This is a genomic window from Bradyrhizobium genomosp. III (assembly GCF_000261705.1).
Classification (GTDB): domain Bacteria; phylum Pseudomonadota; class Alphaproteobacteria; order Rhizobiales; family Xanthobacteraceae; genus Bradyrhizobium; species Bradyrhizobium ottawaense.
In genome coordinates, this window is the sequence record NZ_AJQF01000086.1 from 1 (window position 1) to 56660 (window position 56660).

The 56660-nt window shown below is 64.4% G+C and carries 52 protein-coding genes, 1 tRNA gene and 1 pseudogene (1 of these 54 running past the window's edge); 34 read left to right on the plus strand and 20 right to left on the minus strand.

Annotation, left to right across the window (positions count from 1 at the left end):
• Positions 1 to 57: 57 nt before the first annotated feature.
• From yihA to rpmH, 4 genes are all read right to left on the minus strand, one after another.
• Positions 58 to 711: a ribosome biogenesis GTP-binding protein YihA/YsxC gene (yihA, locus tag IC66_RS0108375; RefSeq protein WP_038947348.1), complete on the minus strand. Its 654-nt coding sequence runs from the start codon at positions 709 to 711 to the stop codon at positions 58 to 60.
• Between the two features lie 183 nt (positions 712 to 894).
• Positions 895 to 2748: a membrane protein insertase YidC gene (gene yidC, locus IC66_RS0108380; RefSeq protein WP_038947350.1), complete on the minus strand. Its 1854-nt coding sequence runs from the start codon at positions 2746 to 2748 to the stop codon at positions 895 to 897.
• Between the two features lie 16 nt (positions 2749 to 2764).
• On the minus strand, positions 2765 to 3178 hold the full coding sequence (gene rnpA, locus IC66_RS0108385; RefSeq protein ID WP_028140828.1) for a ribonuclease P protein component: 414 nt from the start codon (positions 3176 to 3178) through the stop codon (positions 2765 to 2767).
• A 28-nt stretch (positions 3179 to 3206) separates the two neighbouring features.
• The gene (gene rpmH / locus IC66_RS43255; protein WP_008542748.1) at positions 3207 to 3341 is read right to left on the minus strand and encodes a 50S ribosomal protein L34; all 135 of its coding nucleotides are present in this window, start codon (positions 3339 to 3341) and stop codon (positions 3207 to 3209) included.
• A 361-nt stretch (positions 3342 to 3702) separates the two neighbouring features.
• Here rpmH and IC66_RS0108395 point away from each other — a divergent pair, with 361 nt between their 5' ends.
• The 4 genes from IC66_RS0108395 (at position 3703) to IC66_RS0108410 (ending at position 7043) form a co-directional block, all read left to right on the plus strand.
• Positions 3703 to 5202 carry an ATP-binding protein gene (locus IC66_RS0108395; RefSeq protein WP_038947352.1) on the plus strand — a complete coding sequence of 500 codons (1500 nt, stop codon included), beginning with the start codon at positions 3703 to 3705 and terminating at the stop codon, positions 5200 to 5202.
• A gap of 303 nt (positions 5203 to 5505) precedes the next feature.
• Positions 5506 to 5582: transfer RNA gene (locus tag IC66_RS0108400), tRNA-Arg, on the plus strand.
• An 84-nt stretch (positions 5583 to 5666) separates the two neighbouring features.
• Positions 5667 to 6023, plus strand: a complete 357-nt coding sequence (queD, locus tag IC66_RS0108405; RefSeq protein WP_028140825.1) for a 6-carboxytetrahydropterin synthase QueD — start codon at positions 5667 to 5669, stop codon at positions 6021 to 6023.
• 117 nt (positions 6024 to 6140) lie between these two features.
• Positions 6141 to 7043, plus strand: a complete 903-nt coding sequence (locus IC66_RS0108410) for a hypothetical protein (RefSeq protein ID WP_028140824.1) — start codon at positions 6141 to 6143, stop codon at positions 7041 to 7043.
• Positions 7044 to 7058: 15 nt separating this feature from the next.
• Here IC66_RS0108410 and IC66_RS0108415 read toward each other — a convergent pair whose 3' ends face one another.
• Positions 7059 to 7835, minus strand: coding sequence for an IclR family transcriptional regulator (locus IC66_RS0108415; protein ID WP_038947353.1), 777 nt, complete (start codon positions 7833 to 7835; stop codon positions 7059 to 7061).
• 191 nt (positions 7836 to 8026) lie between these two features.
• Here IC66_RS0108415 and IC66_RS0108420 point away from each other — a divergent pair, with 191 nt between their 5' ends.
• The 3 genes from IC66_RS0108420 to IC66_RS0108430 are packed head-to-tail and all read left to right on the plus strand — an operon-like array spanning position 8027 to position 11966.
• Positions 8027 to 8818 (plus strand): enoyl-CoA hydratase/isomerase family protein, encoded by a 792-nt coding sequence (locus tag IC66_RS0108420; protein WP_038947354.1) that lies wholly within the window; start codon positions 8027 to 8029, stop codon positions 8816 to 8818.
• A 3-nt stretch (positions 8819 to 8821) separates the two neighbouring features.
• Positions 8822 to 10909: an acetate--CoA ligase family protein gene (locus tag IC66_RS0108425; RefSeq protein WP_038947356.1), complete on the plus strand. Its 2088-nt coding sequence runs from the start codon at positions 8822 to 8824 to the stop codon at positions 10907 to 10909.
• Between the two features lie 22 nt (positions 10910 to 10931).
• Positions 10932 to 11966: a tripartite tricarboxylate transporter substrate binding protein gene (locus IC66_RS0108430; protein ID WP_049806496.1), complete on the plus strand. Its 1035-nt coding sequence runs from the start codon at positions 10932 to 10934 to the stop codon at positions 11964 to 11966.
• 99 nt (positions 11967 to 12065) lie between these two features.
• On the opposite strand, the gene rnk is transcribed toward IC66_RS0108430, so the two are convergent.
• Complete coding sequence (rnk, locus tag IC66_RS0108435; RefSeq protein ID WP_049801940.1) at positions 12066 to 12479, minus strand: nucleoside diphosphate kinase regulator; 414 nt, start codon at positions 12477 to 12479, stop codon at positions 12066 to 12068.
• A gap of 10 nt (positions 12480 to 12489) precedes the next feature.
• A complete protein-coding gene (locus tag IC66_RS0108440; protein ID WP_244429096.1) occupies positions 12490 to 12954 on the minus strand; it encodes a GreA/GreB family elongation factor in 465 nt (154 codons plus the stop codon).
• Between the two features lie 472 nt (positions 12955 to 13426).
• On the opposite strand from IC66_RS0108440, the gene IC66_RS0108445 reads away from it, so the two are divergent.
• Together IC66_RS0108445 and IC66_RS0108450 are read left to right on the plus strand one after the other, a co-directional pair.
• On the plus strand, positions 13427 to 14092 hold the full coding sequence (locus IC66_RS0108445; RefSeq protein ID WP_028140817.1) for a class I SAM-dependent methyltransferase: 666 nt from the start codon (positions 13427 to 13429) through the stop codon (positions 14090 to 14092).
• A 13-nt stretch (positions 14093 to 14105) separates the two neighbouring features.
• A complete protein-coding gene (locus tag IC66_RS0108450; RefSeq protein WP_038947359.1) occupies positions 14106 to 15149 on the plus strand; it encodes a zinc-binding dehydrogenase in 1044 nt (347 codons plus the stop codon).
• Here IC66_RS0108450 and IC66_RS0108455 read toward each other — a convergent pair.
• Positions 15142 to 16317, minus strand: coding sequence for an MFS transporter (locus IC66_RS0108455; RefSeq protein WP_085971666.1), 1176 nt, complete (start codon positions 16315 to 16317; stop codon positions 15142 to 15144). The genes IC66_RS0108450 and IC66_RS0108455 overlap by 8 nt on opposite strands.
• Positions 16318 to 16518: 201 nt before the next feature.
• On the opposite strand from IC66_RS0108455, the gene IC66_RS0108460 reads away from it, so the two are divergent.
• The 6 genes from IC66_RS0108460 (at position 16519) to IC66_RS0108485 (ending at position 23036) form a co-directional block, all read left to right on the plus strand.
• On the plus strand, positions 16519 to 17175 hold the full coding sequence (locus IC66_RS0108460) for a LysR family transcriptional regulator (protein ID WP_028140814.1): 657 nt from the start codon (positions 16519 to 16521) through the stop codon (positions 17173 to 17175).
• Positions 17176 to 17302: 127 nt separating this feature from the next.
• Positions 17303 to 19459, plus strand: coding sequence for an exopolysaccharide transport family protein (locus IC66_RS0108465; protein ID WP_038947362.1), 2157 nt, complete (start codon positions 17303 to 17305; stop codon positions 19457 to 19459).
• Between the two features lie 2 nt (positions 19460 to 19461).
• The gene (locus IC66_RS0108470; protein WP_049806492.1) at positions 19462 to 20628 is read left to right on the plus strand and encodes a glycoside hydrolase family 5 protein; all 1167 of its coding nucleotides are present in this window, start codon (positions 19462 to 19464) and stop codon (positions 20626 to 20628) included.
• Positions 20629 to 20686: 58 nt separating this feature from the next.
• On the plus strand, positions 20687 to 22246 hold the full coding sequence (locus tag IC66_RS0108475) for a hypothetical protein (protein ID WP_038947364.1): 1560 nt from the start codon (positions 20687 to 20689) through the stop codon (positions 22244 to 22246).
• Between the two features lie 102 nt (positions 22247 to 22348).
• Positions 22349 to 22567, plus strand: coding sequence for a hypothetical protein (locus IC66_RS0108480; RefSeq protein ID WP_028140810.1), 219 nt, complete (start codon positions 22349 to 22351; stop codon positions 22565 to 22567).
• A 10-nt stretch (positions 22568 to 22577) separates the two neighbouring features.
• Positions 22578 to 23036: a hypothetical protein gene (locus tag IC66_RS0108485; RefSeq protein WP_038947365.1), complete on the plus strand. Its 459-nt coding sequence runs from the start codon at positions 22578 to 22580 to the stop codon at positions 23034 to 23036.
• Between the two features lie 120 nt (positions 23037 to 23156).
• Here the strand turns inward: IC66_RS0108485 and IC66_RS0108490 are convergent, their stop codons facing one another.
• Both IC66_RS0108490 and IC66_RS0108495 read right to left on the minus strand, forming a co-directional pair.
• On the minus strand, positions 23157 to 24179 hold the full coding sequence (locus IC66_RS0108490) for an LLM class flavin-dependent oxidoreductase (protein ID WP_028140808.1): 1023 nt from the start codon (positions 24177 to 24179) through the stop codon (positions 23157 to 23159).
• Between the two features lie 159 nt (positions 24180 to 24338).
• Positions 24339 to 24803, minus strand: a complete 465-nt coding sequence (locus IC66_RS0108495) for a hypothetical protein (RefSeq protein ID WP_028140807.1) — start codon at positions 24801 to 24803, stop codon at positions 24339 to 24341.
• Positions 24804 to 25030: 227 nt separating this feature from the next.
• On the opposite strand from IC66_RS0108495, the gene IC66_RS0108500 reads away from it, so the two are divergent.
• From IC66_RS0108500 to IC66_RS0108530, 7 genes are all read left to right on the plus strand, one after another.
• Positions 25031 to 25450, plus strand: coding sequence for a CopG family transcriptional regulator (locus IC66_RS0108500; protein ID WP_038947367.1), 420 nt, complete (start codon positions 25031 to 25033; stop codon positions 25448 to 25450).
• Positions 25451 to 25453: 3 nt separating this feature from the next.
• A complete protein-coding gene (locus IC66_RS0108505; protein ID WP_038947368.1) occupies positions 25454 to 26644 on the plus strand; it encodes an extracellular catalytic domain type 1 short-chain-length polyhydroxyalkanoate depolymerase in 1191 nt (396 codons plus the stop codon).
• A 686-nt stretch (positions 26645 to 27330) separates the two neighbouring features.
• Positions 27331 to 27843 carry a phasin family protein gene (locus IC66_RS0108510; RefSeq protein WP_028140804.1) on the plus strand — a complete coding sequence of 171 codons (513 nt, stop codon included), beginning with the start codon at positions 27331 to 27333 and terminating at the stop codon, positions 27841 to 27843.
• 165 nt (positions 27844 to 28008) lie between these two features.
• Positions 28009 to 28968: an alpha/beta fold hydrolase gene (locus IC66_RS0108515; protein WP_038947369.1), complete on the plus strand. Its 960-nt coding sequence runs from the start codon at positions 28009 to 28011 to the stop codon at positions 28966 to 28968.
• 293 nt (positions 28969 to 29261) lie between these two features.
• Entirely contained in the window at positions 29262 to 32609 is a 3348-nt protein-coding gene (locus IC66_RS0108520) for an adenylate/guanylate cyclase domain-containing protein (RefSeq protein WP_038947370.1), read from the plus strand.
• A gap of 315 nt (positions 32610 to 32924) precedes the next feature.
• Positions 32925 to 33815, plus strand: a complete 891-nt coding sequence (locus IC66_RS0108525; RefSeq protein ID WP_244429097.1) for an ABC transporter substrate-binding protein — start codon at positions 32925 to 32927, stop codon at positions 33813 to 33815.
• A 301-nt stretch (positions 33816 to 34116) separates the two neighbouring features.
• A complete protein-coding gene (locus IC66_RS0108530; protein WP_038947372.1) occupies positions 34117 to 34677 on the plus strand; it encodes a group I truncated hemoglobin in 561 nt (186 codons plus the stop codon).
• Positions 34678 to 34711: 34 nt separating this feature from the next.
• Here IC66_RS0108530 and IC66_RS0108535 read toward each other — a convergent pair whose 3' ends face one another.
• Both IC66_RS0108535 and IC66_RS0108540 read right to left on the minus strand, forming a co-directional pair.
• Positions 34712 to 35395, minus strand: a complete 684-nt coding sequence (locus tag IC66_RS0108535; protein WP_028140799.1) for a class I SAM-dependent methyltransferase — start codon at positions 35393 to 35395, stop codon at positions 34712 to 34714.
• 26 nt (positions 35396 to 35421) lie between these two features.
• Positions 35422 to 35880 (minus strand): Rrf2 family transcriptional regulator, encoded by a 459-nt coding sequence (locus IC66_RS0108540; RefSeq protein ID WP_038947373.1) that lies wholly within the window; start codon positions 35878 to 35880, stop codon positions 35422 to 35424.
• Between the two features lie 363 nt (positions 35881 to 36243).
• Here IC66_RS0108540 and IC66_RS0108550 point away from each other — a divergent pair, with 363 nt between their 5' ends.
• Complete coding sequence (locus IC66_RS0108550) at positions 36244 to 36537, plus strand: hypothetical protein (protein WP_038947374.1); 294 nt, start codon at positions 36244 to 36246, stop codon at positions 36535 to 36537.
• Positions 36538 to 36554: 17 nt separating this feature from the next.
• Here IC66_RS0108550 and IC66_RS0108555 read toward each other — a convergent pair whose 3' ends face one another.
• Positions 36555 to 38576, minus strand: a complete 2022-nt coding sequence (locus IC66_RS0108555) for a YgiQ family radical SAM protein (protein ID WP_038947375.1) — start codon at positions 38574 to 38576, stop codon at positions 36555 to 36557.
• 217 nt (positions 38577 to 38793) lie between these two features.
• On the opposite strand from IC66_RS0108555, the gene IC66_RS0108560 reads away from it, so the two are divergent.
• From IC66_RS0108560 to IC66_RS47625, 3 genes are all read left to right on the plus strand, one after another.
• Positions 38794 to 39093, plus strand: a complete 300-nt coding sequence (locus IC66_RS0108560; RefSeq protein ID WP_028140795.1) for a hypothetical protein — start codon at positions 38794 to 38796, stop codon at positions 39091 to 39093.
• Positions 39062 to 40018, plus strand: coding sequence for a DMT family transporter (locus tag IC66_RS0108565; RefSeq protein ID WP_038947376.1), 957 nt, complete (start codon positions 39062 to 39064; stop codon positions 40016 to 40018). The genes IC66_RS0108560 and IC66_RS0108565 overlap by 32 nt, the downstream gene beginning before the upstream one ends.
• 125 nt (positions 40019 to 40143) lie before the next feature.
• Positions 40144 to 40308 carry a hypothetical protein gene (locus IC66_RS47625; RefSeq protein WP_162832268.1) on the plus strand — a complete coding sequence of 55 codons (165 nt, stop codon included), beginning with the start codon at positions 40144 to 40146 and terminating at the stop codon, positions 40306 to 40308.
• A 6-nt stretch (positions 40309 to 40314) separates the two neighbouring features.
• Here IC66_RS47625 and IC66_RS0108575 read toward each other — a convergent pair whose 3' ends face one another.
• The gene (locus tag IC66_RS0108575) at positions 40315 to 40995 is read right to left on the minus strand and encodes a GntR family transcriptional regulator (protein WP_028140793.1); all 681 of its coding nucleotides are present in this window, start codon (positions 40993 to 40995) and stop codon (positions 40315 to 40317) included.
• Between the two features lie 9 nt (positions 40996 to 41004).
• Positions 41005 to 42417, minus strand: a complete 1413-nt coding sequence (locus tag IC66_RS0108580; protein ID WP_038947377.1) for an FAD-binding oxidoreductase — start codon at positions 42415 to 42417, stop codon at positions 41005 to 41007.
• A gap of 201 nt (positions 42418 to 42618) precedes the next feature.
• Between IC66_RS0108580 and IC66_RS0108585 the strand changes: the two genes are divergently transcribed.
• From IC66_RS0108585 to IC66_RS48190, 7 genes and pseudogenes are all read left to right on the plus strand, one after another.
• Positions 42619 to 43503, plus strand: a complete 885-nt coding sequence (locus IC66_RS0108585; protein WP_028140791.1) for a dihydrodipicolinate synthase family protein — start codon at positions 42619 to 42621, stop codon at positions 43501 to 43503.
• A gap of 212 nt (positions 43504 to 43715) precedes the next feature.
• Positions 43716 to 46040 carry a TonB-dependent siderophore receptor gene (locus tag IC66_RS0108590; protein ID WP_038947378.1) on the plus strand — a complete coding sequence of 775 codons (2325 nt, stop codon included), beginning with the start codon at positions 43716 to 43718 and terminating at the stop codon, positions 46038 to 46040.
• A gap of 2 nt (positions 46041 to 46042) precedes the next feature.
• The gene (locus IC66_RS0108595) at positions 46043 to 47221 is read left to right on the plus strand and encodes a PepSY-associated TM helix domain-containing protein (protein WP_038947379.1); all 1179 of its coding nucleotides are present in this window, start codon (positions 46043 to 46045) and stop codon (positions 47219 to 47221) included.
• 69 nt (positions 47222 to 47290) lie between these two features.
• Positions 47291 to 48523 carry a rhodanese-like domain-containing protein gene (locus tag IC66_RS0108600; protein ID WP_028140788.1) on the plus strand — a complete coding sequence of 411 codons (1233 nt, stop codon included), beginning with the start codon at positions 47291 to 47293 and terminating at the stop codon, positions 48521 to 48523.
• 286 nt (positions 48524 to 48809) lie between these two features.
• Positions 48810 to 49268: pseudogene (locus IC66_RS0108605) on the plus strand (phosphoglycerate dehydrogenase); the annotation flags it as partial.
• 16 nt (positions 49269 to 49284) lie between these two features.
• The gene (locus IC66_RS48185) at positions 49285 to 50265 is read left to right on the plus strand and encodes a CoA-binding protein (protein ID WP_244429098.1); all 981 of its coding nucleotides are present in this window, start codon (positions 49285 to 49287) and stop codon (positions 50263 to 50265) included.
• An 11-nt stretch (positions 50266 to 50276) separates the two neighbouring features.
• Positions 50277 to 51491 (plus strand): acetate--CoA ligase family protein, encoded by a 1215-nt coding sequence (locus IC66_RS48190; RefSeq protein WP_244429099.1) that lies wholly within the window; start codon positions 50277 to 50279, stop codon positions 51489 to 51491.
• Positions 51492 to 51699: 208 nt separating this feature from the next.
• Here the strand turns inward: IC66_RS48190 and IC66_RS0108615 are convergent, their stop codons facing one another.
• Genes IC66_RS0108615 through IC66_RS0108625 form a run of 3 tightly spaced genes read right to left on the minus strand, consistent with a single transcriptional unit; the run spans position 51700 to position 54770 of the window.
• The gene (locus IC66_RS0108615; RefSeq protein ID WP_028141827.1) at positions 51700 to 52512 is read right to left on the minus strand and encodes an enoyl-CoA hydratase/isomerase family protein; all 813 of its coding nucleotides are present in this window, start codon (positions 52510 to 52512) and stop codon (positions 51700 to 51702) included.
• A gap of 16 nt (positions 52513 to 52528) precedes the next feature.
• Complete coding sequence (locus tag IC66_RS0108620) at positions 52529 to 53689, minus strand: acyl-CoA dehydrogenase family protein (protein ID WP_038947381.1); 1161 nt, start codon at positions 53687 to 53689, stop codon at positions 52529 to 52531.
• Between the two features lie 16 nt (positions 53690 to 53705).
• Complete coding sequence (locus IC66_RS0108625; protein ID WP_038947382.1) at positions 53706 to 54770, minus strand: acyl-CoA dehydrogenase family protein; 1065 nt, start codon at positions 54768 to 54770, stop codon at positions 53706 to 53708.
• A gap of 261 nt (positions 54771 to 55031) precedes the next feature.
• Between IC66_RS0108625 and IC66_RS0108630 the strand changes: the two genes are divergently transcribed.
• Complete coding sequence (locus tag IC66_RS0108630) at positions 55032 to 55817, plus strand: SDR family NAD(P)-dependent oxidoreductase (protein WP_028141824.1); 786 nt, start codon at positions 55032 to 55034, stop codon at positions 55815 to 55817.
• A gap of 194 nt (positions 55818 to 56011) precedes the next feature.
• Here the strand turns inward: IC66_RS0108630 and IC66_RS0108635 are convergent, their stop codons facing one another.
• Positions 56012 to 56284, minus strand: coding sequence for a GlsB/YeaQ/YmgE family stress response membrane protein (locus tag IC66_RS0108635; protein ID WP_080670147.1), 273 nt, complete (start codon positions 56282 to 56284; stop codon positions 56012 to 56014).
• A gap of 42 nt (positions 56285 to 56326) precedes the next feature.
• Positions 56327 to 56660, minus strand: the 3' portion of a protein-coding gene (locus tag IC66_RS0108640) for a YidB family protein (RefSeq protein WP_038947383.1). 242 nt of this gene lie beyond the right edge of the window; only the last 334 of its 576 coding nucleotides appear in the window; the start codon falls outside the window, past its right edge — the gene reads right to left on this strand; the stop codon is at positions 56327 to 56329.

Below are 56660 nucleotides of genomic sequence, written 5' to 3' on the forward strand. Positions count from 1 at the left end.
CGACGCCGGCGGCGCCCATCAAACCGGCAAGTCCGATCAGCAGGCGCTGCGCCACCATCACGTAGCGCGCTCTTCCAGCAGTTTCGCCATCGCGGCGCGCAAGCTCTCCATGCCGGTCGAGCTGCGTGACGAGGTCGCGAGCACGTTCGGGAACGAGGCCGGATGCCTGGCCAGCGCCGCCTCGGTTTCGGCGATGCGCGATTGCAGCTCGGAGGCCTTCACCTGGTCGGCCTTGGTCAGCACGATCTGGTAGCTGACCGCGGAGCGGTCGAGTGTCTTGAGGACCTCGAGGTCGACCTCCTTGAGGCCATGCCGCGCGTCGATCAGCACGTAGACGCGCGCAAGCGAGGCGCGTCCCAGCAGGAATTTGTGGATCAGCTCGGTCCAGGACGCCACCTGGCTCTTGGGCGCCTTGGCATAGCCGTAGCCGGGCATGTCGACCAGGCGCAGGTCGGTCTTGCCGGGGACCTCGAAGAAGATCAGCTCCTGGGTGCGTCCCGGCGTATGCGAGGTGCGCGCCAGCGCGTTGCGCCCCGTCAGCGCGTTGATCAGGCTCGACTTGCCGACATTGGAGCGCCCGGCAAAGGCGACCTCCAGCCCCGCCATCGGCGGCAGCGTCTGGATCGAGGGCGAGGCCCAGATGAACTGCCAGTCGCGCGCGAACAGCTTCCGCCCGGCCTCGATCAGCTTGTCGTCTGATTTATCGGTCATCTGGAAAGTCTATCCTCGCGTCTTGGCCGGGCAAAAGCGCGAAGCGCGTCTTCCCATTCAAATGTCCCGGCCATCCACGTCTGTCTGCGCGGTACCCTCCAAAATGTGGATGCCCGGGACAAGCCCGGGCATGACGCTGTGGAGGCATTTGCGCCCGCATGACCGGGCACGCTTCGTGTGCAGCTACGTCGCCTTCTTCGCGAACGTCGCCTTGAGATTATCGAACAGCTCCACCTTCACCCCGTTGCGGCGCATGATGTAGCTCTGCTGGATCACCGAGAGCAGGTTGTTCCAGGCCCAGTAGATCACGAGGCCCGCCGGGAAGCCCGCCAGCATGAAGGTGAAGATCAGCGGCATCCAGTTGAAGATGATCTGCTGCGTCGGGTCCGGCGGTGTCGGGTTCAGCTTCATCTGGAACCACATCGTGATGCCCATGATGATCGGCCAGATGCCGAGCGCGAGGTAATGGCCGAACACCGGGATCGTGGTCGGATCGAACGGGATCAGCCCGAACAGGTTGAACAGGTTGGTCGGATCCGGCGCCGAGAGGTCCTTGATCCAGCCGTAGAACGGCGCGTGCCGCATCTCGATGGTGACGAACAGCACCTTGTAGAGCGAGAAGAACACCGGGATCTGGATCAGCACGGGGAGACAGCCGGCGACCGGATTGATCTTCTCCTTGCGGTAGATCTCCATCATCTCCTGCTGCTGCTTCACCTTGTCGTCGGGATAACGCTCCTTGAGCGCCTGCAGCTGCGGCTGAACCGACTTCATCTTCGCCATCGAGGCGTAGGACTTGTTCGCCAGCGGGAAGAACAGCAGCTTCACGATCACGGTCACGAGCAGGATCGAGATGCCGAAATTGCCGAAGAAGCGGTAGAAGAAGTCGAGGCCGAGGAACATCGGCTTGGTGATGAAGTAGAACCAGCCCCAGTCGATCAAGAGATCGAAATGGTTCAGCCCCAGCTCCTTGTTGTAGCCGCCGAGGCCGGCGAACGGGAACACGCCGACCACGCCGGCTTCCTTGGCGCCGGCGAACAGCCGCGCGTTCGCCGTCGCAGTGCCGCCGATCGCGACGGTGACGGGGTCGAGCAGATAATCGGTCTGGTAGGTGTGGACGTTGCCGGATGGGTTCGACGAGAAGCGCGCCTGCAGCTGGGCATTGGTATCCGGCAACAGCGCCGAGGCCCAGTACTTGTCGGTGATGCCGAGCCAGCCGTTGGTGACCTTGAAGTCCACCTTCTTGCTTTCGTCGATCTTCTTGTAGGCATATTCCTGCAGGCCCTGGTCGCCGAGATAGCCGATCAGGCCTTCATGCAGGATGTAGTAGCCGGAGACCTGCGGCGCACCGTGGCGCGAGATCAGCGCGAACGGATAGAGCGTAACCGGCGCATTGCCGACATTGCTCACCTCGTCCTTGATGGTGAAGAGATAATGGTCGTCGACCGCAATGGTGCGGCGGAAGGTGAGACCATCGCCATTCTCCCATTTCAGCACCACCGGCGTCGTCGGCGTCAGGCTGCCGCTGCCGTCCTGCTGCCAGACGGTCTGGGCATCAGGCATCTTCGCCGTCACGCCCGTCGCCGCCACCCAGCCGAATTCGGCGTAATAGGGCTCCGCGGTGCCCGAGGGCGAATAGAGGATGATCGGCGGCGACTTCGGATCGACCGTTTCGCGGAATTGCACCAGCGCGATGTCGTCGATGCGGCCGCCCTTCAGCGCGATGCTGCCGGCAATCCGCGGCGTGTCGATCTTCACGCGCGGGCTGGCTGCAATCGCGGCCTCGCGCGCCACCACGGGCTGGGCCTGCTGGGTCGCGCCCGGCGTTGCCGGCTGAGCGGCGTTGCCCGGCTGCTGCGGCGCCGCGCCCGGCGTCGCGGAGGCCGACGGCTGCGGCGTGGTCTTCTGGAGCTCGGCCTGCGTCTGCTGCTGGGCGCGCTGCTTCTCCATCGCCGGCACATTGTAGAAATACTGCCAGGCGATCAGGACGAGGCCCGACAGAATGACGGCGAGGATGGTATTGCGATTGTCGGTCATCTCTGGGGTCTCGTCATCATTCCGGTTTGCGGCTGGCAGCAGGAGCGGGGCGGGGCCCGGTACGGTCAGTCCTCGGGCTGCGTCCATTCGCAGGTCCCTTGGCCGTATGCCGCGCCGGCTTCGTGAACGCCATGCGCAGATCGTCGAGCATGGTGGCGAAGTCGCGCGAGAGCGCGCCGCTTCGTCCGACCAGGACATAATCATGATGGGGCTGCATCGACACCGGATCGAGCCGCTTCACCAGTTCGCGAAGCCGGCGCCGGATACGATTGCGCGCGGGGGCGTTGCCGTTCTTTTTGGTAACGGTGAAGCCGATACGGATCGGGCCGCCGTCATCGCGGGGGCGGCTTTGCAGGACGAACGCGGGACTGTTCACCCGCGCGCCATTGGCAACGGCGAGGAAATCCGCCCGCTGCCTCAGCCGATCCATGATGAAATCCCGGAAAAGGGGGTCCGGCTCAGGCGCTCAGACGCTTGCGGCCGCGAGCGCGGCGGGCGGCGAGAACCTTGCGGCCGCCGGCAGTGGCGAGACGGGCACGGAAGCCGTGACGGCGCTTGCGCACCAGTTTGCTGGGTTGATAAGTCCGCTTCACGGGTTTTTCTCCGCTGACCGGGCAATTTGCCTGTAGAATTGATGGTAAAGTCCCGAAGATGCGGCCCAAAACGGGCCGTTTCCGGCCCCAAGAGAGCCGCTCCCGGTGTCGCACCGGGTCATCGCGGACAATTTGGCCGGCTTATAAGCGAGCGCCTTGTTTTCGTCAACGCCGCACAAGCGCACGATTCCGGTGAATATCGCTGTTTGTGCGGGGTTTTTAACCCTTGAGGTGGCGACTCGCGATATCAGCGCTTACATCCCACCTCGGCAGATTAGCGATCCGTAATTTGACCGGACCGAGGTCGGGCCGCATCTTCATACTGCCAATCCTTCATCCGCCAAAGGCGAGGGCGACTTTCGTGGCAACGACAGACCTCCAGCCGGTCCAGGATCAGGATCAGCCGGACCCGCCGGCGATGCGCCCCCGTGGGACGCGCGGGCTCGGGCTGTCAGGCAAGTTGTTGCTGCTCACGGTCCCCCTGGTGATGATCGCGGCCGTGCTGCTCTATGTGCCCGCCATTGCCAACTTCTGGGTCAACCGGCTCAACGACCGCGTCGCCGCCGCCAACACGGCGGCGCTGGTGCTGGATGCGGCGCCGCTCGGCATGGTTCCCGATTCGCTGTCGCGCCAGATCCTGAAAAGCATCAATGCCCGCGCCGTCGCCATCAAGATGGGCCAGCAGCGCCGATTGCTCGCCAGCGACAACATTCCGGCCGCCATCGAGCATGACATCGACCTGCGCGACATGACGGCCTGGGACGCGATCACTGGCTCGTTCCGGATGATGCTGGAGACCGGCAACCAAGCCATCCGCATTGTCGGCCCCGGCGTCGGCACGGCCCAGTTCATCGAGATCGTGACCGACGAATTGCCGCTGCGGCAGCAGATGTACCGGTTCTCCCGCAACGTCGTGGTGGTCGCGCTGATCATCGCCGCGCTGACCGCGGGCCTCGTCTATCTGGCGCTTCATTATCTCTTCGTCCGCCCGATGCGGCGGCTGACCGCGAGCCTGGTCGGCTTCCACGAGAACCCCGAAAGCTCGGCGGGGATCATCGTGCCGAGCCAGCGCAGCGACGAGATCGGGGTCGCCGAGCGCGAATTGTCGGACATGCAGCGCGATTTGATGTCGATGCTGCATCAGAAAAGCCGGCTCGCCGCCCTTGGCCTCGCCGTGTCCAAGATCAACCACGATCTGCGCAATCTGCTGGCCTCGGCCCAGCTGCTGTCGGATCAGCTCGCCAGCGTGCCGGATCCGCGGGTGCAGCGCTTTGCGCCAAAGCTGGTGCGCTCGCTCGAGCGTGCCATCGCCTTCTGCCAGTCGACGCTGTCCTACGGCCGCGCCCAGGAGGCCGCACCGGACCGCCGCATGATCCTGATCGAACCTGTCGTGCTGGAGGTGCGCGAGACCGCGGGCCTCGCCTCCGACGCCTCGATCGCCTGGGTCGCCGCGATCGATCGCGGGCTTGCGGTCGATGCCGATCCCGATCAGCTGTTCCGGGTGCTGCTCAACCTCGTCCGCAACGCCGCCCAGGCGCTGGAAAGTCACGCCTCCGGCGAGGGTGGGGTGCAGCAGATCCGGATCACGGGAAAACGCGAGGGCGCTGTCGCAATTCTCGAGGTTTCCGACACCGGCCCCGGTGTCCCCCAGAAGACCCGGGAGCACCTGTTCGAGGCGTTCCAGACCTCCGGCCGCCCCGGCGGCAGCGGCCTTGGCCTCGCCATCGCCGCCGAGCTGGTCCGCGCCCATGGCGGCGACATCCACTTGGTCGAAGGCACCATCGGCGCCACTTTCCGTATCGTCATCCCCGACCGCCCCGTCGAGCTCCTCTCCATCCGCAACGAGCGGCAGAGGGCGTAAGTCGGCCAAAGGCCGAGTTCTTCCGTCATTGCAGGGTCTGGAGCACTCATCTATCCGTCATTCCGGGGCGCGACGACGTCGCGAGCCCGGAATCCATAGCCACCAGCCGGGGTTATGGATTCCGGGCCTGGCCCATAAGGCCATGCCGGAATGACACCGACCCCCGTCATTTCCTTGCAAAATCTCCCCATCCCGGACCTTGCCAACCGCGGCAAGAGCGGTTAGTCAGAGCGCTCTTTCGCACCCCTCCGGCGCTGTCCGGAGGCTGCCTGCGGGCTTAGGTCCGCACTGTTCGCGAAAAACGCGCCCGTAGCTCAGCTGGATAGAGCATCAGACTACGAATCTGAGGGTCGGACGTTCGAATCGTTCCGGGCGCGCCATTCTTCGCCGAAAGGTCAGGACCTAGCAGCATCTGGTCGCCAGACGGGCCCGAGACCGGATGGCGATGCCGTGTGAGGAGCGGAATGAAGATATCGCAGGCGTTCAAGTTCGAGGCGGCGCATCGGCTGCCGAACGTGCCCGAGACCCACCGATGCCGCCGGCTGCACGGTCATTCCTACCGGGTCGAGGTCCAACTGGACGGGCCGGTCGATCCGCACACCGGCTTCGTCGCGGATTTCTTCGACATCGAAAAATGCTTCGCCGACATCTTGGGCGCGCTGGATCACCACTGCCTGAACGAGGTCAAAGGCCTCGAGAACCCCACCGCCGAGAATATCGCGATCTGGATCTGGGACCGGTTGAAGCCGAGCCTTCGACAGCTGTCGGCGGTCCGGGTCTATGAAACGGCGGATTGCTGGGCCGAATATAACGGGCAGTGACGACGGTCCTGCTCTGACTTGGCCGGGCCATCCGCTCGATAGAGCATCAGGCGACGGATCTGAGGGGCGGACGTTCGAATTGTTCCGGGCGCGCCGTTTCGGTAGTAAGTACGTCCCATGCGTACCATCGATCGTCTGTTCTCCTGCCTCGTTCTGTTCCTTGCAATCGCAGCCGTCCCGGTGCTTCCCGCGCGCGCGGCCGAAACCTGCCCGTTCATCAGCGCCCAGGATCTCGCCCGTGCGATGCCGGCGCTCAAATGGTCACTGATTTCAAATCAGGACGGCCGCGGCTGCATCTACCAGGCCGGGCGCGGCGACACGATGATGCTCTCCGTGTTCCGCAATCCCGACAAGGACCGCGCCAGGGAATTGTACGCGACCTTCGTCAAGACGCTTGGCGAGCGCATGCCGCTCAACGCAGTCGCGGGGATCGGCGACGAAGGCCAGGGCGGAACGAGCGCGGCCGGCGCGGAGCGCCAGGAAGCCTCGGTCGTCGCCTTGTCAGGCGATTACATTCTGCAGATCACCGTCTATCCGATCGGCCGGCGCGCTGATGAAGCGCTGCTCGGGCCGGTCACCGAAGCCGCGCGCGTGGCCATAGGCAGCGTGAGCAAGAGCAGCGAACGGTTCGGCAATTGCGAGTGGCTCACGGCTGCGGATGCCGACGGCTTTCTCGACAAGAGCACGCTGACGGTGCAGCGGACCGGCGCGGGCAGCTGCATGATGTTCGATCGCGAGGCCAACACCATGACCGTCGCGGTGATCGCGACCTCGCGCGACACCGCCATCGGCATGATGAAACGCGCAGGCCCCTGCAAGCACACGGCGATACAAGAGCTCGGCAGTGAAGCGTTCGGCGAGTATTCCTGCACCAAGGGCAACGGCAACGCCGTCACCATCTATGTCTGGAAGAACGGCAGGCAGGCTTCGATCCTGTTCGCGCCGGTCAAGCCGCATCCGGAGTCTGGCTCGGTCGAGCGCCTGAAGGCGGTCGCCGGGCGGGTCTATGGGAAATTGTAACGGCGCCGGCCTGCTTCAACCGCCCGCCAGCGCCTCCTTGCACTTGGCCGCGAAGGCGTTGAGGTAGGCGCCGATCTCGCTGGCCAGCGCCTCGGACCGATCGACATTCTGCAGGCTCATGTTGAGCGCGTAGACCGGAAGCCCGGCCAGCACGATGGGCGTGGCAACGGCGAGAACGCCGGGTTGCCACGACACCGCGCAATAGCCGTTGCGTTCGACCGAGCGAATCGATGTCCTGACGTCCGCAAGCAGCGCCTTGGCGGCCGCAGTGCTGCGCCGCTTGAACAGTTTCAGCAATCGCTCGCGCTCGGCCTCGGCAATGCCGGCCAGATAAGCGCGACCGAGCGACGTCAACTCCATCGGGACCTGCTGGCCGGCGACCACGTTCCGCAGTGCCGCGCGCGGGCTGTAGCGGATCGACTCCAGATAAACCATCATGGTGCGATCCGCGGTCGCGAGCCCCACGTTGAGCCGGCGCTTGGCCGATTCGGCCCGCATCATCGGTCCGATCGCGTTGAGCACCGGTGATCCCGTCCGCATCGCGTGACCGATGCTGATGACGGATGCGGCAAGCCGGTAGGTCCGCTGGTTACGGACCTCGTCGAGCATCCCGGAATTGACCAGCGCTCGCGTCAGCCGGCTGACCGTCGATCGCGGCAATCCTGTTCGCTCCGAAATCTCGCCGTTGCCAAGCGTGTCGACGCCGGGCCGGAACGACCGGAGGATCTCGATGCCCCGTTCGAGCGAGCGGTTGCCGTCAACCCCGCCCGCATATCTGCGCGCCTGCGCCACATCCAGCCTCCGCCGCGATTTCCACTTAGTGGAATTAAGGGGATGTTTAGGGGTGCGCAAGCCGCTATCAACACGGCGAAGAAGAATGCCCGGCCGCGCTGGGGCTCAACGAGGAAACGGCACGGCCGAAATCGGCTCGACATCCGCAATGCGTCGCGGCGATCGATCCGACTCCAACCAGGGAGCTCGCCATGTCCTATCAGCTCATCGAATTTTCCGTCGAGGCCGGTGTCGCGACGATTGCATTCAACCGGCCGGACCGGCGCAACGCCATGAGCGACGACATGCGCGCCGAGTTCGTCGCTGCGCTCGAAACCGTGGCTCGCGAGAGGGCCATCAAGGCTCTGGTGCTGACGGGGCGCGGCGGTGCGTTCTGCGCCGGCGGCGATATCAGCGGAATGAAGCGCCGGCTCGCGGCGCCGCAGGGCGAAGTTGCATTCAACGGATGGAGCCGTCAGCAGGGCGTGCATTACGTGCAATCGTTCCTGCTCGGGCTGCCGAAGCCGACGATCGCCGCCGTCAACGGCGCCGCGGCGGGCCTCGGTGCGGACACCGCGCTGGCCTGCGACTTCGTCATGGGCACGGAGCGATCGAAGTTCACCTGGTCCTACATCAAGCGCGGTTTGATCCCCGACGGCGGCGGCCTGTATTTCCTGCCGCGCCGGGTCGGGCTTCCCAAGGCGAAGGAGCTGATCTTCACCGGACGCGTCGTCGAGGCCGACGAAGCGCTCGCGCTCGGCATCGTCGATCGCAAGGTGACCTCGAGCGAGCTCCTGTCGGCCGCGCAGGCCTGGGCGGTCGAACTGGCTCAGGGCTCTCCCACCGCGTTGGCGTTGGGCAAGAAGATCCTGAACGAGACGTTCGAGCATTCCGCGCACGACATTTTCAGTCTCGGCAGCCAGGCGCAGGCCATCTGCTACACCAGCGCGGAGCATCGCGACGCCGTGACGGCGTTCCTTGCGCAATCCGCGTCGAAGGATTGAGCCATGGATGCGATCGAACGCCTGATCCGGCCGCGTAGCGTCGCTGTCATCGGTGCATCGGCGGACCCGAGCAAGACGTCGGGGCGCCCGGTGTCCTATCTCCGGAAGCATGGCTTTGCGGGTGCGATCTATCCCGTCAATCCGAAGGTCGCGGACATCGGCGGTCTGACCTGCTACCCCGACGTCGCCTCGCTGCCCGATGTGCCTGATGTCGGTCTTGTCCTGCTTGGCGCGGAGCGCGCGCACATCGCGGTGCGCGAATTGTCCGAGCGGGGGGCTGCCGCCGCGATCGTTCTCGCCAGCGGTTTCACCGAAGCCGGGGCGGAAGGCGCCGCGCGCCAGCAACAGCTCATGCAAGCCGCCGGCTCCATGCGGATCCTCGGGCCGAACACGATCGGCCTCGTCAACCTCACCGACAATATCGTGCTGTCGGCGTCGGGCGCGCTGGCGATGGATGACTTCCCGGCGGGATCCATCGGGTTGATCTCGCAGAGCGGGGGCATTCTCGGAGCCTTGCTGTCGCGCGCTGCGGCGCGCGGGGTCGGGCTGTCGAAGCTGGTGTCGACCAGCAACGAAGCCGATCTCGAACTCGCTGATTTCATCGACTTTCTCGCCGGCGACAGCGCAACCAGCGTCATTGCGCTCTATGTCGAGGCGATCCGCAATCCATCTCGCTTTCGCGAGTCGATTCTGAAGGCGCGACGCGCCGGCAAGTCAATCGTCGCTTTCAAGATCGGACGATCGGAGGCAGGCGCACAAGCGGCCGTCTCGCACACCGGCGCGCTTGCCGGCTCGGACCGCATGTATGACGCCTTGTTCAGGCAACTCGGCGTGATCCGCGCCAGGACGTTCGAAGACCTGCTCGATATTCCCGCAGCCCTTGGCGCGGGATGGAAGCTGTCCGGCCGGCGTGTTGCGATCCTCACCTCGACCGGCGGCGCCGGCACGATCGTATCAGACAGTCTCGGCGTCGCCGGCTTTGCAACGCCCGCCCCCGACCCTGAGACTGCCGCGCAATTGCGCGCCCTGCAGTCGGGTCCGCAAGCCAATCTCGATCGCAATCCGATCGATGTGACCCTGGCCGGTCTGCAGCCCGATCTGCTGCGCGCCGCCATCCGCATCCTGCTCGCAAGTCCCTCTTACGATGCGCTGGTCGTCATTGCCGGCTCGTCAGCCGTGGGATCGCCGGGCCTGATGGCCGACGCCATCCACGACTGCCTGCCGCTCAGCGACAAGCCCGTCATTGCCTATGTGAGCCCCTACGCGCCCAAGGTGGTTTCCGTCCTCACCCGCCGAGGCGTCCCGGCCTACACCTCCGCCGAGAGCTGCACGGCTGCGCTCGACGGGCTCTTGCGGGCCGGAGCGCCGGAGCAGGTCCAGACACCCACCTCGCCCCTGACGGCGGCCGATGTCAGCGACTTCCCGACGGGATCGCTCGACGAAGCACAGGCCAAGGCGCTGTTCGCCCGCTTTGGTGTTCCGGTCGTGGCAGAGAAAGTGGTCGCGACGGCGCGCGAAGCCGAGCAGGCGGCGCGCGACCTCGGCGGCCGGGTCGTGCTCAAGATCCTCTCGCGCGAGATCGCGCACAAGAGCGATGTCGGCGGCGTCGCGGTCAACCTGACCGCCGAAACCATCGGCAGCCGCCTGATGAAGATGGCGGACGAGGTCGAGGCCAAGGTCGGGACGCGACCGAACGGGTTCCTGGTGCAGGAGATGGTTTCAGGCGGCGTCGAGATCATTCTCGGAATGCATCGCGATCCCCTGGGAACGGCCATCCTCCTCGGAATGGGCGGCGTCACCGCCGAACTGTTCAAGGACACGACGATGCGCCTGCTGCCAACGGGTGCCGGCCTCAGCCATGCCGACGCCCTCGCGATGGCGCGCGATCTCGTCACATGGCCATTGCTGGACGGTTTTCGCGGCCGGCCGAAATGCGATGTCGAAGCGCTCGCGGAAGCGGTCGTCGCTTTCTCGCGCATGGTTGCGCAATTCGGCGATCACCTCGTCGAGGCCGAAATCAACCCGGTCTTCGTGCTGCCGGCGGGCCGGGGCGTGAAGGCAGCAGACGGATTGGTTGTTCTCGATGTCTGAACAAAATCGGATGGAGCTCCAGATGGCCAGCGGCGGAATCATCAATCACGACGGCGCGCGCAGGAAAGGCTTCGCCGTGCGGCGCTGGCTGAACCTCGCCATCCTCGCTTGTGCCGTCGTGCTGGCGGTCGCCGGGCTGGGCGCCTCGCCGGCGCGCGCGGAATATCCCGACAAGATCATCAAGATCGTGGTGCCCTTCGCAGCCGGCGGCGGGACCGACATCATGGCGCGAACGACGGCGCAGGAAATCCAGACGGATCTCGGCAAGTCCGTCATCATCGAGAACAAGCCGGGCGCCGGGACCATCATCGGGACCCAGACGGTGGCGACCAGCGAGCCCGACGGCTATTCGCTGCTGATGGCGACCTTCGCGCACGCGGTCAATCCGAGCCTGTACAAGAAGCTGCCGTTCGATCCGCACAAGGATTTCGCGGCGGTCTCGTTGATCGCGCGATCCTTCAATATCGTCGTCGTCAACCCCGCATCCAAGATCAACTCGATCTCCGATTTGATCACTGAAGCCAAGGCCAATCCCGGCAAGCTCAATTTCGGGACGTTCGGCACCGGCACCTCGGCCCATCTCGCGGGCGAGCTGTTCAATGCGATGGCGAAGGTCAAGATGACGGCGGTGCCCTACAAGGGCGCGGCGCCTGCGATCAGCGATCTCTTAGGCGGACAGATCGACGTGATGTTCACCACGGTGGCGAGCGCAGCGTCGCTGGTAGCTGCAGGCCAGCTCCGGGCGCTGGCTGTCACGTCAGCCGAACGTTCGGCGGCATTTCCGCAATTGCCTGCTGTCGCCGAGGCCGGAGTGCCCGGCTACGCCGCCGAATCCTGGTACGGATTGTACGCTCCGGCCAAGACGCCCGCTCCGGTGATTGCGCGTCTCAATCAGGCCATCGCAAAGGCGGTTCAGTCCGGCGCTTTCAAGAAGCTTGAGGCCAACGAAGGCCTCATCATGGTCGGCGGCGCTCCGGAACAGCTCGATCGCTATGTCGCGCAGGAGGAGGAACGCTGGCGCAAGCTGATCAAGGATGCCAACATCGAGGTGCAATAGGACAGCAGGAGGGTGCCTGCGCATTGCGAAACATTGCGCAAGCACGCTCCGCTTCTATCTGGCTTCGCTAGAGTGTTCTGCTCGGTCGGATGACAGCCCTCATTCGGAGACGGCCAGAACGGTCAGCCCCCTGGTGCGCTTGTCCGGCGTCTCGAACTCGATCCGCTGCCCCACCGAGAGGCCGATCAGGGCCGCGCCAACAGGCGTCAGGATCGAGACCCGGTTGAGTTCGATGTTCGCCTCGTGCGGATAGACCAGCACGATCTCCCGGCTGGCACCTTTCTCGTCATCGCGATAGGTCACTTTGGAACCCATCCTGACCACGCCGCGCAAATCGTTCTCTGCGGCGACCGACGCGCGCTCCAGTTCGCGTGCCAGAAACTGCGCGACACGGGGAAACAGATCCATGGTCGAATTCGCCAGCGAGCTGAGACGTCGCGATTCGTCTTCCGTGATCTTGATCGGCGGCAACGCCGGCTGGTCGCGCCAAATCTCGGCTTCGAAGTTGTGCATTTGAAATCTCCTATGCTGCAGTTGGTCCGGGATCGTCATCGCGCGGCTTGCTGCGCCGATGAGCCCGGAAGAGCGGGACGACGTTGGGGCTTGATTGGGTGACGTTCTGAACCCTGACGACGTTCAGGCAGCCGGCGAGGATGTATGGCATTTGGTCGCCGACCCGCAGGCCGATCAAGGCAGCCCCCAATGGTGTCAGGACCGAAATGCGGGCGGGATCCGACCAACACTCCTCGGGCCAGGCCAATTGCACGATGCGACGCGGAACGCCCCAGTTCGTGCAACAGGTGACCCATGATCCCACGGTCACGCGCGAACGGAGATCGTCCCAATCGTTCGGCACGATGTCGGCGCGGTTGATCTCACTGATGAGGAATATCCCGTCCAGGTCGCCTTTTTGGGCGGCAAGGCGGGCAAGCCGTTCGAGTCGCGGATAGTCCGATGCGGTGAGCGCGATTTTTGGAAGAGGCAGCACGGCACACTCCTTCTGCTTCAAGACGACCTCTCAGGGCGAGGTCACGAAAGCTGGAAAAGAGCCCGGACGGCGCAAGCACCGTCCGGCTAACCGCCTGCTTGGAGGCGGCCGGCGTGAAGACCAAAGCGCGCGGTGCGCGCATCTATGTCGACGACATATGCCATGACATCCTGACTATAGTGATTCATTTCACGGCGACCATTGCGGCGAAACCGCACAGTCGCGAGCGATCGAACCGTCGCCGGCAGTCTATGATTTGGATTTGGCGGCGATGCGAGCTTCAGAGTCCACGGCTCTGCTGCCAGCAACGGAACCTCCGCCGGCGGCTGACGGTCTCGTCTCAGGATTCCCCATCATTGATCTGAAGCAATGATGATCTCGACCACCAATGCTAGAACGACTCGCAAGTCGCGACTCAGGGCTCCCCGGCCAGTCGCGGCAATCGCAGCGCGTGTTGGAATCTGAGGGCTCAATGGGACGACTACTGAATATCGTGACGCCGCTGCATACGGCGACGAAGCGCGACTACATGGGCCGCATGAACGACGACAAGATCGGCTGCTCGCTGAAAGCGCGGGAATACGAGGCCGACTATTGGGACGGCGACCGCCGCTTCGGCTATGGCGGCTACCGCTTCATCGAGGGGCGCTGGGCGCCGGTCGCCAAGGCGCTGATCGAGACCTATGGCCTGAAGAACGGCTCCAGCGTGCTCGACGTCGGCTGCGGCAAGGGCTTTCTGCTGTACGAGATGCAGAAGATCCTGCCGGGTTTGAAGGTTGTCGGCTTCGATATCTCCAAGCACGGCCTCGAAAATGCACACGAGCAGGTGAAGCCCTACCTCTTCAACTATCGCGCCCAGGACATCTACCCCTATGGCGACGACAGTTTCGATCTCGTCATCTCGCTCGGCACCCTGCACAATCTTCGGCTGTACGAGCTCGAAGCGGCGCTCAAGGAGGTCGAGCGGGTCGGCAAGAACAAATACGTCATGGTCGAGGGCTACCGGAACGTCGCCGAATTGCACAACCTCGAATGCTGGGCGCTGACGGCGGAGTCGATCCTGCATACGTCGGAATGGATCTGGCTCTACGGCAAGCTCGGTTACACCGGCGATTACGAATTCATCTATTTCGAGTGATCGGGCGCTCCTCATGGACATCAAGACTGCCAAGGCGGCCATTCTCGTCGAATCCGGCAAGCCGCTGATCGTCGACGAGTTCACCTTGCCCGACAGGCTCGAACACGGCCAGGTGCTCGCGCACGTGCACACGTCGAGCATCTGCGGCGCGCAGATCAACGAGATCGACGCCGTCAAAGGCGTCGACAAGTTCCTGCCGCATCTTTTGGGACACGAAGCGCTCGCCACGATCGTCGAAACCGGACCCGGCGTGGTCTCCTGCAAGCAGGGCGACACCGTCGTCATGCATTGGCGGCCCGGCAAGGGCATCCAGTCCAATACGCCGGCCTATTCCTGGCGCGGCAAGCGCCTCAATGCGGGCTGGGTCACCACCTTCAATGAATATGCCGTGGTTTCGGAGAACCGTGTCACGCCCGTTCCCGCCTCGATCGACCGCACCAGCGCGCCACTGCTCGGCTGCGCGGTGACGACCGCACTCGGCGTCGTCAACAACGACGCGCAGATCGCCATCGGCGAAGCCGTCGTCGTGTTCGGCGTCGGCGGTGTCGGGCTGAACATCGTGCAATTTGCCGCGATGGTCGGCGCCTATCCCGTCATCGCGATCGACCGCCTCGACAACAAGCTGGCGATGGCGAAGGATTTCGGCGCCACCCACACCATCAACTCCGAAGCGGTCAAGGATGTCGCTGCCGCGGTTCGCGCCATCACCGGTTCGGACGGGCCCGACAAGGTGGTAGAGACGACGGGCGTCAAGAATCTGATCGAGCTCGCCTACGAGATCACGGCCAAGAAAGGCCGTTGCATCCTGGTCGGCGTTCCCCGCGAGAAGGCCGAGATCTACACGCTGCCGTTACATTTCGAGAAGGTGCTGAAGGGCTCGGAAGGCGGGCAGTGCCAGCCGGCGCGCGACATCCCGCGTCTCGTTCGCCTGAGCGACGCCGGCAAGGTGAGCTACCGCGGGATCGTGACCCACGAGTTCGCGCTCGACGACGTCAACGACGCGCTGGATTTGATGCGCAGCGGCACATCGGGGCGGATCCTGCTGAACATCAGCTGAGCGCGGCGGCGACGACGCCGACAACATGCCGACGCTGGCGCTGCAGCAGCCAGGCTGCGATCGCCATGTTCACGATGTTCCAGGCGATGCCGTTGACCAGCGCCGAAGCGTAAGAGCCGGTCCAGTCGTAGATCGCGCCGGCCATCCACGCCCCCAGCGCCATGCCGGCGAGCGTGACCGAGATGGCGAGGCTGACGCGAAAGCCGGCTTCCCGCGCCGGGAACAGCTCACGGACGATCACCGCATAGCTCGGCACGATGCCGCCCTGCGCCAGGCCGAAAATGGCGGATACGACGTAGAGTGAGACCAGCCCGTTGAACGGCAGATAGAGCGCGAGTGCCATGGCCTGCATCGCCGAGCCCAGCAGCAAGGTCGGCAGGCCGCCGATGCGGTTCAACAGCCAGCCGAAAACAAAGCGGCTCGCCACGCTGAAGCCGAGCATGACCGCCAGCATTTCGGCACCGCGCGCAGAGCAGTAGCCGAGGTCGCCGCAATAGGCGACCAGATGGACCTGCGGCATCGCCATGGCGACGCAGCAGCAGATGCCGGCTAACGCCAGCAGGCCCTGGGTGACGGAAGGGGGCAGGCCGATGGTCTGCATCGTGCTGCCGCTGCCCGCCGCTTCGCGTGCTGCCATGCGGACGACGGGTCGCCGCAGCAAAACCAGAGACAGCGGCAGCATCGTCGCCAGGCAGAACAGGCCGATGCCGATATGGGTCTGCCGCCAGCCATACGCGGCGATGGCGTGCTGGACGATCGGTGGCCAGACCACGCCGGCCAGAGAGCTGCCGGCCATCGCCAGGGAAATGGCAAGGCCGCGGTGCTTGTCGAACCACAGCGAGACGTCGGCGACCAAAGGCGCGAAGCTGGCCGCGCCGCCGAGGCCGATCGTGAGACCTGAGATCAGCGCGAACACGAACAGGCTTGGTGCGAAGGCGGTGAGGACGTAGCCGAGACTCATCAGGACCGTGCCCCCGGCCAGCGGCGGCAGGATGCCGAAGCGATCTGTCAGGCGGCCGATAACGATGCCGCCGATCATGAAGCCGATGATGGCGAGCGTGTAGGGCAGCGTTGCCTCGGCGCGGGGCGCGTTGAAATCGGCCTGCACCGCCGGCAATGCCACGACCAGCGACCACATACCGACGCAGCCCAGGGTGCTGAGTGCCATGGAGACGGTGAGGCGAATCCAGGAATAGAAGTTTTCGATCGACGGCGTTTCGGGTGGCACTGCGACAGGTTTCCTCGGGCTGGGCTGGGATCGGCCCTGGGGTATCGCTCGCCGTCAGCGGCGACAAAGCAGGATTTCTCTTTTGTCGCGCGAGCGAAACTCATGCATCCTGCCGGCTTCCCGCATCGCCCGGAGCCGGCCATGACGTATCTGCTGCCGCCACTCAATGCCCTGCGCGCCTTCGAGGCCGCCGCCCGCCATCTCAGCTTCAAGCAGGCCGCTCACGAGCTGCACGTCACGGCCGGTGCCGTCAGCCAGCAAGTCCGCCTCTTGGAGGAGCGGCTGGGGGTGCAGCTGTTCGAGCGACGGACACGGCAGATCATTCTGACCGCTGCCGGCGAAACCTATCTGGCGCGGGTCCGGGAGGCGTTTCGCTGTCTTGCCGAGGCCACCGCCGAGCTCAAGCCCGAGGGCGTCACAAGCCTGCTGCATATCGGCCTCCACGCCAGTTTTGCGATCGATGCGTTGCGGGCGCGCCTGGCGCAGTTCCGCCGGGCCGAGCCCCAGCTCGCCATTCGCATCAGCCAGCCGGCGGGGCTGCACGAGCTGCTCGAAGGCAAGGTCGACGTCGTGATTGCGGACAGGGTGCAGCGCTGTCCCGGCTACAGGTGCGAGCCCCTGCAGAGCGGCTTCCTGATCGGGCCGCTTGGCACTGCCGATTGTCCGGAGATCGAAACCTTGCGGTCCTGCCTGCTTGGCGATGTCGAGCGCGCGCGGCCGGCCGCGCCGAGGGCGCCGCTGGCTGCCAGTGCGGCAGGCCCGGCACGCAGACCATCCAAGCCGTTCTTTTCCGCCTGAACGGGCCGGTTCGCAGGCATTTGCCATGACGGCTTCGCGCGCCGGCCGTAACCGCCGGTTAACCATGGATATTTACGGTGTCGAAAGCCTCTGAACTGTGACTGTCAGTTGATTTCGAGTCGAGCCCATGGCGTTCGGTAGCCGCGCAACTCCGCGAAGCATCGCCCCGACGGAGCCTGCGGCTTCGTGGGAAGCGCCGCGGGCTGCGCGGATGAAACCTGACGGCGCCGTGCCGGCGCTGATCAAGGGATCGCTGACCGTCACCGGTGTGCTGTCTTTCCTGCGCGAGAACGGCCGGCGCATTCTGACGCTGGCGGTGGCGCTGTTCGCCCTCGGCGTCGTCGTTCTGATGATTCTGCCGGTCCGGTACGCCGCGACCGCCCTGGTCGTGCTCGATCCCCGGGAGCTGCGCGTGACCTCGGATCAGGAGGTGCTGCCGGGCATCGGCCAGGACGCCGCGGCGCTTCAGAGCCAGATCGAGATCGCCAAATCGGACGGCTTTCTCCGCCCCCTGATCGAGCAGCTCAAGATCGCCGATGACGATGACATCGCGGGCGGTCATACCGACATGACGCGCCTGCTCGAGAAATTCCGTAACCGCCTCGAGATCACGCGGCGCGGGCTCACTTACGTCATTGCCATTTCCTTCACCTCGAACCGCTCCGAGCGGGCCGCTTACTACGCCAACGCCATCGCCGCGGCGTTCGTTGCCAGCCAGGGCCGCGTCCGCACCGAGGCCACGGACGAGGCGGCCGACTGGCTCAAGGACCGGCTGAAGACGCTGAACGAGCGGCTGCGCGCATCGGAAGACGCCGTCGCCGCCTTCAGGCTCGAGCACAAGATCCTCAATGCCGGCAAGGATTCAACCACGCAGCAATTGCGGGTGACCGATCTCAATCAGCAGGTCTCCGCCGCCCGTCTTCGCACCGAGGAAGCCAAGGCGCGCTACGAGCAGGTGCAACGCGATCTCAAGGCCAATGTCGAAGGTCCCGTGAAGCAGGACCTGCTGAGCATGCTGCGCGCGCAGCGCTCGACGCTGAACGACCAGATCGCGCAAAAGAAGGCGGTGTACGGCGAGCGCCATCCCGATCTTGCGATCTCCTATAGCCAGCTGGCCGATATCAACCGGCAGATCGAGGTCGAGCGGAAAAAGAACATCGACACGGCGAAGTCCGAATATGAGGCTCAGCTGGAGCAGCAGAACGCGCTGGAAAAGCAGCTCAAGGCGGTCGAGACGCAGATGCTGGTCGACGGCCAGGCGCTGGTGAAGCTGCAGGAGCTGCAGCGGGACGCCGATGCCAACAGGAACATTTACGAACAGTTCCTGTCGCGGTTCAAGACGACCAATGAGCAGCGTCAGCTGCAAAACTCCCAGACCAAGATCGCTTCGCCCGCCATTCCGCCGTTGCGCTCGACCCGTCCGCCGCTCGCTTTGCTGCTGGCGGCGCTGGGGATCGGCTCGCTGCTGACATCGACCGCCGCCACAGCGGCGATGACGAGCATGTCCGGCGGGCCTGGGCCTGCCGAGGCCGCCGTGCATGCGGGGGCGCAGGACACGCAAGTCCAGCAGCAAGCCCAAACTCAAGTCCAGCCTTCCGCCGCTGCCGCGCCCCGGCCCGAGGCGATGCCGCGCCTTCCCGTCTGGGCCCGCATTCCTGATCTGGCGTCCGGGACTGCGACCAACACCGTCTGGCAAAGACCGATCGCCGCCTCGGTCGAGCTCGATCTCGGCGCCTATCTGCGGCCGCTGCTCGAGCGGATCGATCGCGTGCCGGTGCGCGGTTGCAAGGTCGCCCTCGTGCTGTCGGTCGGCAAGAGTGCTGGCGGCAACACCGTTGCGCGCTCGCTCAATCGCGCCGCCGTGAACCGCGGCATGATGAGCGTATTGATCCGGCTGCAGCCGGAATTCGCAGGTCACCAGCCGCCGGTGACCGAATGGAACGACGGCTCGACCACGGCGGGACTTCAGTCGATCGACGAGCTTCTCAGTGCCGGCCGAAAGGCAGACGCGAGGCCCGAGGACGATATTCGTTCGGAGTTCGATCTGATCATCGTCCATGCCGGCAATCTCGCCTTGCAGCCCGACGCCATCGCGCTGGCGGCGCATGCGGACCTGATTGTCCTCGTGGCGCGCGCCGGCGAGCTCGGTTCGGCGGCGATGCGCCGGGTGACCGCGGCGTTGTCGCGGTATGAGGCCGTGCCGACGGGTCTGGTCGTCAATCACGCGCCTGCGGGTTCGCAGGCGCCGCACCCCGAGGACGGCGCATTGGGTCTTGCGGTTTGACGATGACAGCGTCGCGCCGTCGTTGGCTGACTGCTGCGATGCTGCTGTCGATCTCATTCGGAGCGCCGGCCTTCGCCGACACTTGCGTGCCCGTGCCGCAGACGGTTGCGCCGGAGAGGCTCGCTGCACTGTCGCGCGGCTTCAATGCCGACGGCTGGATCAACGGTGAGGTGCCAAGCCGCGAATTGCTGCAGCAATTGCGCCGCGCTGGAATGACTCACGTCCGGTTGCCGGTGCCGGCAGAGCGCGTGATGCCTCGTTTCGCCGCAAAGGCCGAGCGCGACGAGACGCTGCGTGTGCTCGACAAGGCGCTGAAGCAGCTCACCGCACTCGGCTACGTTACGTCAGTCGATCTTCATCCCGGCGAGCGCTTCAATCGCCTGCACAAGGAGGATCCGGACGCGGCGCTGCGCGAGATGCAGGACGCCTGGAGCGGACTTGCAGAGGTCATTCGCTCCTATCCGGCCGACCGCGTCTTCGCAGAGCTGCTCAACGAGCCCGATATCGACGCCGACACATGGCAGAGGCAGGTCGAGGCGCTCGCCGGCCTCGTCCGCAGATTGCTTCCCGCCACCACCCTCATTGTCGGTCCGGTCAACTGGCAGCGTGCGGATTCGCTGCCGCGGTTTCGTCCGCTGGAGGATCCCGACATCGTCTATGCCATCCACTTCTATGATCCCATGGTGTTCACCCATCAGGCTCACTGGGATGCGCAGGATCCGCTGCACGACATCATCGATCTGCCTTATCCGATCAATGCCGGCGATCCCAAAGTGCAGGCGCTGCGCCAGGATCTGCAGGCGAGGGGCGCGACCCAGGCGCTCGGCATGCTCGACGTCGCAATCGCCGCCGCCAAGGACAAGCCGCAGGCCGATCGCTGGCTCGCACCGGCGCTCGCATGGCAGCAGCAATTCAAGCGACCGATCATCGTCAACGAGTTCGGCGTGCTGAAAGCCGGCGCGCCGAGACAAAGCCGGCTGCGCTGGCTGGCGGACGTCACCGCTTATGCCAGGGAGCATTGCTGGGGCTGGACGCATTGGGAGCTGGCGCAGGGCTTTGGCCTCGTCGATCGCAGCACCGGCAGGCCCGATCCCGACGTGATGCGGGCGCTGCTCGGCGCGCGCCCCGGCCCGGCCGGCGCTGACATCGCACCGGTTCGCTATCGTTAAGGAATCCTTTCACATCGCCCCGCTATCGTGCTCGACGCGCGCTGCCAAAGGACGATTGATGGGGGCCGGTGACTTAACCCAGGTTCAGACCGTGCCGGCCGAGCCATCGCCGCCGGCCTGGCGCGAGCTGGTTCCGACACTCTGTATCGCCGTGGCGGCGATCGGCTTTGCTCCGGTCCTGCATTTGGCCTATCCGGCCCTGGCCATCGTGGTCGAGGTCCTCATCGGTATCGCCATCGTGCTGGCGGTCCCGACCTACGCGCCGGCCATCGCCATCTTCGTCCTGTTCTTCCAGAACCTGTTCGTCTCGATCCTGTCGCCGCTGGTCCCGCTGCCGTCCGATCTCGACTTCATCAAGGGCTACAATTTCCTCGTTTGCTCCGTGATGTGGCTGGCGACGTTCGGCCTTTACGTGCTGGGCCAGAGGAATCAATCGGCTGAGGTGAACCAGATCATGCGCTGGGGTGTCGTCACCCTCGCCGTGGTGTCGCTGTATTTCGCGATCGGCTTCATCCAGGACGGACAGCCGGCTGCGGTCTATCTGCGCAATATCGTGCTGCCGCTGTTCCTGTTCCAGCTCTCGCTTCTGACCGCCGCGACCTATGAGGTGCGCATCACCCCGTTCCTGGTGACGCTCGCGGTCATCCTTCTGCTGTGCGGGTATGTCGAACTCGTCTTCCGCGATCTCTGGCTGGCCATCACCAACAGCTATACGTTCTGGGGTTTCGACGAGCTCAAGGCGACCCATTCGGGTGTCTGGGAAGCTCAGATGCGGGCCACCGGCAACGTGCCCGTCGACCTCAAGGACCGCTTCAGCTTCGATTTTCTGAACACGCCCTTGCTCGAAGGGTTCGGCCTGTCGAAGATGCTGCGCATCAACGGTCCGAACATGCACCCGATCAGCTTCGCTTACGGCGTCGGCTTTCTCGCCCTGTTCCTGTTCTCGGTGGGACGGCCGCTGCTGGCCCTCGCAGCATTGCCGCTGCTGATCTTTTGCAGCGTGAAGGGCGCACTCATCGTGGTGATCTTCGTGGTCGCGGCCTGGATCGCGACCCGTCTGATCGGCGCCGTGGTGACGTTGTTGCTCGGCTTCCTCGGCATGGCCGCCTTCGCGGTTCTGGCGATTCGCCTCGGGCTGCAGATCGGCGACTATCACGTCATTGGACTGATGGGCGGTTTGGACGGATTCGTGCAGAGACCTTTCGGCCGGGGCCTCGGCATTGGTGGCAATTTGTCGGAGAGCTACTTTTCCATCGACTGGAGTGCCGCACAGGCCGCCGGGACGATCGACGGCGCGGTCGAGAGCGCGATCGGCGTGCTCCTGTACCAGATGGGCGTTGGCGCCTTTGTGCTGCTGGCCTTCTATTTCGCGATGGCGCTTAGGGCATGGCGCCTCTACGCCTCATCGGGCTATCTGACGCAGGGTCTCGCCGGCTTCGGCGTCATGGTCGTGCTGCTCAACGGATTGTTCCAGGAAGAGGCCTTGTTCGCGCCACTCGCGCTCGGGCTCATGCTCTCGCTCACGGGCCTCGTCATCGGCAGCCATGTGAGAATGCAGGCCGTCGCCCGCGAGGATGCGGCAGTCGAGCAGCTCACCGGCTACCAGTCCGTGGCGTAGCTCAGCGTCAGGCGCGCACACCTGAACGCTCCGACGCAGGAACTTCCACTTTTTCCCGGCGTTGGTCTCGCGGGTCGCAGCACAAACGGCCGGCTCCGCACGATGAAGAACTTCTCCAACGCTGAATTTTCACCCGAGGTGATCGCGATCATGACGGGCGCCCTGGAAGCCGCGGTTGCGAGCCTGCCGGAGCCCGTGCAAGCTTCGCACGTCAACATGCTCGCCGAATCCATCCTGCGCACGGCCGCCGCGGGCGAGCGCAACGTCGCCAACCTGCAAAGGATCGCCTTGATGGAGCTGCAACTGGTGCCGCGCGAGTGATGAGGTGGACATGAAGACGACATTCGCAGCTGTCGCAGCGCTCCTTGCCACGCTGTCTGCCGCCCAGGCAGAGAGCTGGACGGCCTACCGCATCGCCGAGTCCGGAACATCGGTGGACATTCCCGTTTCGCTCTTCACGGAGTTGGCAGGCAAGCCCGACGGCTTCGGCCAGCAATTTCGCACCTCCGACGGCAGAGCTGATCTCACCGTACAGGCCGTTTCCAACAGCCAGGGTCTTTCGCCGGCTGCATTCCTGGCCAGGAAGAGTCCGCCGTCCGGCATCATCTACAAGCGTGTCGCCCCGAATTTCTTCGTCGTCTCCAGCATCAAGCGCGACAAGATCTGGTACGACCGCTGCAACTTTTCGCGCGGCTATGTGCACTGCGTGCTGATCAATTATCCCGCGGCCGAAAAGCGGCAATGGGACCGCGTTGTCACGCGGATCAGCCACAGCCTCAGCGGCGGTTGAACTCATCTGGAAAAGAGCTGCCCGAAACGAGCTCGTGCCCAAGTCACGAGGCGCCAGCTTGACGCGCTCTGATCGGCCCGGCTCTTGTGAATCGTCCTGATGGTTAGACTGCCGCCCGACTCACCGCCACCCCAGCGCCGGTGCGACATGTTTCAGGATCGCCTCGATCGCATGCGCGCAGTAATCGACCCCTAACTGGTTCGGGATCGTCAACAGCAGCGTGTCTGCCTCCGCGATCGCCTCGTCCTGGCGCAGCTGCTCGATCAGCGCATCGGGCTCGGCAGCATAACTCCGGCCGAAGATCGCCCGGGTCTGCGGGTCGATGAAGCCGATCTGGTCCTCGCCTTCGCCGCCCCGGCCGAAATAGGCACGATCGCGATCGTCCATCAGCGCAAAGATGCTGCGGCTGACGGAGACGCGGGGCTCACGGGTGTGGCCGGCCTCCTTCCACGCCGCGCGATAGGCGCGAATCTGCGCGGCCTGCTGCACGTGAAAGGCTTCGCCGGTCTCGTCGTTCTTCAGCGTCGAGCTCTGCAGATTCATGCCGAGCTTCGCCGCCCACACCGCGGTGGCGTTGGAGCCGGCGCCCCACCAGATCCGCTCGCGCAGGCCTTGCGCATGCGGCTCGATGCGCAAGAGTCCCGGCGGGTTGGGAAACATCGGCTGCGGATTTGGCTCGGCAAAGCCTTCACCACGGAGCAGGTCGAGAAAGACTTCCGCGTGGCGCCGGCCCATGTCGGCATCGCTCTGGCCGTCAGCGGGCCGATAGCCGAAGTAGCGCCAGCCGTCGATCGCCTGCTCGGGCGAGCCGCGGCTGATGCCGAGCTGCAGCCGGCCGCCGGCGATGAGATCGGCGCTGCCTGCGTCCTCCACCATGTAGAGCGGGTTCTCATAGCGCATGTCGATCACGGCCGTGCCGATCTCGATCCTGCTCGTCCTGGCGCCGACCGCCGCGAGCAGCGGAAAGGGCGAGGCGAGCTGGCGCGCGAAATGATGCACCCGGAAATAGGCGCCGTCCGCGCCCAGTTGCTCGGCCGCGACCGCAAGCTCGATCGATTGCAGCAGCGTGTCTGCGGCCGAGCGGGTCTGCGATTGCGACGAGGGGGTCCAGTGTCCGAAGGAGAGAAAGCCGATTTTCTTCATGAGGGCTAGGTATGCATGACCGGAAGAATTTGCGAGACGTTGGCCCGAGGGAAAAATGGCGGCGAGGCGTGTGGCCGTAAGTGCTGGGAGGAAGCAGGCCCGGGTTCGCACCACGACGTCAGGTCGTTCGACTTTGATCTGTCGTGCCCGGAAGCGGCCTCAGATTTCGCAACCGGTCAAATTCAATGCCTTGAGTAGGCCACCGAACGCCTTCAGTCGACAGGGCTCGGTCTCGCTGGCGGCCTTTGCACGCTGAGCATTGGCAGCTCGCTTGGCAACAATTGCCTTTGGCTTCGGCTTGGGACGTTCGGCGGTCGCGATCGTCTTCGCATCGCGCCGATGACGGACGATCGGTTTCGGCGCGGTCGAATCGACTTGGATGTCTTGCGGAGCAACGGGGTTCTCGACCGGAGCAATTTGTGTCGGCATCGCGCTGCTCACAGCGGCAACCTCGAGGCGATCGGCCTTCGGCAACGTGTCAGGTGACGCAGAGACGGTTGCGCTCTGCTCGGCAAGGGGCGGGGCGATCGCGACGGCGCGACGCGGTGGAGCGCTCAGCTCCATTGCGGACAGCACCCCTGCACTCAACAGGATGAGGAGGCCCAACAACGCCATTTTCAGCATAAAGCGCCTCTAACCCGGGGTTAGTGCCGCTGAAAATTCTCCGCTGCAATAAGGCAACTTGTCGGCGATTGCCGACCTACGGCGAATCATTTGCCGACAGGGTTAACGGCGATGCTTCTGCAGACCATCGTCGTAAGCGGTCCTTCGCCACGCCCTTGAAAGGCGCCCGGGAGCATCTATATAACATCCATAGACCATCCAGGGGGATGGTAATAATGGATGTACCCATGGCCGATAATGTGCGCGAGCTGCGACCCAAGGCCCCCGACACCGAGAAAATCACGATCAACCTTGGCTATGTCGACCTCGGTCATGTCGATCTCATGGTGCAGGAAGGGTTCTATTCGAACCGGACCGATTTTATCCGGACAGCAATCCGGAACCAGCTCGAGCGCCACGTAGAGGTCGTCAGACGATCCACGGCCCGGAAAAACCTGGACCTCGGGCTGCGCAACTACACTCGCGAGGATCTCGAAGCGGCGCGGCGCGCCGGCGAAATGCTGCAGATCAATGTTTTGGGCTTAGCCACCATCGCCCAGGACGTCACTCCCGAGTTGGCTCGCGCCACAATCGCGTCGGTCTCGGTGCTGGGGGCCCTTCACGCCACTCCCGCGGTCAAGGCCGCTCTCGCCGACAGAACGAGGTGAACGATGCTGAATCCAGTCATAATCCGCGAAGCAACCCGCCTCACGCGTGCCGGCCAACTGGTCGAGGCCACCGCGCTCCTGCAGCGCATGCTCCACGGCGGTAGCGCTCCAAAACCAGAGCATCGCAACGCCGCTCAGGCTCGGCTCCCGGGGCTCGATCCGCTTACCATCGACGCTACGGCCGACGTCGTCGAGGAGCGGGAAGCTCCGCAGATCTCGCCGGCCCGCTCTGATCAGCGACGCAGGCGCTCCTCACCGCTCGACGGCATGCGGGATTTTTCCGGGCTCGGCCTGCGAAGTCCGATCGCACGCGCTCCTCTGTCCCCGTCGGACATGGTGCCCGAGGGCACACGGTTTATCGCCGGTACCTTCAGTAACGCCGCGGGAAGCCGGACCTACAAGCTGTTCATCCCAAGCCGCTGTGAGGGACGACGGCTTCCGCTGATCGTCATGCTTCATGGATGCACCCAGTCGCCCGACGATTTCGCGGCCGGCACCCGGATGAACTTCCTGGCGGAAGAGCAGAATTGCTTCGTGGTCTATCCTGAGCAACCGAACGGAGCCAACCCATCGAAGTGCTGGAACTGGTTTCGCACGGGCGACCAGCGCCGCGGCGGGGGCGAGCCCTCGATGATCGCCGGCATTACCCGCCAGATCATGCGCGACCATGCGATCGATCCGAAGCGCGTATATGTCGCGGGTCTGTCGGCCGGCGGGGCCGCCGCCGCCATCATGGGCGCAACGTATAGCGACCTGTACGCGGCGGTCGGTATTCATTCAGGCCTCGCGTGCGGAGCCGCGAGCGATCTTCCTTCCGCGTTCGTCGCCATGCGGCAGGGAGGCGGCTCCAAGGCAATTGCGGACGGCAAAACTTCTGTGCCGACCATCGTTTTCCATGGCGATCGCGACACCACGGTGCATCCAAAGAATGGCGATCAGATAATCGAGCAGTCGACCAGGGCAACGAGGCCGACGACGAAGGTACTTCGCGGACGCGTACCCCACGGCCATGCCTATACTCGCACCGTCCTGATCGACGGGGCCGGTCGGGCGATCTCCGAACACTGGAACATCGATGGCGCTGGACACGCGTGGTCAGGCGGCAGTCCCGCCGGGACCTACACTGATCCGCAAGGGCCGGATGCGACGAGGGAAATGCTGCGCTTCTTCCTCGAGCATTCGCTCGGTGGGTAATCTGGCTTCACCGCCCGATCCGAAGCTACCGGCACCGACAACGTCCTCCGGACGATAGGGCTGCTGCAACATCAGGGGGTACCGGGCGGGGCGCGACGGGCGAGAAATCGGTCTCAAAGATCACCGGAGTTTGGGATCATCCTCCCGGCAACGTTCGGCGATCTGCCATCCGTCAATGCCCCGTTTAGCTTGAGGTCCGTGATGAGACGTCGGCGACTCGCCGCGCGCACCATGCCCTGGCCGTCAGTCACACGGATGACGTCGTGCCCTTCCTCTCGCCTTCACCACGAACTGCTAGTGACCAGAGCATTCAAATTGCTCCAGCGATGCGGTCTATCAAGGGCCGATGCTGACCTCCGAAGGTTCGCTTCGAGGAAGTCTCGCGATCAAGGCATGACTGCTTGCGTAGTTGCCGCAACTTAAAGCGGTCTTTGGAGAGCACAACGAGCGAAGAGCTAATTGTTCTCAGGCCAACGCCCGTCGAGCATAGGTCTGGAAGATCGCCAGCTAGACGTTTGTTGGTTGGAGTTGCTACCTGAAATCATCGTCCAGTCGCAGAACGTGCGATTGATCTCAGTTCATGCGGGTCTCCAACAATGCGCGGGTTTGGAACGCCACATCACGAAGCCTGTTGTCCGTTCAGAAATGACCGTTGTGGTCGCACCCTCATGTTCTTGGAGCGCCAGATGAGCAAACGCAAACCGGCACCAGCGTCAAAGCGCGCCCGCAATCCGAAAATGGCCGCGCGGGCCCAACGGAACAAGCAGGCCATTGTTAGAAGCCCGAAAGAGGAATTTCTTCGCTCTGCTGCGGCAGCCTCGATTGAACCGCCTCCTAAGCTTCATGATGATCCTGGACACGAGGTTCCTATCATTGAGCCTCGGGTGGATGCCTTGCCAGGTGACCTCAGTCAGAGAATGATCGACAGCGATCCAATGAAAGGCTTCGCTTTAGCCACGGCAAACATGCAGGCGTACCAAGCAAAGCTTCTTGAGATAGCCCAGGCCAACGTGCAGTTCACTTTTGATTTCGGCCTGAGACTTGCGACGATCGGGTCACCAACTGAATTTTTCGCCGTCATTACCGAGTTTACAAGCAGACGGGCCGAGATGTTCGGGCAGCATTCGAAAGAATTGGTGGCATATCCGTTCTGGCGCATCAAGCCGGCCCCAGAGCTCACGGCTCTGCCGGGACGATAACTGCACGCCGTACCCGCTGCGGCAAAGGATGGACGCAAACGCGAATCACGCATGCGCCGATCACGGTTGCTTGCTTTCGGCTGGGGAGCGCGGCTCACAACAACCCAGAGCGGGCTCGGTGCCGCCGATCCGAGGGACCCGCGATCAGGAATGTAGGTTGACACGATGTCCACAACAGAAGCCGTTCTGCTGATCGTTTTGGCGGGACTTGTCGTTCTGATCCTCGGCAACATCGCGTTTCAGGTGACAGCGGAGCGAAAGAATCCGCCTATCGGCGTCTTTACCGATTGCGACGGAGTGCGCCTTCACTATATCGAACGGGGCGATGCCGCTGCGCCTTGCGTGGTCCTGTTTCACGGGAACGGCACCATGATTCAGGATCTCGTCCTGAGCGGTTTGGTCGACCGCCTGGCCCACGACCATCGCGTCGTTTGCTTCGATCGGCCAGGGTTTGGCTACAGCGACCGTCCGCGCACGCGCATCTGGACGCCTACGACGCAAGCTTCCTTGTTCGCGAAGGCTCTTGATCAGCTTGGAGTGCGCAATCCCGTGGTGCTCGGCCACTCCTGGGGAACGCTGGTGGCAATCGCGCTGGCGCTGCGAAGCGGTTATGCCGTGAGTGGGCTCGTGCTTGTGTCCGGCTACTATTTTCCAACCTCACGGATGGACTTTTGGCTCATGTCAGGTCCGGCACTGCCGCTGCTCGGGGATCTGATGCGCTACACGATCTCGCCGATCATATCGTGGGCTATTGCGCCGAAGCTGATGCGCACGCTGTTCGCGCCGCGTGCCATTCCGCCGAAATTCAAGAATGAATTTCCGATCTCGTTGGCTCTCCGGCCCAAGCAGTTGAGGGCGGCCGCCGAGGAGAGCGCGTTCCTTATTCCTGCTGCCGCGCAATTGCAGCTTCAGTATCAGGGCATCCGGTGTCCCGTTAGGATCCTGCACGGAAAGGGTGACCGGCTCATCGAGGCCGACCAGTCGCGCCGCCTGCACGAGGCGTTGCCCCGCTCCTTGCTACATCTGGTCGAGGATGCCGGTCACATGGTTACCTATGCAGATTCGCCGGGAATAGCGGATGCCGTGGCTGCGCTGGCGCTCGCCGCACCGCTGAGGACCGCATAGGGTTTCCTTTTGCGATGCGGGCGTCCGGAAGTGGCCAGTGGCTGACTTCAGCCCAGCGCGCGGGGGTCCGCTTCCCGAGTCAGACTGGACCGATGGGCCATGGTGGTCCGATGGTAGCTTTGACCCTGAAAGCGAAGTGACGCCGCTGGGCGCTGAGGTCAGTTCATGTTGGCACAGCGGACGGGATTTGCTCGGCCAGAGTTCTTCGCAGTTTGACCCAAACCGGTCATTTCCCTAGACAGGCTGCCTCGCCGGGGGAATGATGGAGCTCTAGGCGAACTGGGGCCGCCGTCATGGACCTGGGAGGTTGGCTACGGAGGCTTGGCCTCGAACAATATGAGGCGGCATTCCGCGAGAATGAGATCGACGATACGGTCCTGCCGAACCTGACGGCGGAGGACTTGAAGGACCTTGGTGTCGGAATTGTCGGGCATCGCCGCAAGCTGCTCGACGCCATCGCCGCCTTGCGTGCTGAAGCGGGCGCACGGGCGCCCCTATCCGACGCTTCTTCGGCAACCTGTAAAACCACTAAGGACACCGCCGAGCGCCGCCAAGTCACCGTGATGTTCTCGGACCTAGTCGGTTCGACGTCGCTCTCCGCACGTATGGACCCAGAGGACCTGCGCGAGATCATTTCGGCGTATCAAACGTGCATCGCCGATACGGTACGCCGCTTCGGGGGCTTCGTTGCGAAGTATATGGGCGACGGCGTGCTGATCTATTTCGGCTACCCGCAGGCTCACGAGGACGACGCTGAGCGAGCCGTTCGCGCAGGATTGGAAGCGATTGGCGCGGTTGGTGCGCTCGAGTTTTCAGTTCCGCTGCAAACCCGCATCGGTATCGCGACGGGCCTGGTCGTCGTCGGCGACTTGATCGGCACGGGATCGGCACAGGAGCAGGCGATCGTCGGCGAGACCCCAAATCTTGCTGCACGGCTTCAGAGCGTCGCCAAAGCGAACGCGGTGGTCATAGCTGAGAGCACGCGGAGACTGCTAGGGAACCTGTTCGATTTGGCGGACCTCGGATTGCACGATCTCAAGGGCATCGATGCGCCGACGCGAGCCTGGGCAGTGCTACAAGTGAGTTCGGTGGAAAGCCGTTTCGAGGCGTTCCACGGAAGTGGGCTGACCGAGCTAGTCGGACGGCAAGAAGAACTCGATTTGCTGCTACGGCGATGGCGGCGGGCGGCGAGCGGTGAAGGTCAGGTCGTACTGCTTGCTGGTGAGCCAGGTATCGGCAAGTCGCGATTGATAGCGGCGCTTCAGGAGCGCCTTCAAATCGAGCTGCACACCAGCCTTAGGTACTTTTGCTCACCGCAGCGCGTCGACAGTGCGTTCTATCCGATCGTTACACAGCTGGAGCGCGCTGCCGGATTTTTGCGCGAACATACGCCGGAGGAGCAGCTTGACAAATTGGCGGCGCTGTTAGCGCCGGCCTCACCTCCGCAAGAGGATCAGGCCTTGCTGGCTGAGCTGCTATCGATCCCGTTCAAAGGCCGTTTTCTGCCTTTCCAGTTAACGCCTAGGGGCAAAAAGGAAAAGACTTTCGAGGCGCTACTTCGGCAGCTCCATGGTCTAGCGCTGCAACGACCGGTGTTGATGCTCTTTGAGGACGTGCACTGGATCGATCCCAGCTCGCGCGAACTGCTCGACCTTGTAGTCGAGCGGGTCCAGCATCTACCGGTGTTGCTGGTTATTACATTCCGTCCCGAGTTCGAGCGCATCTGGGCCGGGCAGGCGCACGTCACAATGCTGTCCCTCAGCCGGCTCGACCGGCGCGAGGGCGCTGCGTTGGTTCAGCAGCTCATCGGCGAAGGGACCCTAACGAGTGATGTCGTTTCGGAGATTGTCGCGCGCACGGATGGGGTGCCGCTATTTCTCGAGGAGCTGACGAAGGCGGTGCTGGAGGCAGATGACCGCGGCGCCAAAACCGCACTCTCGCGTGTTTCAGCGACGGCGCTTGCAATTCCGGCCACTCTGCACGCCTCGCTGATGGCGCGCCTTGATCGGCTCGGATCACCCGTGAAAGAGGTGGCGCAGGTGAGTGCTGCCATCGGTCGAGAGTTCTCCTACGAACTATTACAGGCCGTAGCGCAGCGGAACTCAGCTGAACTGGATAAAGCGCTACATCAGCTGGTATCTGCCGAATTGATTTTCCGGCGCGGAATGCCACCAGACGCGGAATACAGCTTTAAGCACGCCTTAGTGCAGGATGCGGCCTATAGCACATTGCTGCGCGGAGCCCGTCACAAGCTGCATGCACGGATTGGCAAAGCGCTCGAACAGCTCTTTCCTGAGCTTGGCAGCATCGAACCCGAGCTGCTGGCGCACCATTTCACGGAGGCCGGAGAGGCAGAGATCGCGATTTCATATTGGTTGAAGGCCGGGCGGCGTGCGGCGGGGCGCTCCGCCGACGAGGAGGCCGTGCGTCATCTCAGACGGGGCCTGGAGATGTTAATGATGCTGCCGCATTCGACACAGAAGGATCAGCAGGAACTCGAATTCCAGCTCGCCTTGGGCACGCCCTTGGCGGCTCAGCATGGCTATGGCAACCCACTCGTGGGGGCTGCACGCGATCGCGCGATCGCCTTGTGTGAAAAGTTGGGCGACACGGAGCACCTGTTGCCGAGCCTCTACGGGCAGTATGCCTATTGCATAGCGAGCGGCAGGATCCCGAAGGCACTTGAGTATTCGCAGCGCTGCCAATCGCTGGCCGCGCACACCGGTGACCGCGCGGCGCGACTGATCGCGCACCGCGCCATGGGCGCGTCGCTGCTTGAAATGGGCGAGTTCGAGGCCGCGAAAGCACAGCTGGAACAGATCCTTGCAATCGACAGGATCGAAATGGACCAAGCTCTTTCGGTGCTTTACCTCGCGGATCCGCACTCGTCAGGCCTTGCCTATCTGGCACTGAGCCTATGGGCCTTGGGATACCCCGACCAGGCAGTCGCAGCACGCCAGAAGGCAATTAAACATGCCCTTGACGCAAACCACGCGAATACCAGCGGTATCGTTGGCATCTATGCTGGCGCACAGTTGTCCGTGTTGCTCGGCAAGATGGCCGACGTCAAGAACTACGTTGAAAACCTGAACGCACAACTTGGATCGCGCGTGCCGCTCTGGGCCATTAGTTGCGGTCAAATACTGAGCGGTTGGGCAATCGGGTGTGCAGAGCGGCTGGAAGACGGCATTGCTCTAATGAAACACGGAATACATGCCGCCGAACAACAGGTTCGGTTTCATTCTCCGCACTACCATTCACTCCTTGCGGTCCTGCAAGCACGCGCAGGAGATATGCAGGGTAGCCTGAGCGCGATCAGAAAAGCCACCGAGCTGATAGCCGACACAGGCGAATATCTCTGGCAGGCCGACGTGCTCAGAATTGAAGGCGAACTCCGATTGCTTTTCGGAGCATCCATGGAAGCGGAAGCAATCCTTGTTCAAGCTCTCGAACTCGCCCGCAAGCAGCGGGGAAGATCGTTCGAGCTGCGCGTCGCTATGAGCATGGCGCGGCTCTGGCGCGATCGAGGCAAGCGAAACGAGGCTCGCGAACTGCTCGCGCCGATCTACGACTGGTTCACCGAAGGCTTCGATACCCGCGATTTGAAGGAAGCGAAGGCCCTGCTCGAGGAACTCACGTGAAAGGCGAAGACCTGCGACTTCCGGTGATGGCCCATCGGCGAAGTTGCGCCTCGGCGGTCGGTAGTCCGCTCGTTGAGCCAGAGCGGACCAGATTTGCTCAACCTGAGTTCTTCGCGTTTTGACCCTAAGCGGACCTGCGCCCATACCGCCTAATCGATCCCCTGCAAGTGCAACAACCATCGAGACGTGATACTCTGCGTCCCGTCGTCCTCAATCTGCGATGAGGATTGAATGAAGCGGCGAGAGTTCCTGGCGGGCACTGGGGCGCTGCTCGTTCAGCCGGGACATTTGCACGCGCAAGGGAAGCCTCGGCGGATGGGTTTCCTTGGCCTCTGGGCGGATGATCCGACTCGCGACCCCATTCACGCCGCATGGCTCAGCGGGTTGCGGGAGAAGGGTTGGATCGAGGGCAAGAACCTGCTTGTAGAATATCGTTACGCCCCGGATCGTTTGCCAGCTTTAGCCGCCGAGCTGGTCGGCTTAACTCCCGATGTGCTCGTCGCCCCTGGGCCGCTGGCAGTGCAAGTCCTGAAATCAGTAACCTCCACCATTCCGATTGTTTTCGTGGCTGTCGCCGATCCCCTGGGGCTGGGCCTCGTGCAAAGCCTTGCGCGACCAGGCGGCAACATCACGGGTGTTGCGACCATGGTTCCCGATGACTTCGGCGCGAAACGCCTCGAAATCCTCCGCGAGCTCGTCCCCAGTGCCTCGAAAATTGCTATCTTGATCAACCCGAACAACCCGATGCACAGACTTAACTTCGGAGAATTTTTGGCTCGCACCGCCCAGAGGCTCGGTGTCACTTTGCTGACAGTTGAGGCTACGGCGCCCGACGAACTTGACGTTGGATTTGCGTCGGCCGCCGCCCAACATGCCGACGCCGTGCTGGATATGGGTGACAGTCTGACCTTTTTCCAAGCTCCCCGAGTGGTCGCGCTCGCCGCGAAGTATCATCTGCCGACAAGCTACTTGTTCCGACGATGCGCCGACCTCGGGGGGTTGATCGTCTACGGCCCCGACTTTGTCGATCTGTACCGCCGTGCAACCGGATATGTCGATAAAATCCTCAGAGGCGCCAAGCCCGCCGATCTGCCGGTAGAACAGCCGACAAAATTCGCGCTGGTGATCAACTTGAAGACGGCAAAGGCGCTCGGCCTCACCGTGCCGCCCTCGTTGCGCGTTCGCGCCGACCACGTCATCGAATAGAGATGCCGTTCGCTGCGGTGCATGAGTCTGCTCCTGGCCCTTTTCGTCCGCGTTCGACGCTTGGCTCGACGTCAGCTCTCAGGGGCATGGCGGACTAGATTTGCTCATACCAAGTTCTTCGCAGTTTGGTGCGCATGGGTCTGCGTCTAGCTCAAAATTTCCGGGAACCATTTCCGTTCCGACCCATCCAACGGGAGCGCCGCAATCACCGGCAGCGCCTCCGGACGGCAACGCGCGCACGGCGGCAGTTGCGCGGGATGTTGGCTGCAATGCCTCAGGAAACCGATGTAAGGAGGTACCCATGGCAAGGCCTCGTTCGACTTCCATCAGCAGACGAAGTGTGGTCGCAGGACTGGCGCTGACAGCCGCCCCCGTCGCTTTGGCTGGAGCCAATCAAGCGCGTGCGCAGGCCCAGCAAACCACTCCGGATCAAAGCCTGTATGAACGACTTGGCGGCGTCTTCGCCATTGCAGCGGTCGTGGATCACTTCAGCGACGCTGTCGTAAAGAACGCCGTCGTCGGTCAGAAGTCAAAAAATCCGCAGTTGAGGGAATGGCACACCAAAAATCTGAAACGCTTGCCTGGTCTCAAGTTCATGCGAACACTTTGGGTCTGTGACGTTTCGGGTGGGCCGTTCCAGTTCAAGGCCACCAGGCCGGGGACGACGCCCCTTGGCCTTGAGGAGGCGCACCGGGCCTTGCGGATCTCCCCGGCGGAATTCGACGAGGTCGCTGCTGAACTCGGGCGGACACTTGACTTCGCCAAGGTCCCGAAGCGCGAGAAGACCGAAGTGCTGGCTGCGTTCGCCAGCCACAAAGATGAGGTCACCGCCGGTTACGTATCGAGAGCCAAGCGCGGTTGAAGCATCCCGTGGTGCCGAACGACGAATTGCGACCTCACGCGTAGGCCACCCAGCCGCGGAAGGCGAAGCCGGTGTAGAACAGCGTGGGATCGGTGAAGCCGGCCTCGAGCAGGATCACCTCATCCTGTGCGGGTGCGAGAATCTCCAGATGGTTGGTGACGGCGTTCCGCGCGGCTGCCGCCTGCTCGGGCTCGACGCCGGACGCAGCCAGGAACGCGGAGTAGCGCGACAGCCACAGCGGGCGCTCCTGCTCGCCGTCGGGCGCGCTCAGATGCGCGACCACGAACGGTGCGCGCGGCTTGAGCCGGCGGCGGACCTCCGAGGCGATGCGGCGCCGCTCGGCGACATCGACGAAGTGCAGGGTCAGCAGGCAGGTGGCACCGTCGAACGGTCCCTCCGGCGCATCGTCGACATAGCCTTGATGAAGGCGTGCACGTGGTGCCAGCGATCCCAGGGTTTGCCCGGCCAGCGCCAGCATCGCCGCGGACGGATCGACGCCGTCGAAGCGCCAACCGGGATGCGCTTGCGCAAACGCTTTGAGCTCCAGGCCGCCACCCGCGCCGAGGACGAGCACCTGCCCATCGCTGGGGACGCTTTCGGCGAGCAGAATCGCCGTCATGGACTGCATGGCGTCATAGCCCGGCACGAAGCGCCGCGGCCCCTCGGTGTATCTCGCCACGAATTGCGGATCAGAGAATGCGGCTTGAATGTCGGTCATGATGTTGTCCCCGTGAATGGAGCCGTTCAGGCGCGATGCGCGCTGATGTCGTGGATCTTTCGAGACCCGATCCGCTTGCGCAGGTCCTCGCCCAGCATCGCCAGCGTCACCTCGCCGAGCCGCGCCAGCAGCAGCGCCTCGGCATCGTCAAAGGCCTGATCGAGCGCGGCATTGACGGCCTGCTCGACCAGGCAGCCGGGCGCCTCGGTCCGGTTGCCCATCGCCAGAAGCGGAGGATTGCCGAGCGCGGCGTAGACGTCGCGCAGCGTCACCTTCGACAGGTCGCAGGCGATGGTCCAGCCGCCGCCATGCCCCTTCTCGGAGCGCACGTAACCGATCTCCCGCAGGCCCGCCATGATGCGGCGGATCACCACCGGGTTGGTGTCCATGGCCTTGGCCAGGGTCTCGGACGTGAACGGCCCAGGCTGCTGCGCCATGTGCAGCAGCACGTGCAGCACGCCGGAGAGTCGGGAATCTCGTTTCATGTAACTTTATATGTTACGTGATGACGAAAAGGTCAAGCGACTCTGCTGACGCCGACGCACGTAGCTCCCCGATGATCCCGCCATGCCCCTGTTTTGCCCGACGGAGCAACCTGTCCTTGCTCCGCACATCGAGCGTTTGCACGTCTCCTAAGCCATTGATCCCGCTCATGCCGTCTACTGTGCATGGGGTTGTTTTCGACATTTTTGCTCTGGCAGTCCCAAACAACCGAGGTCGCCATGCCGATTTGTCACGGTGACGCCCCTGCGCGCGAGGAGCACCATCTGGCCCGGGCGACCGTAGGATTTTTCGTCCCGTCCCTCGCGCGGCGCCGTTTTTCATCAGTCCATTTTTGGAGGCGCATCATGCACGTCTATAATGTGGTCAGGTTCAAGGTGAAGCCGGGTGAGGAAGCCGCCTTCCTCGACGCGCACCGGAACGGCAAGGCGAAATGGCCGGGGCTGGAGCACGGCGTTATCCTCAAGACCGGCGAGCAGACCTTCTGCCTCATCGGCACATGGGCCAGTCAGGACGCGCTGGCCGGGGCGCGATCGGCGATGATCAAGACGCTCGACAGTTTCAGGTCGGTGCTCGAAGACCAGGGCAACGGACGCGGTGTGACTGATGCCGTGTCAGGGGCAGTGGTGCTCGCGCTGTAGCAGGCAAGCGGCGCCCGCTACTTCATCACCCGCAGGCCCTTGGTCGTGAAGCGCTGCGTCTTCTCGCCCGGCCGGACCGGGCGCCGCGTGCCGGCGGCCTTGCCGGTGCCGGGCGGCTGGTGCGCGGGGACGAGCTGGTGCGGCTGCGAGCCGATCAGGTCGCGGCGGCCCATCTCGATCAAAGCCTCGCGCAGCACCGGCCAATTGTCGGGATCGTGGTAGCGCAGGAACGCCTTGTGCAGGCGGCGCTGGCGCAGGCCCTTGATCGCCTCGACCTTGTCGCTGCCGCCGTGGCGGACGCCGCGCAGCGGGTTGACGCCGGTGTGGTACATCGCGGTCGCGGTCGCCATCGGCGAGGGCAGGAAGGTCTGCACCTGATCGGCGCGATAGCGGTTCTTCTTGAGCCACAGCGCGAGGTTCATCATGTCCTCGTCGGTCGTGCCCGGATGCGCCGCGATGAAATAGGGGATCAGGTAATATTTCTTGCCGGCCCGTTCGGCCGCTTCGTCGAACATCCGCTTGAACTTGTTGTAGGCGCCGATGCCCGGCTTCATCATCTTGTCGAGCGGACCGCGCTCGGTATGCTCGGGGGCGATCTTCAAGTAGCCGCCGACGTGATGGGTGACGAGCTCCTTGATGTATTCCGGGCTCTCGACCGCAAGGTCGTAGCGCACGCCGGATGCGACCATCACCTTCTTGATGCCCTTGGTCTCGCGCACCTTGCGATAGAGCCGGATCAGGTCGTCATGCGAGGTGTTGAGGTTCGGGCAGATCTCGGGGAAGACGCAGGACGGCCGCCGGCACGCCGCTTCGACCTTCGGGTCCTTGCAGGCCATCCGGTACATGTTGGCGGTGGGGCCGCCGATGTCGGAGATCACGCCGGTGAAGCCCGGGGTCTTGTCGCGGATCTTTTCGATCTCGCGCAGGATCGAGCCTTCCGAGCGGTTCTGGATGATGCGGCCTTCGTGCTCGGTGATGGAGCAGAAGGTGCAGCCGCCAAAGCAGCCGCGCATGATCGTCACCGAGAACTTGATCATGTCCCAGGCGGGGATTTTTGCTTCGCCGTAGGACGGATGCGGCGCGCGCGCGTAGGGGAGGTCGTAGACCGCGTCCATCTCTTCGCTGGTCAGCGGGATCGGCGGCGGGTTGAGCCAGAGGTCGCGATCGCCGTGACGCTGCACCAGCGGCCGCGCATTGCCGGGATTGCTCTCCCGGTGCAGCACGCGCGATGCGCGGGCATAGGCTTCCTTGTCCTGTTCGACCTGCTCGAGCGCCGGCAGCCGGATCACGGTCGCACCCTTCTGGCGCGTCGCGCCCTCGTCGGCGGAATCGAGATCGTCGGCGTGCAGCTCGGTGTAGTCCTCGGGCACCTTGCGGAACAGCGCGACGCCCCTGATGTCGTCGAGCGCGCGCGGCGCCTCGCCGGCCGCGAGCCGCTGCGCCACCTCGACCACCGCCCGCTCGGCATTGCCGTACAGCAGGAGATCGGCTTTGGCGTCGGCCAGCACCGAGCGACGCACCTTGTCCGACCAGTAATCGTAATGCGCGATCCGGCGCAGCGAGGCCTCGATGCCGCCGAGCACGATCGGCACGTCCTTGAACGCCTCGCGGCAGCGTTGCGCATAGACGACCGTGCAGCGGTCCGGCCGCTTGCCGCCTTCGCCGCCCGCCGTATAGGCGTCGTCGCTGCGCAGGCGGCGGTCCGCGGTGTAGCGGTTCACCATGGAATCCATGTTGCCGCCGGTGACGCCGAAGAACACTTTTGGCTTGCCTAATGCCCTGAACGGCTCGGCCGAATGCCAGTCGGGCTGCGAGATGATGCCGACCCGGAAGCCTTGCGCCTCCAGCAGCCGGCCGATGATGGCCATGCCGAAGCTCGGATGGTCGACATAGGCGTCCCCGGTCACCAGCACGATGTCGCAGGCGTCCCAGCCGAGCGCATCCATCTCGGCGCGGCTCATCGGGAGGAACGGTGCAGGCTTGCGCGGCTGCGCCCGGGCCATCAGCGGCTTTACGGCGGTGATCATCTGGGTGTCCATGGCGCCTACGCATAGGACTCCACGCTCCTGAATACAACCGACGGACGCGTGAAAGATCGAGGTTCCCGGGCCGCAGTCCGGCGCGTTAACGGGTCACGAGCGCGCGCCGCTTCGTCCTCTCCCAGCGTGACCCGCGTCAGCCATGGCGGTGTGACGCCCTCCACATACCGACCGGTGCCGTCGCGTCATGCTCTCTCCAGTCTTGAAGGAGAGCCCCATGTTTCTGGTCGATGCGCTGCTGATCCTGGCGATGTTGTTCTTCCTCTTTCTGCCGATCACCGATCGCCGGACGGTGCGGATGAGGCTCTGCATGCTGTGCGCGCTGCTGGCGGTGTTCTCGGTCTCGCTCAGCCGCACCCCTGTCGTGCCGGTGCTGCTCGCGAGCATCGCCGCGCCTCCCGGAATGCTGCGCGTGCCGCATATGCATGCCAGTGAGCCGTCGTCGGGGTTCTCACCGCGGCCGTCATCGGATATCCGATTGATCCATGGGCAAGGAAACGGGCAAGGAAACCTCTGACGGCGGTCATGATGCGGTGACCGGCGTATCGCCGTCCACGAATGTCTGGCTCGGCGTGATTGCGCTGGTCGGCTTCATCCTGGTGGCGACCGCGCAGGCCTCCAATCAGATTCTGGCGCGCGGACTGGCCGGCTCCGTCCCGCCCTTCGCGCTCGCCTTCTTCCGCTGGAGCATCGTCGCAATCGGGCTCGCGCCGATCGCGCTCAAGGAGATTCTCGATGGCCGCGTGCCGCTGGCCGGGAACATCTGGTCGATCCTCGCCGCCGGCTTCATGGGCATGTTCCTGTGCGGCGGTCCGGTCTACGCCGCGGGCGTCTCGACGACGGCGATCCACATCGCGCTGATCATGGCGCTGTCGCCGATCACGGTGCTGCTGATCTCGGCCCTGCGCGGCATGGAGCATGTCGGCCCCTTGCAATGGCTCGGCACGGCGCTGGCGCTCGCCGGCGCGCTGCCCATCATCTCCGGCGGCCATCCCCAGACATTGATCGAACTTCAGACTGCAGCGGGCGACGGCCTCGTCGTGATCGCGATGCTCGGTTGGTCCGGCTACACGCTGCTGCAATCGCGCGCCGCGCCAAAGGCGTCGCTGCTGGCACGCATCAGCCTGTTCTCGGGCGCCGGCGCCCTGTTCTCGCTGCCGCTCGCGGCCATGGAGATGTGGGCGACGCCGGGGGAGGTCTTCAGCACCAAGGCGCTGTCGGCCTATGTCTTCGCCGGGATCGTTCCCGGCCTGCTCGCCTATGCCGGCTTTGCCTGGCTCGGCGGCAAGTTCGGCTCGGTGCGGACCTCGCTCGTGCTCTATCTTGGGCCGATCGCCAGCGCGCTATTGTCTTTCGCCATCCTCGGCGAACCGCCGCAGCTGATCCATCTTCTCGGCGGTTTGCTGATTTTGGGTGGCGTCTGGGCCAGTTTGCGCCGCTAGTTCCATCCGCATGCGTCCGGGTTCACCCGCAGGAACCATCGGCCTTCGCGGACATTCTGATGGAGGGTTGCCGCGAGCCCGCCTCGCGCGCGCTCGCGATGTTCGCCTCTGGCGATGGGGGAGCTGTGAGTACAGTCATAGAGAACCTGCTGTTGCGAAAGCAGAAGCTCGTGGAGCAGCTCGAAAAGGTGCCATCGGTCGAGGACCGCGACAGGATCGAGCACCAGCTCGAGCAGATCAATACCGCGCTGGATTTTCTGGACAGGCCGGGACCGAGGGAAGGGCGCTAGAAGCGCTCATTCCACCTTCAGCGAGTCCACCTTCAACGCCCTGGCGTAGACCACGCCCGAATTGGTGATATGCGTGGTCATCAATTCTTCGAAGGCGGCGAACTCGCTGCGCGCGAACAAATCGAGCAGCCTGCGATGCTCGTCGAACGACGTGCGGGTCCGCACGTCGATCGGTGAGGTCAGATTGGTGCGGAGCGCCGCGACGCGGCCGGAGACCAGCTGATAGGATTCGGCGAGGTAGCGATTGCCGCAATGAGTGAACAGCGCCTCGTGAAATGCTGCATCGGCGCGGCCATAGGCGATGTTGTCCTTTGCCGCGACCGCCGGCTCCATCGCCGCGATCGCCTCGCTCATTGCGGCGATTGCACCGTCGCGATCGCAACGATAGGCGAGCTCGGCGGCCTTGGGTTCGAGTGCGATCCGGAAGGTGCAGAGCGCGTTGATGTCGTCCGCGCTCGGCGTGAAGACAAAGCTGCCGACCTGCGGGCGGATCACCACGAGGCCCTGCGCCTGCAGCTGGCCCATCGCCTCGCGCACCGGCGTGCGGCTGACGCCGAAGGAATTGGCCACCATCTCCTCGGAGATGGCAGCGCCGAGCGCGAACTCGCCGTCGATAATTGCCTGCCGCAGCCGCTGCATCACCCGCTGCGACAGCGATTTCGGCGTATCGAGCTTGAGCGAGCGCATTTGCGTTTCTCAGACCACCTTGCCGGGATTGAGCAGATGATCGGGATCGAGCGCCGCTTTCAGCGTCCGCATCAGCGCGATCTCGGCCTCGCTCCTGGCATGGCCCAGCCATTTCTTCTTCAGCGTGCCGATGCCGTGCTCGGCCGAGATGCTGCCGCCCATCTCGCGAACGAGACCGTAGATGATCGTGTCCATCTCTTCCTTCGGCTGCTGCTCGACGGAGAGGCCGGTGACCCAGGAGACCAGGTGCAGATTGCCGTCGCCGATATGGCCGTAATAGACGCTCTCACATCCCTCGATGCCGGAAGCGAGCGCCGCCTTGCAGCGCGTGACGAACTCGTCCATTCGCGCCACCGCAAGGCCGATGTCGTAGGAGATGTGCGGGCCCAGCACCTGGCCGAATTCGGCGCAGATGTCGCGCACGCGCCAGAAGCTCTGCGTCTGCGCCAGCGATTGCGCCACCGCGGCATCGGCCAGCAGCCCGCGCTCCATCAGCTCTTCGAGCCAGGCCTGGAAGCGCGGCGCGTCCAGGCTCTCGTCGGTGCCTTGCGCCTCGACCAGCACGTAGAGGCCGTGACCTGCGGCGATCGGCGGCTTCACGCCGGCGCGAGTCGTGATCACGTCCCAATAGTCCGGCCACATCACCTCGAACGCCGACAGCAGCGGCCCGAGCCCGCTGCGCGCCGCATCGAGCAGCGCGATCACCGCGGCATAGTCCGTCAGCGCGCAGAGCGCGGCCATGGTCGAGCGCGGCTTCGGAAACAGCCGCAGCACCACGCGGGTGATGATGCCGAGCGTGCCTTCCGAGCCGATGAACAGATGCTTGAGATCGTAGCCGGCATTGTTCTTCATCAGCTTGTTGAGGCCAGTGATGATGGTGCCGTCGGGCAGCACGACTTCGAGACCGAGCACAAGCTCGCGCGTCATGCCGTAGCGGATCACGCGGTTGCCGCCGGCATTGGTCGAGAGATTGCCGCCGATGGCGCAGGAGCCGCGCGAGCCCAAGTCGAGCGGAAAGAAGAAGCCGGCTTCGTCCGCTGCCTTCTGGATCGTCTCCAGCGGCGTGCCCGCCTTCACCGTCATCGTCGCGGAAGCGCGATCGATCTCCTCGATGCCGCTCATGCGCTCGAGCGAGATCGCGACCCAGCCGGCTTCGGGCGATGCGCCGCGGCACAGCCCGGTCAGTCCGCCCTGCGGCACGAACGGCAGCTGCGCCTGCCGGCAGGTCGCAATCGCATCGGCCACGCCTTGCGCATCGACGGGACGGATCACCGCAAGCGGCGTCTGCGGCAGACTCGCGCTCCAGTCGTTGCAGTTGCGCGCCGGCACGTCGGTGCCGATCAGGACGCCGGCTGCGCCAAGCTTGTCGCGAAGTGCGCCGAGCAATTGGTCGGGCCGCTTCACCGGGGTCACCATGTCCATGCGAGACCTCCCTAAATCTGGCTGCGCCCATGCGCGAAATCTGGCTGCGCCCATGCGCGCCGTGACGGGGGAAAATATTTGCGTCTTTCTTGTATGTAAGGTACAAGACAGAAAGTAAAGCAAAAACAAGCTCGGAAGCCCCTTGGAGACCATTGGGAGATCAGAGGCTTGATCCGAGATCGCAGCTTAGAGGGCGGTGTGATGACAGAGGCAATTCGCGGGTTCTGGGTGGCATCGGCGACGCCGCTGGCGGCCGACGGCAGCGTGGACGCCGCCAAGCTTGCGGCTCACGCCAAGCAGCTGTTCGGCAAAGGTGTCGACGGCGTCGTGCTGTTCGGCACCACTGGCGAGGGCACCTCGTTCAATGTCACCGAGCGCGTTGCGACCATCGAAGCCGTGCTCAAGGCCGGTGTTGCGCCGGAACGCATCGGCATCGGTGGTGGCTTTCCCGCCATCACCGACAGTATCGCACTCTCGCGCGCGGCGCTCGGCCTCGGCCTGCGCCACGTGCTGGTGCTGCCGCCTTACTTCGACCGCAGCGTCGCGCCTGAAGGCATCGAGGATGCCTTTGCCGCGATCATCGACGGCGTCGCCGACGATCGGCTGCGTGCTTATCTCTATCACATCCCGCAGATGTCGGGCGTTGCTATCCCCACCGCCGTCGCCGCGAGCCTGCGCAAGCGTTACGGCAAGGTGATTGCCGGCCTGAAGGACTCCAGCGGTGACTTCAAGCAGTTCCAGGCATTCCGTGCGGCGGCTCCCGAGCTCGCCATCACCGTCGGCAATGAAGCCGATATCACCCGCGCGATCGCCGCTGGCGGCGCCGGCACCATCTGCGGCATGGCCAACGTCGTGCCCGAGCTGGTCAAGGGCATGGTCGAGGGCAAGGATGTCGAAGCGCGCATGCAGGCTGCGATCGAAATCGTGCTGAAGACGCCCTCGTTCACCGCGACGCTGAAAGCGATCCTGGCGGCACAGACCGGCGATGCGGCCTGGCAGCGCGTGCGCCCGCCGCTCCGCGCCTCGTCCGACGGCTCCGCATTCAAGCGGAAGCTCGACGAGTTGACGGCTCCTGCTATCGCCTGAGACCGCACAAAATCGTGATACGCCGCCGCCAGTTCGCGCGCTGCGTGTCGCGGCCGGCACGGCGGCAATCGAAGATTGCCGTTCGATGCCGCTCCGTCCTTAGAACGATTCAACACTAGAGCGATTCAACTCTGCCTGCGGTTCTCTTCAATCGCTGCGGCTGTTAGACGCGCCAGCTTCAAGGCTGCGTCTGACCGGGAAGTGAATCGAACGTGCGTGCTTATCTGGATGGCCAGCGCATCTGCAGCCATCGAACTCATGCCGGCAAGAGCCGTGCGGGTCTTCTCATCGGAGCGGCCGTGCTGCTCGCCGAATGCCCCTCCAACACGACGACCGCGCAGGCGCAATCGGCCCTGCCGCCGGTGACGGTGGAGGCGCCGGCGCAGCGGCCGAAGCTGGTGCGCGCATCGGACCAGCCGTCGCGCCGCGCGCAGACCGCCGCGCGCCAGCGCAATCGTAACCCTGCGGCCGCCGCACCGACGCTCTCGGAGCGCGCGGCTGCGGAAGCCGCCGCGCAGCAGGCCGCAAAGCTCGGCTACCGCGCGATGCCGAGCGCGACGACGCTGCGCAGCGGCGCCTCGCCACTCGACACCTCTCAGTCCGTCAACGTCGTGCCCGAGCAGGTGTTGAAGGACCAACTGCCGCGCAACATCGACGACGCGCTGATCAATATCAGCGGCATCACCCAGACCAACACGCTTGCCGGAACCCAGGATGCCGTGATCCGCCGTGGCTTCGGCGACAATCGCGACGGCTCGATCATGCGCAACGGCATGCCGCTGGTGCAGGGCCGCAGCCTCAATGCCGCCGTCGAAAGCGTCGAGGTGCTGAAGGGACCGGCCTCGCTGCTCTACGGCATCATGGACCCCGGCGGCATCGTCAACACCATCAGCAAGCGTCCGGAGCTGTACCAGCACGGCTCGGTCACGCTGCTCGGGTCGACCTACGCGAACAACCGCAGCGGCGCCGACGGCACGCTCGACATCACCGGCCCGATCGGCGACGGCGGTCTCGCCTATCGCTTCGTCGGTTACGGCGTCAGCGAGGACTATTGGCGTAATTTCGGCCGGCACAGGGAAATGCTGGTGAACCCGTCGCTGGCCTGGTACGGCGACACCACGACGGTTCAGCTCACCTATGAGCACCGTGAGTTCATCACTCCGTTCGACCGCGGCACGTCCTTCGTCAAGGGGGCGCCGCTGGCAATCCCGGCGACGCGCCGTCTCGACGAGCCCTTCAACAATATGTGGGGCACCTCCGACCTGGTGCAGGCTTCGGTCGAGCAGAAGCTCGACGACAATTGGAAGGTCACCGCGGCCTACAGCTACAACACCGAGACCTTCAGCGCCAATCAGCTCCGCATCACAGGCGTCAACGCCGCGACCGGCGTCGAGACCCGCAGCAACGATGGCACCCGTAACTCGCTGAGCAATGCCAGTTACGGCACCTCGTATCTGCAGGGCGACGTCTGGGTCGGCGGCTTCCGCAACGAGATCCTGTTCGGAGGCGAGGCGCTCTATCGCACGATCGATCGCCACGATCTGATCCGCCAGGCGACGCCAAGCTTCAATTTCTACAACCCGGTCTACGGACTGGTCGTGCCGGGCACGACCGTTTCGGCAACCGACAGCGAGCAGACCGACAAGCTCGGCACCCGCGGCTTCTTTGCTCAGGACACCTTCCATCTGACCAACTGGCTGTCCGTGGTTGGCGGCGTGCGCTGGATGGAATACGAGCAGCTCGCAGGAAAGGGCCGGCCTGTCTTCGTCACGAACACCAATCTCGCAGGCGACAAGGTGCTGCCGCTCGGCGGCGTCATCGTCAAGCTGAACGACCAGCTCTCCTATTACGTGAGCTATACGCAGTCGCTGAAGCCGACCTCGACCATCGCGGCTTTCACCACCGGCTTCGTCGTCGACTCCACCATTGCGCCCGAAGAGGGAACGCAGTGGGAGACCGGGCTGAAGTTCGATGTCAACAAGCGGCTGTCGGGCACCCTGGCGGTCTACGACATCGAAAAGAAGAACGTGCTGGTGCTCGATGACATCGGCAACGGCAAGTCGGCGGCGCGCACCTCCGGAGCGGCCCGGTCGCGCGGCGTCGAATTGGACGTGACCGGCAAGCTGACCGACCAGTGGAGCATGATCGGAAGTTACGGCTACACTGACGCACGCCTGATCAATGATCCCGTCGTCGGCAACGCAAAATTGCTGAATGTCGCGATGAACACGGTCTCACTCTATCTTGTCTACGATTTCGGCGACGCGCTCCCCGGACGTCTGCGACTCGGCGGCGGCGCGCGCTATGTCGGTGACCGGCCGGGCGACGCCGCCAACACGTTCTTCATGCCGGCCTATACCGTCGCGGACATCTTTGCGACCTACGACACGAAGGTCGATAATCTGCCGGTGACCTATCAGTTCAACGTCAAGAACCTGTTCGACAAGGTCTACTACACATCCACCACCGGCAACGCCCTCAACGTCGCGATCGGCGATGCGCGGCGCGTATCGCTGTCGGCCACGGTGAAGTTCTAGCCATGGCCGCGCGGCTCGGACACACCATCAAGGCGGTCCTGTTTCAGGTCCATTCCATCGCGGGCCTGGTCCTTGCGCTGCTGGTGTCCCTGATCGCGCTGACCGGCGCGACCATGAGTTTCGAGGACGAGATCGTCGATCATCTCAATGCCGGCATCATGCAGGTCGCGCCGCGTCAGGCGCCGGCGCTGATGCCTGATGCGCTGGTTGCCCGGCTGAAGGCCTCGCAGGACCTCGGCAAGGTCGCCGCCGTCACACTGTCGAGCGATCCATCTGCGGCGGTTCATGTCCGCTTTGCCCGTGACGATCGGGGCGACCGGCCGACCTCGCTCTATGTCGATCCCTATGACGCCCGCGTGCTGGGCTCGCCGCGCGGCGAAGCATTTTTCGCGACCGTGCGCCGGCTGCATCGCTGGCTGCTCATTCCCGGCGACGGCAAGGGCTGGGGACGTCCGATCACCGGCACGGTCGCGCTCGGCCTGATCCTCATGCTGGTGTCGGGCCTCGTGCTGCGCTGGCCGCGTCGTGCAGGCAGTCCGAAAATGTGGCTGAAACCGAATCTTGGGCTCGGTGGCCGCGCTCTGCACCGGTCGTTGCATACCGTGATCGGCACCTGGGTCCTTCCGGTCTATCTGACGATGACGCTCACCGGCCTGTATTTCTCATTCGAATGGTACAAGGACGGCGTGACCTGGCTGCTCGCACGTCCGCACGTCACGGCAGCGAAAATGCCCGCAAAGCTGCCGCGTGCGGCCAACTCCGAACCGGCGCCGCCAATCGGATTCGATCAGGCCTGGATGACGTTCCAGCGTGAGGAGGGCGACCGATTCTCCAGGGCCTTGCTGACGCTGCCTGCGCAGGGTACGACGTTGCGCATCCGGTCGTGGGGGAAAGCCTCGTTGCTGGAAACCACGCGCGACGAATTCCGCATCGACGCCGTCACCGGGCAGTTGGTCTCAGCGGAGCGCTTTGCTGACAAGACGTTCGGCGAAAAGAGCATCGCGGCCATCTACGACATCCATCGCGGCGAGATCCTGGGCTGGCCGGGCAAGCTCGCATTCATGATTGCCGCGATGTCGATGCCGTTATTCGCGGTCACCGGCATCCTGCTCTATCTGTCGCGCCGCAAGCTGCGCCGTCCGGCACAGCAGCCGCTCGGGCGACTCATTCCCGGCGAGTGAGCCGACGAGGCTAGCCAACGCGCTTCTAATCGGTCAAAAGCTCATGGCCCTCTTCTCAAGGTCCGCGCCATGAAGCTTCCGACCGTCACCCCCGCCGATATCCGCCGCGCACTGCTGCTGCGCGAAGAAATCGCGCTGCTCGATCTCAGATACGAGGCAGGCTTTGCGACGGGGCATCCCCTGTTCGCGGCCAACATGGCCGTGGATCGGATCGCGATCGAGGCCGAGGTGCGGCTGCCGCGCAAGGACGTGGCGATCGTGCTTTACGATGACGGCGAGGGGCTGGTCGCGGCCGGCGCCGAACGCCTCCTCGCGCTCGGATATACCCATATCAGCGCGCTCGACGGCGGGCTGAACGCCTGGCGTGCAGCGGGCTATGAGGTTTTCGAGGACGTCAATTCCTATTCGAAAGCGTTCGGCGAACTGGTCGAGGCGCGACGGCACACGCCGTCGTTCAGCGCCGACGAGGTGGCAAAACTCATCGCGGACAAGGCCAACATCGCCATCCTCGACGTCCGCCGCTTCGACGAATATGCGACCATGAACATTCCGGGCTCGGTCAGCGTGCCCGGCGCGGAGCTGGTGCTGCGGGCGGGGCAGGCCGCGCCCGATCCTGAAACCACCATCATCGTCAATTGCGCCGGCCGTACCCGCTCGATCATCGGCACCCAGTCGCTGATCAATGCCGGCGTGCCCAATAAGGTGCGGGCGCTGCGCAACGGCACCATCGGCTGGACGCTGGCGCGGCACACGCTCGATCACGGCGCCGACAGGCGCGGCGCGCTCGGCTCGTTCGAGAGCGGCCCGGCCAATGCGCGCGACGTCGCCTATCGCGCCGGTGTTCGCCATATCGGCGCAAGCGAGATGGCTGCACTCGTCGCGCAAACGGACCGCACCCTCTATCGTTTCGACGTGCGCGATGCCGAGGAATATGCGGCGGGTCACCTCGCGGGCTTCCGCCATTATCCCGGCGGCCAGCTGGTCCAGGAGACCGACATGGCCGCGCCCGTGCGTGGCGCGCGCATTCTCCTGACCGACGACAAGGGTGTCCGCGCCGATATGACCGCATCATGGCTCGCCCAGATGGGTTGGGAGGTTTATGTGCTGGAAGGAGGCTATGATGGCGCGCTCGAGATCGGTCCGCCGCGCGTGCTGCCCAAGCCCGATCCGGCCCACCGTTACCGCCGGCCCTATGAAGGCACCGACGTCGCGCAAGCCGCGATGCAGGCCTATCTCGATTGGGAATATGGGCTGGTCGAGCAACTCCGCCGCGACGGCACGCACGGGTTTTATGTGATTTGACGGTGTTATCCGTCACCCTGAGGCGCTCGCCTCTTCGGCGAGCCTCGAAGGGCGACGGCCCGGCGCTCTCCGCCCAACTGCATCGGGGGCCGTTCATCCTTCGAAGCTCCCCGTGCGGTGCTTGGCACCGCCCGTCTCGCACCTCAGGATGACAGGACGGCCGCCGCGGCCCGGCGCTGTAAACATCTACCTCCCCGCCATTTTCTCCCCGTATCCGACCCCTATTGTGCCGCGCATCGTCCGCGGTCTATGAGCTGCGACCAAGCTCGTCATCTATGGAGACACCATGCCAGCCCCAGGCAAAAGCCCTGAGCGGAGTGCCAAGGCCCTGCTGCTCGAAGGCGTCAACGACAGCGCTGTCGACCTTTTCAAGGGCGCGGGCTTCACCAATGTCGAGCGGCTGACCAAGGCGCTGGACGGTGACGATCTGCGGCGTGCGCTCAAGGGCGTGTCGCTGCTCGGCATCCGCTCGCGCACCCAGATCACCGATGACGTGCTCGCGGCCGCCGACCAGCTTCTCGCCGTCGGCTGCTTCAGCGTCGGCACCAACCAGGTCGATCTTGCGGCGGCGCGCAAGCGCGGCATTCCCGTCTTCAACGCGCCGTTCTCCAACACGCGCAGCGTCGCCGAGCTCGTGATCGGCGAGATCGTGATGCTGCTGCGGCGGATCTTTCCGCGCTCGGTGTCGGCGCATGACGGCGGCTGGGATAAATCGGCGACCGGCAGCCGCCGGCGGGGCCGTTCATCCTTCGAGGCTTCTCATGGGACGCGTTGCATCCCATGCCTCGCACCTCAAGCATGACGGCGAGAGAGAGCAGGTCTCTGCGAAGAAGGACACATCCGCCATGCCACATCCGCTCGACAGCTTTTTCGCGCCCGCCAGCATCGCGCTGATCGGCGCCTCGCGCGATCACGAGAAGATCCCGGGGCGGCTCTTGTCCATGCTGCGCAAGAACGAATATCCCGGAAAGATCTATCCGGTGAACCCGAACTACGCGGATATCGACGGGCTGGCCTGCTACGGATCGATCGGCGACATCGGCGCGCCCATCGACCTCGCCGTCATCATCATCCCGGCCCGTGCCGTCCTGTCCGCGCTCGAGCAATGCGCCGCCGCCGGCGTCAAGAATGCCGTGATCATCTCCTCCGGCTTCGCCGAGGAGGGCGGCGACAGCGCGGCGATGCAGGATGCGATCGCGGCGCTGGCGAGGCGCACCGGCATGCGGATATCCGGGCCGAATGCCGAGGGCTTCTTCAGCCAGGTGCAGCGCGTGGCGGCGACGTTCAGTCCGGCGGTCGATGTCAAGCCAGGTGTAGTGCCGCTTGTCGCCACCAAAAAGCGGATCGGCATCGTCGCGCAGAGCGGCGGCATCGGCTTTGCCTATTATCATCGGGCGCGGGCCCTCGGAATCGCTGTCAGCTATGTCGTCAGCGCCGGCAATGAATCCGATCTCGGCGCCGGCGAGTTCCTGGATTACATGGTGCAGGATTCCTCGACCGAGGTGATCCTGCTGTTCATCGAAGGCATCCGCGACGTCGACAAATTTCTGGTCGCCGCCCGGCGCGCTGCGGAGATGAAGAAGCCGGTGATCGTGACAAAGGTCGGACGCTCCGGCGCAGGCCAGCGCGCGGCGGCCTCGCATACCGCGAGCATGGCCGGCTGGTCGGCCGCCTATGACGCGGTGTTCGCGAAATACGGCTTTTTCGTTTCATCGTCTCCAACGACCTGGACGAAGCGCTGACGATCGCCGCGGTGCTTGCCAGCAATCCGCTGCCGAAGGGCGATCGCGTTGCCGTCGTCACCGTTTCCGGCGGTGCCGGCATCTGGGGCGCCGATACGGTGGCGCTGCAAGGCTTGCAGGTGCCGGAGCTGTCCGAAAAGGTCCAGGTTGGGATCAAGCAGTTGATGCCGTCCTATGGCACGGCGCGCAACCCGATCGACGTCACCGCGCAAGGCGTCACCTCCGGCGGCTTGCAGAAGAGCGTCGACGTCCTCGCCGCCTCGGACGAGGTCGATGCGATCCTGGTGGTGCTGTCGCTGTCGAGCGAGGTGCGCAGGCCCTTCAAGGAAGAGGAACTGACGCCGGTGCTATCGGCACAGCACAAGCCGGTGGTGTTCTATTCGTACACGGTGCCGTCCGACTTCGCGCGCCGTGAGCTCGCCAAATCCGGCGTCGTGGTGCTCTCGGGCCTCACCCATGTCGGCGTCGCGATGCGTCGGCTCGTCGACTTCGCCAAGTTCAGTCTGCCGAAACCCGTGGACGAAACGCGGCTGCCGGCACGCGACCTTTCTGTACATCTGAAATCGGCGGTCCTGTCCGAGGCCGACAGCAAGTCGTTGCTCCGCGCCGCCGGCATTGCACTGCCGGATGAGGTGCTGGTGAGAGACAAGAGCGAGCTCGACGAGGCGGTCGCCCGCGTCGGCTTTCCCCTGGCGATGAAGATCCAGTCGCCTGATATCGCCCATAAGAGCGAAGTTGGCGGCGTGCGCGTCAACATCACCACCAAGGGCGAGGTGTTTCTGGCATTCGAGGCGCTGCTGGACAATGCGCGCCGGCACCGGCCTGGGGCGACCATTCAAGGCGTGCTGGTGGGCCCGATGGCGAAGCGCGGTGTCGAGATCATCGTCGGCACGATGCTGGATGAGACGTTCGGTCCCATGGTGATGGTGGGTCTCGGCGGCATCACCACCGAGCTGTTCCGCGACGTCGTCTACCGCCCCGTGCCGGTCGACGCGGAGGCGGCGGGCGCGATGCTGGCGAGCCTGAAGGCGGCGCCGCTGCTGAATGGATTTCGCGGGGCGGCGAAGGCGGACGTTGCGGCTCTGGCACAGTTGATCGCCGATATCTCCGCGCTCGCCGCGCGGGAGGGAAAGGAGATCGCGGAGATCGAGCTCAACCCGGTGCTGGTGCACGCCGAGGGGCAGGGCGTGACGATCGTCGATGCGCTGGTGGTAGGAAGGAAGTAAGCCGCTAAAGCCGCCGCTGTCGTCCCGGACAAGCGCGCCCTAAGCGCGCGCAGATCCGGGACCCATAGCCACAGGGAGCGGTTTGGCGAAGACGCGGAGTGACCAGCTTGCGCCACAACTTCTCCCTGTGGTTATGGATCCCCGCGTTCGCGGGGATGACAGGGGAGGTTGTGGTCGCTGTGGAGTGATACGGCAAGCGCCGCCGTGATCATCGCCCCTTGAAATTCGCCGCGCGACGTTCTTCCGTGGCCTTCACACCTTCCTTGAAATCCTCCGTCGCGCGCAGCCGGGTCTGCTCGGCGAGCTCGTGATTGGTCGCGGCCATGACGCGATCGGCCAATCCGGCGCGCATCGTCGCGCGGGTGGAGAGCAGGCCGAGCGGCGAGCATTCGGCGATTTCGCCGGCGAGCTTCATCGCGGCCGCCTTGACCTGGTCCTGCGGCACCAGCTCGTTGGCGAGGCCCCATTTCACGGCTTCCTCGCCGGTGACGCGGCGGCTGGTGTAGAACATCAGCTCGGCGTTGTTCTTGCCGATCAGCTCCGGCAGCGTCGTCGTCAGGCCGAAGCCGGGATGGAAGCCGAGTTTCGTAAAATTCGCGGAGAAACGCGCTTCGGGGCAGGTGACGCGGAAATCGGCGGAGACCGCGAGGCCCAATCCGCCGCCGATGGCGGCGCCCTGCACGGCGGCAACAATCGGCTTCTTGGCGCGGAAGATGCGCACGGCCTGGATGTAGAGATGGTTGATCGGGCCGAGATTGTCGGCCGGATCGCCCTTCTTCTCGGCCTCGCGCGCCTCCTGCGCCTGCCGCGCCGGATCGCCGAAATTGGCGCCGGCGCAGAACGCCTTGCCCTGGGCCGAGAGCACCGAGGCGCGGATCTCGATGTCGCGGTCGAATTCGTCGAGCGCATCCGCGATCTGGTTGATCAGCGAGATGTCGAAGAAGTTCAGCGGCGGGCGGCGGATCTCGATGGTGCCGACGTGCCCGACCTTCTCGACGCCGATGTCCTTGTATGTGGTCATGATGATCCTTTGATGATTAGCGCAAACCAAGTCCGCGGGCGATGATGCCGCGCAGCACCTCGGTGGTGCCGCCCTGGATGGTGAGCTTCGGCGCGGTCTTGATGGCGAAGTCGAGCTGCCGCTCCAAGGTGTCGCGGTTGGTCGCGGTCTCCTCGACGAAAGCAGCAAGGTCGCGCACGCGGTGAGGAAGCTGCTGTTCCCAGACCGTGCCGATGTCCTTGACGATGGAGGCCTCGACCACCGGCTCCTTGCCGGCCTGCAGCATGCCGGCGACCGAGACCGACATGCGCCGCATGGTGTGGAGCTGCGCGACCAGGCGCCCGATGCCCTCGGCGCTGCGCGTATCCGGGCTCGGGCCGACCGCGCGAACGAGCTCGGTCAGCACGTAATAGGTCTCGAGGAAACGCTCGGGGCCCGAACGCTCATAGGCGAGTTCGCTCGTCGCCTGCTTCCAGGCGCCGTCGACTTCGCCGAGCACGTGGTCATCGGGCACGAAGAAGTCGGTGAAGACGACCTCGTTGAACTCGTACTGGCCGGTGATCTGGCCGATCGGGTTCACCTTGATGCCCGGCTGCTTCATCTTCACCAGGAATTGCGTCAGGCCGTGACGGCGGTTTTCCTTGGTCGGCTGCGACGTCCGGAAGATCGCGATCATGTAGTCGGCGATGTGCGCCGACGAGGTCCAGATCTTGGTGCCGTTGATCAGATAGCCGCCATCGGTCTTGGTCGCGCGCGTCTTTGCCGCGAACAGGTCGGAGCCGGAATTCGGCTCGCTCATGCCGATCGCAAAGCAGATCTCGCCGCGACAGATCCGCGGCAGGATGTCCATCTTGATGTGCTCGGGCGCGTATTTCAGCAGCACCGGTCCGCTCTGGCGGTCGGCCACGAAGAAGCGCCGGGTCGGCGCGTTGGCGACGCGCATCTCCTCGGTCACCACGTAGCGTTCGAGGAAGGAACGCTCCTGGCCGCCATATTTCTTCGGCCAGGTCATCCCCAGCCAACCCTTGGCGCCGACCCGTCGGGAAAATTCGGGCGCGTCGGTGTCCTCGCGATTGGGCTTGTGCGGATCGAAGGTGCCGGCGGCGATCTCTTCGGCGAGGAAGGCGCGCACTTCCTTGCGCAGCTGCTCGCACTTCTCGGGCAGGCGGATCGGATCGAAACGGAGTGCAGCGGTCATGTGTTTCTCTCCCTGATCAGCGCGACGCCACGAGCGGCCACAATTCGTCGGCGCCTCTGGTCGCGACCAGCTTGCCGAGTTCGACGGCCCAGTGGCTCTCCGAGCCGAAGTCGTCGCGCCAGGCCAGCGCCCGCAGCGAATAGCGGTACAGGATGTGCTCGAGGGTGAAGCCAATGGCGCCGTGCACTTGATGCGCGATGGCGCCGCCCTTTTCCGCGGCTTCCGCGCAGCGGATCTTTGCCGAGGCAGCTTCGAGATAGACCTCGTCGTCGAAGCGCGTCGCATTCGCGATGGCGTCGGCGGCCGAGGTCGCAGCCGCAAGAGCCGCGGCGGGTTCGCCGGCGAGACGCGCCAGATTGTGCTGCACGGCCTGGAATTTCGAGATCTTCTTCTCGAAGGCGACGCGCTCGTTGGAATAGCGCACGGAGATGTCGAGCATCGATTCCAGCGCACCGGCGATCTGCAGGCTGCGCGCAACACCGCCCATCAGCATCATCGTGGTCTGGTCAAACTCCCTGGGCGCGGCCTTGCGCGCGACGGGCTGGACCTTGTCGAGCGTCACGGTGTCGCTGTGGTCGTAGCCGACATTGAGGCCGGACTCGATCCGAACCTTGCCGGCATCGACCAGCGCGATCGAGACGCCATCCTTGCCGTGCGCCAGCACCGCAAAATGCTTTGCCGCTTTCGCAAAGGGCACGCCGCGGGCGCGGCCGGAAAGCGAGCCATCGGCATCGAGGGTGATGCGGTCCTTCGGCGAGGCCGGCAGCACCGTCATCTCGCCCTCGGGCGATGCGATCTTCGCTTGCGCCAGCAGCCAGCCGGCCAGCATGGTCTCGGCCAGCGGCACCGCGACGGCGAAACGGCCGGCGGCGTTCAGCAGCGCAAAGCCGTCGGCAAGGCTCGCGCCGGAGCCGCCGAGATCATCGGGCACCCAGGACAATGGCAGGCCGGCTTCGCTCAGCGCCCGCCACAGCGGCGCCTGCCAGGAATCCTTCTTGTCGTTGTTGATGGTTTGCGGATCGGCAAGATCGGCGAAGATCTTCTCCGCGGTCTCGACGACGATGTTATCACTCTCCGCCACAGCGTTCCCCGTGTTTTGCCGTTGGCGCGTCCCGCCTGGTGGAGCGAACCGCGCAGGTCTTCTTGCGCCCGATGATCCGAAAAAGCCATGGCCCTGACAAGCGTTGATCGCAGGTCAACCTGCGGCGCGGGCATGGGGGCAAGGATCAATAGGAGGCTAATTCCGCTTAGCGGAGTTTGCTTGATTTGCAGGGCGCGGCAAACTCGCTAAACAAGGCCAGCGACTTAAGGCTCGCATCAGATACAGGGGAAGGAAATCCGGATGGCCAAAGATAGTCTGTGCGCAATCGTGACGGGGTCCGCATCCGGACTTGGCGCAGCAACCGCGGAAATCCTCGCGCGAAGCGGGGCGCGGCTCGTCATCAACTATTCCTCTAGCCAGAAAGAAGCCGAGGCCACCGCGGACGTCTGCCGCAAGGCGGGCTCTCCGGAAGTCCTGGTCGCGCAGGGCGACGTTTCAAAGGACGACGATTGCCGCAAGATCGTCGCGGCAGCCAGCGCCTGGGGCCGGCTCGACATCCTCGTCAACAATGCCGGCACCACCAAGCATGTCGCCCATGCCGATCTCGACGGATTGTCGGCTGAAGATTTCCAGCGCGTGTATGGTGTCAACACCATCGGCCCGTTCCAGATGGTGCGTGCCGCGCGCAGCCTGCTCGAAGCCGGTGCCAAGGCCTCGGAGCGGCCCTCCGCCGTGGTCAACGTGTCCTCGGTCGCCGGCATCAGCGGCGTCGGCTCGTCGATCGCCTACGCCGCGAGCAAGGGCGCGCTCAACACCATGACGCTCTCGCTGTCGCGCGCGCTGGCGCCGCTGATCCGCGTCAACACGGTCTGCCCCGGCTATATCGACACGCCCTGGTTCACCAAGGGCCGCGGCGAAGCCGGCGCCAAGCAGGTGCGCGACAGCGTGGTGGCGAAGGTGCCGCTCAGGGTCGCGTCGACCGCCGAGGACATCGCGCAGCTCGTCTGCTTCCTGGCGATGCCGGCCTCCAGCAACATGACCGGCGAGGTCGTGCGCATGGATGCGGGGATGCATTTGATTACGTGAGATCGCGCTCCAATCTCCGCTGTCATCCCCGCGAACGCGGGGATCCATAACCACAGGGAGAAGTTGCCGCGCGACTCTGGTCACTCCGAGTCTTCGCCAAACCACTCCCTGGGGTTATGGGTCCCGGATCTGCGCTTCGCTTGTCCGGGACGACAGGGAGTTTGAGGGGCGAGATCAGCGCTTCGTGACAGTGCCTACCCCTTGATCACGCCGCTCGCCACCAGCCGGTGCCAGATGAACAGCACCACCACCGCGCCGAGCGTGGCCATGATGAAGCCGGCGCCCTGGTCGGGGCTGTAATGGCCGATGGCCTGACCGATGAAGGTCGCGAGAAACGCGCCGGCGATGCCGAGGATGGTCGTGAGGATGAAGCCGCTCGGGTTGTTCGGTCCCGGCGCCAGCCAGCGCGCGATGAGGCCGGCGATGAAGCCGACGACGATGATCCACAACAGGCCGCCCATGCTCATGAGTGTGCTCCCCTTCCCGAAAGCGCGTCGATCAACGTCCGATTAGAGTTTGCCGGAGAGCTCGGTCTCGGTCGGCAGCCGTCCGTCCGGCGTCAGATGGTCGATCACCTGCGGCAGATACTGGCTGAGGCCGTTGAGCAATTCGTCGCGCGGCAGGCCGCTCTGGGCGGACAGACTCTCGATCTGGTCGGCGCCGAGTGCGCTTGCAAGGTCGCCGGGTGCGATCGGCTTGTTCTCGCCCTTGCCGACCCAGGAGTTCGCAGCCTCGCCGTGGCCGCCCTGCTGGAGCTGGTTGAGGAGATCGCCGAGGCCGCCGCTCAGCACGGTTCCGGCCGCGCCGCCGGCGAGCAAGCCGCCGAGTCCGCCCTTGAGCAAA

Excerpts from the sequence above, each read along its gene's own strand:
- yihA (WP_038947348.1), bottom strand. The coding sequence starts at position 711 with ATGACCGATAAATCAGACGACAAGCTGATCGAGGCCGGGCGGAAGCTG.
- yidC (WP_038947350.1), bottom strand. The coding sequence starts at position 2,748 with ATGACCGACAATCGCAATACCATCCTCGCCGTCATTCTGTCGGGCCTC.
- rnpA (WP_028140828.1), bottom strand. The coding sequence starts at position 3,178 with ATGGATCGGCTGAGGCAGCGGGCGGATTTCCTCGCCGTTGCCAATGGC.
- queD (WP_028140825.1), top strand. The coding sequence starts at position 5,667 with ATGAAGATATCGCAGGCGTTCAAGTTCGAGGCGGCGCATCGGCTGCCG.
- IC66_RS0108410 (WP_028140824.1), top strand. The coding sequence starts at position 6,141 with ATGCGTACCATCGATCGTCTGTTCTCCTGCCTCGTTCTGTTCCTTGCA.
- IC66_RS0108420 (WP_038947354.1), top strand. The coding sequence starts at position 8,027 with ATGTCCTATCAGCTCATCGAATTTTCCGTCGAGGCCGGTGTCGCGACG.
- IC66_RS0108425 (WP_038947356.1), top strand. The coding sequence starts at position 8,822 with ATGGATGCGATCGAACGCCTGATCCGGCCGCGTAGCGTCGCTGTCATC.
- IC66_RS0108430 (WP_049806496.1), top strand. The coding sequence starts at position 10,932 with ATGGCCAGCGGCGGAATCATCAATCACGACGGCGCGCGCAGGAAAGGC.
- rnk (WP_049801940.1), bottom strand. The coding sequence starts at position 12,479 with ATGCACAACTTCGAAGCCGAGATTTGGCGCGACCAGCCGGCGTTGCCG.
- IC66_RS0108445 (WP_028140817.1), top strand. The coding sequence starts at position 13,427 with ATGGGACGACTACTGAATATCGTGACGCCGCTGCATACGGCGACGAAG.
- IC66_RS0108450 (WP_038947359.1), top strand. The coding sequence starts at position 14,106 with ATGGACATCAAGACTGCCAAGGCGGCCATTCTCGTCGAATCCGGCAAG.
- IC66_RS0108455 (WP_085971666.1), bottom strand. The coding sequence starts at position 16,317 with ATGGCACTCAGCACCCTGGGCTGCGTCGGTATGTGGTCGCTGGTCGTG.
- IC66_RS0108460 (WP_028140814.1), top strand. The coding sequence starts at position 16,519 with ATGACGTATCTGCTGCCGCCACTCAATGCCCTGCGCGCCTTCGAGGCC.
- IC66_RS0108465 (WP_038947362.1), top strand. The coding sequence starts at position 17,303 with ATGGCGTTCGGTAGCCGCGCAACTCCGCGAAGCATCGCCCCGACGGAG.
- IC66_RS0108470 (WP_049806492.1), top strand. The coding sequence starts at position 19,462 with ATGACAGCGTCGCGCCGTCGTTGGCTGACTGCTGCGATGCTGCTGTCG.
- IC66_RS0108475 (WP_038947364.1), top strand. The coding sequence starts at position 20,687 with ATGGGGGCCGGTGACTTAACCCAGGTTCAGACCGTGCCGGCCGAGCCA.
- IC66_RS0108480 (WP_028140810.1), top strand. The coding sequence starts at position 22,349 with ATGAAGAACTTCTCCAACGCTGAATTTTCACCCGAGGTGATCGCGATC.
- IC66_RS0108485 (WP_038947365.1), top strand. The coding sequence starts at position 22,578 with ATGAAGACGACATTCGCAGCTGTCGCAGCGCTCCTTGCCACGCTGTCT.
- IC66_RS0108490 (WP_028140808.1), bottom strand. The coding sequence starts at position 24,179 with ATGAAGAAAATCGGCTTTCTCTCCTTCGGACACTGGACCCCCTCGTCG.
- IC66_RS0108495 (WP_028140807.1), bottom strand. The coding sequence starts at position 24,803 with ATGCTGAAAATGGCGTTGTTGGGCCTCCTCATCCTGTTGAGTGCAGGG.
- IC66_RS0108500 (WP_038947367.1), top strand. The coding sequence starts at position 25,031 with ATGGCCGATAATGTGCGCGAGCTGCGACCCAAGGCCCCCGACACCGAG.
- IC66_RS0108505 (WP_038947368.1), top strand. The coding sequence starts at position 25,454 with ATGCTGAATCCAGTCATAATCCGCGAAGCAACCCGCCTCACGCGTGCC.
- IC66_RS0108510 (WP_028140804.1), top strand. The coding sequence starts at position 27,331 with ATGAGCAAACGCAAACCGGCACCAGCGTCAAAGCGCGCCCGCAATCCG.
- IC66_RS0108515 (WP_038947369.1), top strand. The coding sequence starts at position 28,009 with ATGTCCACAACAGAAGCCGTTCTGCTGATCGTTTTGGCGGGACTTGTC.
- IC66_RS0108520 (WP_038947370.1), top strand. The coding sequence starts at position 29,262 with ATGGACCTGGGAGGTTGGCTACGGAGGCTTGGCCTCGAACAATATGAG.
- IC66_RS0108525 (WP_244429097.1), top strand. The coding sequence starts at position 32,925 with ATGGGTTTCCTTGGCCTCTGGGCGGATGATCCGACTCGCGACCCCATT.
- IC66_RS0108530 (WP_038947372.1), top strand. The coding sequence starts at position 34,117 with ATGGCAAGGCCTCGTTCGACTTCCATCAGCAGACGAAGTGTGGTCGCA.
- IC66_RS0108535 (WP_028140799.1), bottom strand. The coding sequence starts at position 35,395 with ATGACCGACATTCAAGCCGCATTCTCTGATCCGCAATTCGTGGCGAGA.
- IC66_RS0108540 (WP_038947373.1), bottom strand. The coding sequence starts at position 35,880 with ATGAAACGAGATTCCCGACTCTCCGGCGTGCTGCACGTGCTGCTGCAC.
- IC66_RS0108550 (WP_038947374.1), top strand. The coding sequence starts at position 36,244 with ATGCACGTCTATAATGTGGTCAGGTTCAAGGTGAAGCCGGGTGAGGAA.
- IC66_RS0108555 (WP_038947375.1), bottom strand. The coding sequence starts at position 38,576 with ATGGACACCCAGATGATCACCGCCGTAAAGCCGCTGATGGCCCGGGCG.
- IC66_RS0108560 (WP_028140795.1), top strand. The coding sequence starts at position 38,794 with ATGTTTCTGGTCGATGCGCTGCTGATCCTGGCGATGTTGTTCTTCCTC.
- IC66_RS0108565 (WP_038947376.1), top strand. The coding sequence starts at position 39,062 with ATGGGCAAGGAAACGGGCAAGGAAACCTCTGACGGCGGTCATGATGCG.
- IC66_RS0108575 (WP_028140793.1), bottom strand. The coding sequence starts at position 40,995 with ATGCGCTCGCTCAAGCTCGATACGCCGAAATCGCTGTCGCAGCGGGTG.
- IC66_RS0108580 (WP_038947377.1), bottom strand. The coding sequence starts at position 42,417 with ATGGACATGGTGACCCCGGTGAAGCGGCCCGACCAATTGCTCGGCGCA.
- IC66_RS0108585 (WP_028140791.1), top strand. The coding sequence starts at position 42,619 with ATGACAGAGGCAATTCGCGGGTTCTGGGTGGCATCGGCGACGCCGCTG.
- IC66_RS0108595 (WP_038947379.1), top strand. The coding sequence starts at position 46,043 with ATGGCCGCGCGGCTCGGACACACCATCAAGGCGGTCCTGTTTCAGGTC.
- IC66_RS0108600 (WP_028140788.1), top strand. The coding sequence starts at position 47,291 with ATGAAGCTTCCGACCGTCACCCCCGCCGATATCCGCCGCGCACTGCTG.
- IC66_RS48185 (WP_244429098.1), top strand. The coding sequence starts at position 49,285 with ATGGGACGCGTTGCATCCCATGCCTCGCACCTCAAGCATGACGGCGAG.
- IC66_RS0108615 (WP_028141827.1), bottom strand. The coding sequence starts at position 52,512 with ATGACCACATACAAGGACATCGGCGTCGAGAAGGTCGGGCACGTCGGC.
- IC66_RS0108620 (WP_038947381.1), bottom strand. The coding sequence starts at position 53,689 with ATGACCGCTGCACTCCGTTTCGATCCGATCCGCCTGCCCGAGAAGTGC.
- IC66_RS0108630 (WP_028141824.1), top strand. The coding sequence starts at position 55,032 with ATGGCCAAAGATAGTCTGTGCGCAATCGTGACGGGGTCCGCATCCGGA.
- IC66_RS0108635 (WP_080670147.1), bottom strand. The coding sequence starts at position 56,284 with ATGAGCATGGGCGGCCTGTTGTGGATCATCGTCGTCGGCTTCATCGCC.